General features: G+C 57.4%; 58 protein-coding genes and 1 tRNA gene (2 of these 59 cut by a window edge). 52 read left to right on the top strand and 7 right to left on the bottom strand.

Annotation, left to right across the window (positions count from 1 at the left end):
• The 14 genes from smc to E0E20_RS09275 form a co-directional block, all read left to right on the top strand.
• A protein-coding gene (gene smc / locus E0E20_RS09340; RefSeq protein ID WP_130837944.1) for a chromosome segregation protein SMC crosses the window boundary here: on the top strand, positions 1–1,870 show its 3' portion. Its footprint begins 1,691 nt before the window's first position; the window shows 1,870 of its 3,561 coding nt (coding positions 1,692–3,561); the start codon falls outside the window, past its left edge; its stop codon occupies positions 1,868–1,870.
• A gap of 243 nt (positions 1,871–2,113) precedes the next feature.
• On the top strand, positions 2,114–3,073 hold the full coding sequence (gene ftsY, locus E0E20_RS09335) for a signal recognition particle-docking protein FtsY (RefSeq protein ID WP_130837943.1): 960 nt from the start codon (positions 2,114–2,116) through the stop codon (positions 3,071–3,073).
• Positions 3,074–3,120: 47 nt separating this feature from the next.
• Positions 3,121–4,344, top strand: coding sequence for a threonine ammonia-lyase (ilvA, locus tag E0E20_RS09330; RefSeq protein ID WP_242622740.1), 1,224 nt, complete (start codon positions 3,121–3,123; stop codon positions 4,342–4,344).
• 27 nt (positions 4,345–4,371) lie between these two features.
• Positions 4,372–5,466, top strand: a complete 1,095-nt coding sequence (locus tag E0E20_RS09325) for a GH25 family lysozyme (RefSeq protein WP_165444050.1) — start codon at positions 4,372–4,374, stop codon at positions 5,464–5,466.
• Between the two features lie 141 nt (positions 5,467–5,607).
• Positions 5,608–5,973, top strand: a complete 366-nt coding sequence (gene ylxM / locus E0E20_RS09320) for a YlxM family DNA-binding protein (RefSeq protein WP_130837941.1) — start codon at positions 5,608–5,610, stop codon at positions 5,971–5,973.
• Positions 5,963–7,354 (top strand): signal recognition particle protein, encoded by a 1,392-nt coding sequence (gene ffh / locus E0E20_RS09315; RefSeq protein ID WP_130837940.1) that lies wholly within the window; start codon positions 5,963–5,965, stop codon positions 7,352–7,354. The genes ylxM and ffh overlap by 11 nt, the downstream gene beginning before the upstream one ends.
• 132 nt (positions 7,355–7,486) lie before the next feature.
• Positions 7,487–7,729 (top strand): 30S ribosomal protein S16, encoded by a 243-nt coding sequence (rpsP, locus tag E0E20_RS09310; protein WP_130837939.1) that lies wholly within the window; start codon positions 7,487–7,489, stop codon positions 7,727–7,729.
• Between the two features lie 100 nt (positions 7,730–7,829).
• Positions 7,830–8,057: a KH domain-containing protein gene (locus tag E0E20_RS09305; RefSeq protein WP_130837938.1), complete on the top strand. Its 228-nt coding sequence runs from the start codon at positions 7,830–7,832 to the stop codon at positions 8,055–8,057.
• Between the two features lie 7 nt (positions 8,058–8,064).
• A complete protein-coding gene (gene rimM / locus E0E20_RS09300) occupies positions 8,065–8,577 on the top strand; it encodes a ribosome maturation factor RimM (protein ID WP_130837937.1) in 513 nt (170 codons plus the stop codon).
• 16 nt (positions 8,578–8,593) lie between these two features.
• The gene (gene trmD / locus E0E20_RS09295; protein WP_130837936.1) at positions 8,594–9,304 is read left to right on the top strand and encodes a tRNA (guanosine(37)-N1)-methyltransferase TrmD; all 711 of its coding nucleotides are present in this window, start codon (positions 8,594–8,596) and stop codon (positions 9,302–9,304) included.
• 129 nt (positions 9,305–9,433) lie between these two features.
• Entirely contained in the window at positions 9,434–9,778 is a 345-nt protein-coding gene (gene rplS / locus E0E20_RS09290) for a 50S ribosomal protein L19 (protein WP_130837935.1), read from the top strand.
• A gap of 124 nt (positions 9,779–9,902) precedes the next feature.
• Positions 9,903–10,490, top strand: a complete 588-nt coding sequence (gene lepB / locus E0E20_RS09285) for a signal peptidase I (protein ID WP_130837934.1) — start codon at positions 9,903–9,905, stop codon at positions 10,488–10,490.
• 14 nt (positions 10,491–10,504) lie between these two features.
• On the top strand, positions 10,505–11,374 hold the full coding sequence (ylqF, locus tag E0E20_RS09280; RefSeq protein ID WP_130837933.1) for a ribosome biogenesis GTPase YlqF: 870 nt from the start codon (positions 10,505–10,507) through the stop codon (positions 11,372–11,374).
• Positions 11,375–12,538, top strand: a complete 1,164-nt coding sequence (locus E0E20_RS09275; protein WP_130837932.1) for a ribonuclease HII — start codon at positions 11,375–11,377, stop codon at positions 12,536–12,538.
• A gap of 61 nt (positions 12,539–12,599) precedes the next feature.
• On the opposite strand, the gene E0E20_RS09270 is transcribed toward E0E20_RS09275, so the two are convergent.
• On the bottom strand, positions 12,600–13,802 hold the full coding sequence (locus tag E0E20_RS09270) for a ribose-phosphate pyrophosphokinase (RefSeq protein ID WP_130837931.1): 1,203 nt from the start codon (positions 13,800–13,802) through the stop codon (positions 12,600–12,602).
• 193 nt (positions 13,803–13,995) lie between these two features.
• On the opposite strand from E0E20_RS09270, the gene der reads away from it, so the two are divergent.
• The 4 genes from der to tyrS all read left to right on the top strand — a co-directional run bounded on the left by der (position 13,996) and on the right by tyrS (position 18,394).
• Positions 13,996–15,345 carry a ribosome biogenesis GTPase Der gene (gene der / locus E0E20_RS09265; RefSeq protein ID WP_130837930.1) on the top strand — a complete coding sequence of 450 codons (1,350 nt, stop codon included), beginning with the start codon at positions 13,996–13,998 and terminating at the stop codon, positions 15,343–15,345.
• Positions 15,346–15,362: 17 nt separating this feature from the next.
• The gene (locus E0E20_RS09260) at positions 15,363–16,070 is read left to right on the top strand and encodes a glycerol-3-phosphate acyltransferase (RefSeq protein ID WP_130837929.1); all 708 of its coding nucleotides are present in this window, start codon (positions 15,363–15,365) and stop codon (positions 16,068–16,070) included.
• A complete protein-coding gene (locus tag E0E20_RS09255) occupies positions 16,070–17,080 on the top strand; it encodes an NAD(P)H-dependent glycerol-3-phosphate dehydrogenase (RefSeq protein ID WP_130837928.1) in 1,011 nt (336 codons plus the stop codon). The genes E0E20_RS09260 and E0E20_RS09255 overlap by 1 nt, the downstream gene beginning before the upstream one ends.
• Before the next feature lie 84 nt (positions 17,081–17,164).
• Positions 17,165–18,394, top strand: a complete 1,230-nt coding sequence (gene tyrS / locus E0E20_RS09250) for a tyrosine--tRNA ligase (RefSeq protein WP_130837927.1) — start codon at positions 17,165–17,167, stop codon at positions 18,392–18,394.
• Positions 18,395–18,474: 80 nt separating this feature from the next.
• On the opposite strand, the gene E0E20_RS09245 is transcribed toward tyrS, so the two are convergent.
• Positions 18,475–19,029, bottom strand: coding sequence for a hypothetical protein (locus E0E20_RS09245; protein ID WP_130837926.1), 555 nt, complete (start codon positions 19,027–19,029; stop codon positions 18,475–18,477).
• 245 nt (positions 19,030–19,274) lie between these two features.
• Between E0E20_RS09245 and ilvB the strand changes: the two genes are divergently transcribed.
• The 19 genes from ilvB (at position 19,275) to E0E20_RS09150 (ending at position 37,848) form a co-directional block, all read left to right on the top strand.
• Complete coding sequence (gene ilvB / locus E0E20_RS09240; protein WP_130837925.1) at positions 19,275–20,915, top strand: biosynthetic-type acetolactate synthase large subunit; 1,641 nt, start codon at positions 19,275–19,277, stop codon at positions 20,913–20,915.
• A gap of 48 nt (positions 20,916–20,963) precedes the next feature.
• A complete protein-coding gene (gene ilvN, locus E0E20_RS09235; protein ID WP_130837924.1) occupies positions 20,964–21,452 on the top strand; it encodes an acetolactate synthase small subunit in 489 nt (162 codons plus the stop codon).
• A gap of 118 nt (positions 21,453–21,570) precedes the next feature.
• Complete coding sequence (ilvN, locus tag E0E20_RS09230; RefSeq protein WP_130837923.1) at positions 21,571–22,104, top strand: acetolactate synthase small subunit; 534 nt, start codon at positions 21,571–21,573, stop codon at positions 22,102–22,104.
• 108 nt (positions 22,105–22,212) lie between these two features.
• Entirely contained in the window at positions 22,213–23,238 is a 1,026-nt protein-coding gene (gene ilvC / locus E0E20_RS09225; RefSeq protein ID WP_130837922.1) for a ketol-acid reductoisomerase, read from the top strand.
• Between the two features lie 160 nt (positions 23,239–23,398).
• A complete protein-coding gene (leuC, locus tag E0E20_RS09220; protein ID WP_130837921.1) occupies positions 23,399–24,658 on the top strand; it encodes a 3-isopropylmalate dehydratase large subunit in 1,260 nt (419 codons plus the stop codon).
• A gap of 129 nt (positions 24,659–24,787) precedes the next feature.
• On the top strand, positions 24,788–25,276 hold the full coding sequence (gene leuD / locus E0E20_RS09215) for a 3-isopropylmalate dehydratase small subunit (protein ID WP_130837920.1): 489 nt from the start codon (positions 24,788–24,790) through the stop codon (positions 25,274–25,276).
• 12 nt (positions 25,277–25,288) lie between these two features.
• Entirely contained in the window at positions 25,289–26,032 is a 744-nt protein-coding gene (locus E0E20_RS09210; RefSeq protein WP_130837919.1) for a tetratricopeptide repeat protein, read from the top strand.
• Complete coding sequence (gene ruvA, locus E0E20_RS09205) at positions 26,029–26,640, top strand: Holliday junction branch migration protein RuvA (protein ID WP_130837918.1); 612 nt, start codon at positions 26,029–26,031, stop codon at positions 26,638–26,640. Before E0E20_RS09210 ends, ruvA begins: the two co-directional genes overlap by 4 nt.
• Before the next feature lie 47 nt (positions 26,641–26,687).
• Positions 26,688–27,695: a Holliday junction branch migration DNA helicase RuvB gene (gene ruvB / locus E0E20_RS09200; RefSeq protein WP_130837917.1), complete on the top strand. Its 1,008-nt coding sequence runs from the start codon at positions 26,688–26,690 to the stop codon at positions 27,693–27,695.
• A gap of 87 nt (positions 27,696–27,782) precedes the next feature.
• Positions 27,783–28,181 (top strand): cell division protein ZapA, encoded by a 399-nt coding sequence (locus E0E20_RS09195; RefSeq protein WP_130837916.1) that lies wholly within the window; start codon positions 27,783–27,785, stop codon positions 28,179–28,181.
• A 152-nt stretch (positions 28,182–28,333) separates the two neighbouring features.
• Positions 28,334–30,580: a peptidase U32 family protein gene (locus tag E0E20_RS09190; protein ID WP_130837915.1), complete on the top strand. Its 2,247-nt coding sequence runs from the start codon at positions 28,334–28,336 to the stop codon at positions 30,578–30,580.
• Between the two features lie 36 nt (positions 30,581–30,616).
• On the top strand, positions 30,617–32,014 hold the full coding sequence (locus E0E20_RS09185) for an FtsW/RodA/SpoVE family cell cycle protein (RefSeq protein ID WP_130837914.1): 1,398 nt from the start codon (positions 30,617–30,619) through the stop codon (positions 32,012–32,014).
• Entirely contained in the window at positions 32,011–33,474 is a 1,464-nt protein-coding gene (locus E0E20_RS09180; protein WP_130837913.1) for a peptidoglycan D,D-transpeptidase FtsI family protein, read from the top strand. The genes E0E20_RS09185 and E0E20_RS09180 overlap by 4 nt, the downstream gene beginning before the upstream one ends.
• 42 nt (positions 33,475–33,516) lie before the next feature.
• Complete coding sequence (locus E0E20_RS09175; RefSeq protein WP_130837912.1) at positions 33,517–33,828, top strand: hypothetical protein; 312 nt, start codon at positions 33,517–33,519, stop codon at positions 33,826–33,828.
• A gap of 23 nt (positions 33,829–33,851) precedes the next feature.
• Positions 33,852–34,787: a hypothetical protein gene (locus E0E20_RS09170; protein ID WP_130837911.1), complete on the top strand. Its 936-nt coding sequence runs from the start codon at positions 33,852–33,854 to the stop codon at positions 34,785–34,787.
• Positions 34,771–35,187 carry a GerW family sporulation protein gene (locus tag E0E20_RS09165; RefSeq protein ID WP_130837910.1) on the top strand — a complete coding sequence of 139 codons (417 nt, stop codon included), beginning with the start codon at positions 34,771–34,773 and terminating at the stop codon, positions 35,185–35,187. The genes E0E20_RS09170 and E0E20_RS09165 overlap by 17 nt, the downstream gene beginning before the upstream one ends.
• A 94-nt stretch (positions 35,188–35,281) precedes the next feature.
• Positions 35,282–35,467, top strand: coding sequence for a 50S ribosomal protein L28 (gene rpmB, locus E0E20_RS09160; RefSeq protein WP_130837909.1), 186 nt, complete (start codon positions 35,282–35,284; stop codon positions 35,465–35,467).
• 292 nt (positions 35,468–35,759) lie between these two features.
• Complete coding sequence (locus tag E0E20_RS09155; protein ID WP_130837908.1) at positions 35,760–36,119, top strand: Asp23/Gls24 family envelope stress response protein; 360 nt, start codon at positions 35,760–35,762, stop codon at positions 36,117–36,119.
• A gap of 31 nt (positions 36,120–36,150) precedes the next feature.
• Positions 36,151–37,848, top strand: a complete 1,698-nt coding sequence (locus E0E20_RS09150; RefSeq protein ID WP_130837973.1) for a DAK2 domain-containing protein — start codon at positions 36,151–36,153, stop codon at positions 37,846–37,848.
• Positions 37,849–38,012: 164 nt separating this feature from the next.
• Here E0E20_RS09150 and E0E20_RS09145 read toward each other — a convergent pair whose 3' ends face one another.
• Positions 38,013–39,494 (bottom strand): DUF1846 domain-containing protein, encoded by a 1,482-nt coding sequence (locus E0E20_RS09145; protein ID WP_130837907.1) that lies wholly within the window; start codon positions 39,492–39,494, stop codon positions 38,013–38,015.
• A gap of 303 nt (positions 39,495–39,797) precedes the next feature.
• On the opposite strand from E0E20_RS09145, the gene E0E20_RS09140 reads away from it, so the two are divergent.
• The 3 genes from E0E20_RS09140 (at position 39,798) to rho (ending at position 43,955) form a co-directional block, all read left to right on the top strand.
• Positions 39,798–40,622, top strand: a complete 825-nt coding sequence (locus tag E0E20_RS09140; RefSeq protein ID WP_130837906.1) for a VanW family protein — start codon at positions 39,798–39,800, stop codon at positions 40,620–40,622.
• A gap of 70 nt (positions 40,623–40,692) precedes the next feature.
• On the top strand, positions 40,693–42,246 hold the full coding sequence (locus E0E20_RS14230; RefSeq protein WP_242622739.1) for an amidophosphoribosyltransferase: 1,554 nt from the start codon (positions 40,693–40,695) through the stop codon (positions 42,244–42,246).
• A gap of 182 nt (positions 42,247–42,428) precedes the next feature.
• The gene (gene rho / locus E0E20_RS09125) at positions 42,429–43,955 is read left to right on the top strand and encodes a transcription termination factor Rho (RefSeq protein ID WP_130837905.1); all 1,527 of its coding nucleotides are present in this window, start codon (positions 42,429–42,431) and stop codon (positions 43,953–43,955) included.
• Between the two features lie 103 nt (positions 43,956–44,058).
• Here rho and E0E20_RS09120 read toward each other — a convergent pair.
• Both E0E20_RS09120 and E0E20_RS09115 read right to left on the bottom strand, forming a co-directional pair.
• Positions 44,059–44,131 (bottom strand) — tRNA-Thr (locus tag E0E20_RS09120).
• 161 nt (positions 44,132–44,292) lie between these two features.
• Complete coding sequence (locus E0E20_RS09115) at positions 44,293–44,934, bottom strand: helix-turn-helix domain-containing protein (RefSeq protein ID WP_130837904.1); 642 nt, start codon at positions 44,932–44,934, stop codon at positions 44,293–44,295.
• Between the two features lie 38 nt (positions 44,935–44,972).
• On the opposite strand from E0E20_RS09115, the gene E0E20_RS14350 reads away from it, so the two are divergent.
• From E0E20_RS14350 to E0E20_RS09100, 4 genes are all read left to right on the top strand, one after another.
• Positions 44,973–45,104 (top strand): hypothetical protein, encoded by a 132-nt coding sequence (locus tag E0E20_RS14350; RefSeq protein ID WP_278045067.1) that lies wholly within the window; start codon positions 44,973–44,975, stop codon positions 45,102–45,104.
• Positions 45,105–45,297: 193 nt separating this feature from the next.
• The gene (locus E0E20_RS09110; protein ID WP_130837903.1) at positions 45,298–46,443 is read left to right on the top strand and encodes a glucose-1-phosphate adenylyltransferase; all 1,146 of its coding nucleotides are present in this window, start codon (positions 45,298–45,300) and stop codon (positions 46,441–46,443) included.
• Between the two features lie 40 nt (positions 46,444–46,483).
• The gene (gene glgD / locus E0E20_RS09105; RefSeq protein ID WP_130837902.1) at positions 46,484–47,599 is read left to right on the top strand and encodes a glucose-1-phosphate adenylyltransferase subunit GlgD; all 1,116 of its coding nucleotides are present in this window, start codon (positions 46,484–46,486) and stop codon (positions 47,597–47,599) included.
• A gap of 204 nt (positions 47,600–47,803) precedes the next feature.
• Positions 47,804–48,298, top strand: a complete 495-nt coding sequence (locus tag E0E20_RS09100; protein ID WP_130837901.1) for a CarD family transcriptional regulator — start codon at positions 47,804–47,806, stop codon at positions 48,296–48,298.
• Between the two features lie 6 nt (positions 48,299–48,304).
• On the opposite strand, the gene E0E20_RS09095 is transcribed toward E0E20_RS09100, so the two are convergent.
• Entirely contained in the window at positions 48,305–48,982 is a 678-nt protein-coding gene (locus tag E0E20_RS09095; RefSeq protein WP_130837900.1) for a metallophosphoesterase family protein, read from the bottom strand.
• On the bottom strand, positions 48,979–50,931 hold the full coding sequence (locus E0E20_RS09090; protein ID WP_165444049.1) for a BMP family ABC transporter substrate-binding protein: 1,953 nt from the start codon (positions 50,929–50,931) through the stop codon (positions 48,979–48,981). Before E0E20_RS09090 ends, E0E20_RS09095 begins: the two co-directional genes overlap by 4 nt.
• A 208-nt stretch (positions 50,932–51,139) precedes the next feature.
• Between E0E20_RS09090 and E0E20_RS09085 the strand changes: the two genes are divergently transcribed.
• The 8 genes from E0E20_RS09085 to mbhE all read left to right on the top strand — a co-directional run.
• Positions 51,140–52,525 (top strand): citrate/2-methylcitrate synthase, encoded by a 1,386-nt coding sequence (locus tag E0E20_RS09085; protein WP_130837898.1) that lies wholly within the window; start codon positions 51,140–51,142, stop codon positions 52,523–52,525.
• A gap of 317 nt (positions 52,526–52,842) precedes the next feature.
• On the top strand, positions 52,843–53,925 hold the full coding sequence (locus E0E20_RS09080; protein WP_130837897.1) for a hydrogenase large subunit: 1,083 nt from the start codon (positions 52,843–52,845) through the stop codon (positions 53,923–53,925).
• A gap of 1 nt (position 53,926) precedes the next feature.
• A complete protein-coding gene (locus E0E20_RS09075) occupies positions 53,927–54,310 on the top strand; it encodes a hydrogenase maturation nickel metallochaperone HypA/HybF (RefSeq protein WP_130837896.1) in 384 nt (127 codons plus the stop codon).
• Positions 54,303–54,830 carry a Na+/H+ antiporter subunit E gene (locus tag E0E20_RS09070; protein ID WP_130837895.1) on the top strand — a complete coding sequence of 176 codons (528 nt, stop codon included), beginning with the start codon at positions 54,303–54,305 and terminating at the stop codon, positions 54,828–54,830. The genes E0E20_RS09075 and E0E20_RS09070 overlap by 8 nt, the downstream gene beginning before the upstream one ends.
• Complete coding sequence (locus tag E0E20_RS09065; protein WP_130837894.1) at positions 54,827–55,084, top strand: monovalent cation/H+ antiporter complex subunit F; 258 nt, start codon at positions 54,827–54,829, stop codon at positions 55,082–55,084. The genes E0E20_RS09070 and E0E20_RS09065 overlap by 4 nt, the downstream gene beginning before the upstream one ends.
• Entirely contained in the window at positions 55,081–55,542 is a 462-nt protein-coding gene (mnhG, locus tag E0E20_RS09060) for a monovalent cation/H(+) antiporter subunit G (RefSeq protein ID WP_130837893.1), read from the top strand. The genes E0E20_RS09065 and mnhG overlap by 4 nt, the downstream gene beginning before the upstream one ends.
• Complete coding sequence (locus E0E20_RS09055) at positions 55,539–55,853, top strand: Na(+)/H(+) antiporter subunit B (RefSeq protein WP_130837892.1); 315 nt, start codon at positions 55,539–55,541, stop codon at positions 55,851–55,853. The genes mnhG and E0E20_RS09055 overlap by 4 nt, the downstream gene beginning before the upstream one ends.
• Positions 55,850–56,021 carry the 5' portion of a hydrogen gas-evolving membrane-bound hydrogenase subunit E gene (mbhE, locus tag E0E20_RS09050; RefSeq protein ID WP_130837891.1) on the top strand. Its footprint extends 716 nt past the window's final position, so 172 of the gene's 888 nt are visible here — the first part of the coding sequence; the start codon lies at positions 55,850–55,852; its stop codon lies beyond the right edge, outside the window. Before E0E20_RS09055 ends, mbhE begins: the two co-directional genes overlap by 4 nt.

The following is a 56,021-nucleotide window of genomic DNA, read 5'->3' as shown; positions in this document are numbered from 1 at the left end:
CGACTTTCTGAATCGCGAGAAAGCGGGGCGCGTGACATTCCTGCCGCTCACGGAGATCGGACACGCGCCGGAATTTCGGCAGACGGAGGTGCTGCGCGAGCCGGGGGTGATTGGGCTTGCCGATTCCCTGATCCATTGTGAGGAACGCTACCGCGTCGTGGCAAAGAGTCTTCTGGGGCGCATTGTGGTGGCTGACAGCTACGACCATGCGTCGGCGGTTTCGCGCAAATACCGGCACAGCTACCGCGTCGTTTCTTTGCGGGGCGATCAGTTCAATATCGGCGGCTCGATCAGCGGCGGCTCATTTCGCAACAATTCCTCTCTCCTGTCCAGACGGCGCGAGATCGCCGAGCTGGAAAAGAAGATTGCGGAGGGACGGCGGACAGCACAGGAGGCGCAGAATGCGATCCTCGCACTCAAGGAGCGGCGGAATACGCTGCGAGAGGAGCTTGCCCGCACAGCGGCGGCGCTCTCGGCCGGACAGATCGAGCAGAATACGGCCCGGCTTGCCGTGATCCGGGAAAAGGACCGGAGAGAGGAAACGGCCGGCAGCGTCGATCAGATGAAAGAGGAGGACCGGAGCATCCGGGAACAGGCAGAGGAGCTGAAGTCGGAGCGGGCGGTTCTGGATGAGCGTCTGGAAGAGGCTCTGCGCTTCGAGGAGGAAACCAACCTCCGCATCACGGAAATTCAGAAAGAAAGAGACGGTCTTCGCTCTGAGGAGGAGACGCTCGGCGGCAATGTGGCGGAGCGGGATCTCGAAATCAGCCGGATCCGGCAGACGGCGGATTTTCAGCAGCAGAATCTGGACCGCCTGGACGAGGAGGCGCGGCGTTACGGCGATGATCTCCGGGAGGTGAGGGAGCACCTTTCGGCGAGCGGGGAGGAGATATCCCGCAGGGAAAAGGATATCGCCGATATCCGGGACACGATCGCGGCCTCCCATGCCGCGGAGACGGCGGCGCAGCAGCTTCTCGCCGACAGCACGGCGCGGCGCGGCGAGCTCTCGGGACGGCAGAAAGATTTCTTTGACCGGAGAAGTCTTTTCAGCGACCGGATCACAGCGCTTGAGAAAGAATGCTACCGGCTGAATACGCAGAGAGAGCGTCTGCAGGAGGCTGTCGATTCCCAGATCAATTATCTCTGGGATGAATACCAGATCACCCCGTCGGATGCGGAGGCGCTCCGCGACGAGACGCTGACGGAGCTCTCCCCGATGAGAAAGGAAATCGCGGCGATACGGCAGCAGATCCGTGAGCTGGGGAATGTCAATGTGGGGGCAATCGAGGAATTTAGGGAAACCTCCGAGCGCTATACGTTTCTCAAGACGCAGCATGACGATCTTATCCGGGCTGCGGAGACGCTTCGGCAGATCATTGCGGAGCTGGACGATTCCATGCGGAAGCAGTTCCGTGAACAGTTTGCAAAGATCAATCATCAGTTTGACATTGTGTTCCGCGAGCTCTTCGGAGGCGGGCACGGATCGCTGGAGCTCGTGGAGGACACGGACATTCTGGAGGCCGGCGTGCGCGTGATTGCGCAGCCCCCAGGGAAAAAGCTGGTCAATATGATGCAGATGTCCGGCGGGGAAAAGTCCCTGACGGCGATTTCCCTGCTCTTTGCGATACAGAACCTCAAGCCGTCGCCGTTCTGCCTGCTCGACGAAATCGAGGCGGCGCTCGACGAGAGCAATGTGGGACGCTTTGCAGACTATCTGCACAAGCTGACAAAGGGAACGCAGTTCATTGTCATTACGCATCGCAGGGGAACGATGGACCGCGCGGACCGGCTCTATGGAATTACCATGCAGGAGAAAGGCGTCTCCGCACTGGTCAGCGTCAATCTGATCGACAAGGATCTTACAAATTAAAAGGTGATGTAGTGTGAAAAATCACGCTGATGCGCTGATTTTTCGCACGGCTATTTGTGCCGAAGCCCAAATAGCCTCTGATCGCAGCCGTAAAACCGCCTGCGCGGACCTTTCAGCAAGCGAAAAATGCTGTCAGGTGGAGGGATGGCATGAGCCGCAGAGCGGCTCGGCAGCCTGCGCGCCGGCGCAGGGTGCTTTTACGGCGCGTGCCTCGCACAAAGTGCTTCGGCATGGTGATGTCAGATGGAAGAAGAGAGAGAGAAAAAGCACGGCTTTTTCGCCAGACTGAAAGAGGGGCTGTCCAAGACCCGGCAGAATATCGCGGGCAGTCTGGACCGGGTGTTCACCGGCTATGCGAAGATCGACGACGACTTTTATGAGGATCTCGAGGAGACGATGATCATGGCGGACATCGGGATCGGCGCGACGGACCGCATTCTCTCGGAACTGCGGGAGCAGGTGCGCGAGCGCCGCATTCATGAGCCCGAGGCGTGCCGGGAGCTGCTGATCGGAAATATCCGCGAGCAGATGCGAGTGGCCGAGGGAGCCTATGATTTCGAGGAGGGACCGTCTGTCGTCCTTGTCATCGGAGTGAACGGCGTCGGCAAGACGACCTCGGTCGGCAAGCTGGCGGGCATTTACCGCGGACAGGGGAAAAAGGTTCTCATCGCGGCGGCGGATACATTCCGCGCGGCGGCGGGCGAGCAGCTTGCGGAGTGGGCTTCCCGGGCGGGAGTGGATATGATCAGCGCTCCGGAGGGCTCGGACCCGGGCAGCGTCCTGTTCGATGCGGTGCAGGCGGCGAAAGCAAGGCGGGCGGACATTCTCCTGTGCGATACGGCGGGACGGCTCCACAATAAGAAAAATCTGATGGAGGAGCTGCGCAAGATGGACCGCATCATATCCCGAGAGTTCCCCGGCGCCAAGCGGGAAAATCTGGTTGTTCTTGACGGGACGACCGGCCAGAATGCGCTGGCGCAGGCCCGGGAATTCAACGATGTCACCGATCTCACGGGCATTATTCTGACCAAGATGGACGGAACCTCAAAAGGAGGAATTGCGATCGCGGTGCAGTCGGAGCTCGGCATACCGGTAAAATTCATCGGTATCGGGGAGAAAATGGACGACCTGCAGAAATTCCGGCCGGATGAATTTGTCGACGCCCTGTTCGACGCAGGGATGGAAACGGCGGCGCAGGCCTGATGACGGGAACCGGAAAGACGGATATCTCAGGCGGGGAGAAAACAGATATGAGCAGAGAGCCATTGACACTGGAAGCGTTTGAAGAGGCCTGCGAGGCGGTGAACCGCGTGACGCTGAACACCGATCTTCTGTATTCGGATTATTTCAGCGAGCAGACGGGGGGAAAGGTTTATCTGAAGCCCGAAAACATGCAGAGAACGGGCGCATATAAAATCAGAGGCGCGTATTACAGGATCTCCGTCATGTCGCAGGAGGAGCGCGCCCGCGGCATCATTACGGCTTCGGCCGGCAATCACGCGCAGGGGGTAGCGTATGCCGCCCGCGCCTACGGCGCAAAGGCCGTCATTGTCATGCCGAGAACGACCCCGCTGATCAAGGTCAACCGGACCAAGGCGCTCGGCGCGGAGGTGATTCTTTTCGGCGATGTATACGACGAGGCCTGCGGGCAGGCGCTGCAGCTCGCGGAAGAAAAGGGCTATACCTTTATCCATCCCTTTGATGATCCGGTGGTGGCGACCGGGCAGGGAACCCTCGGCATGGAGATCATCAAGGAGCTGCCTCTCGTCGACATCATACTGGTGCCGGTCGGCGGCGGCGGACTTGCCGCCGGCGTCTCCACGCTGGCAAAGCTTCTGAATCCCAAGATCCGGGTAATCGGCGTCGAGCCGGAGGGAGCGGCGTGTCTTTCGGCATCCTTTCGCGAGGGCAGGGTGACGACGCTCCCCTCCGTCAGTACGATCGCGGACGGCACGGCGGTCAAGACGCCCGGCTCTGTGATCTTTCCTTATCTCAGGGAAAACCTTGACACTGTGATCACGGTTCCGGATGAGGAGCTTGTCACGGCGTTCCTTGATATAGTGGAGAATCACAAGATGGTTGTGGAGAATTCCGGACTGCTGAGCGTGGCTGCGCTCAAGCATGTGGACTGCGCCGGGAAAAAGGTTGTTTCTGTGCTCTCCGGCGGCAATATGGACGTGATCACCATGTCCTCGGTCGTGCAGCACGGACTGGTGCTCCGGAGCCGCATCTTCACGGTGTCCGTCCAGCTTCCCGATAAGCCGGGCGAGCTGTCGCGGGTGTCCGGCGTGATTGCGGGAGAGGGCGGAAACGTGATCCGTCTGGAGCACAATCAGTTCGTATCCATCAACCGGACAGCGGCCGTGGAGCTCCGCATTACGCTGGAGGCGTTCGGGCCGGAGCATAAGGAAAAAATCACGGCGGCGCTGGAACAAAAGGGCTATCGGCCGAATATCATTCAGACGCAGCTTTGATGCGGCAGGAAAAGATGAGGAGGCAGAGTGAGCAGACAGGAAAAAACGACAAATCCGAACCGGATCCGGACAGCATATCTCATCAATATCCTTTTCCTCTGCGGACTTACGCTGGCTGTGCTCGCGGCGGCGGTCTTTCTCGTGTTCCGTCTGCGCGGCACCGGCGAGGAGCTGCGGCGTCTGGAGGCCCGCATCGAGGCGGTGCAGGGGGAAAAGGACAAGCTCTATACGCAGGAGGAGGTTGACGGGGAGGTCGCGGAGGCGGAGCGGGACGCAAGGCTTACGGAGCGGAATGCGATGCTCCAGAGAATACAGTCCTCGCTGGAATCCGGCGAGAACACGCTCACAATGCTCCGGAAGCTCTTCCCGGATGATCTTGTGGTGAGGAACGGCGACCGCTATTATTTTTATTCCATCCAGAGCAATGTACCCATCAGCTCTTTCACAGAAGCGGATTTTGAGCAGGACGCCGCCGGAAGAATGCGCTATATCGGTTCGGACAGCTCTGTCCGGACGCGGCAGGGGATCGATGTCTCGGAGAACAGCGGAGAGATCGACTGGGAGGCGGTCTATGACGACGGCATGGATTTTGCCTTTGTGAGCCTCGGAGGCCGAGACGCGGACGGAAACATCCGGAAAGACGCGCGTTTTGATAAAAATGTGTCGGGTGCGGCCAGGGCCGGTCTGGAAACCGGGGCCTACTATCGCCTGACGGTAGTTTCGGAGGAGGAAGCCGTGGAGGATGCGGAATGGGTAAAAAGGCAGCTTGCCGCGGCCGGTGATGAGATCACGGGGCCCGTTGCCGTCGTCGTCCCCATGCCGGGGGAGGAGGATCGCAGCTTTCCGCTCGGCAGAGCGCAGCTTACGGCTTGTGTCCGGACATTTGCGGGAGCGGTGCGGGACGCCGGTTATGACACCGTGGTTTTCGCGGGTATTACGGCCTATACGATGAAGCTGGATCTCGCCGCGCTGTCAGAGGAGCCCAAGTGGGTTTCCGACCGCGGAGGAGAGCTGTATTTTCCGTATCGCTTCCGTTACTGGCAGTATTCGGACCGGGGCGAGGTGGACGGGATCGACGGCAGAGTGAACCTCGATCTGTGGGTGTCCGAACCGGACCGGTAATTCTCCGGTTCCGTTGATTCGCCGATTCGCTGGATTCCATGCGGGTCAAGAAAAAATACTTGACAGAGCTTTTGCGGGAACGTATGATGTAACAGGCATCGGCAGGATGCCTGTTTTTCATTTCCAAAGGATGCGGCTGCCATGGCGGATGAAACTGAGAAAATCGTAGCACAGGGGCTTCTGTATGATTTCTACGGCTCGCTCCTCACCGCGCATCAGCAGAAGATATACGAGCTTGCCGTTTATAATGATTTTTCGCTCTCGGAGATTGCCGAGGCGGAGCAGGTGAGCAAGCAGGCGGTTCACGATCTGCTGCGGCGGACGACTGCGATTCTCGAGAGCTATGAGGAGCGCCTGCATATGATACGGCGCTTTCAGAAGATCGAGGCCCTGTGCGGGGAGGCGGAACGCGCGGCAGCACAGGACGGAGCGGCGCCGGATGCGGCGCGGCAGATGTATCTGACGTCGATTCAGAGGATCAGAGAGGAACTTACGGATGGCATTTGAGAGCCTTACCGATAAACTTACCGCAGCGTTTGCGAAGCTTCGGGGCAAGGGACGTCTCACAGAGGCGGATGTCCGGACGGCGCTGAAAGAGGTGAAGATGGCGCTGCTCGAGGCAGATGTCAATTTCCGCGTCGTCAAGCAGTTTATCGCGTCGGCGGAGGAGCGCGCCGTCGGTGCGGATGTCATGAGCGGTCTGAACCCGGCACAGATGGTCGTAAAGATCGTCAATGAGGAGCTGACAAAGCTCATGGGCTCTGAGACGACCGAGATTTCTTTTCAGCCCGGTCAGGCGGTCACCGTGATTATGATGGTCGGCCTGCAGGGCGCCGGCAAGACGACTACCGCGGCCAAGATCGCGGCAAAGGTCAAAACCAAGGGAAAAAATCCCATGCTGACGGCGCTTGATATCTACCGCCCGGCAGCGATCCGCCAGCTTCAGGTAAATGGAGAAAAGGCGGGGGTTGAGGTTTTCTCCATGGGAGAGAATCACCGGCCCGCCGATATTGCAAGGGCGGCGGTCGAGCATGCGGTGAAGAACCGCCGGAATGTGGTTATTCTCGACACGGCCGGGCGTCTTCAGATCGATGACGCCATGATGGAGGAGCTCCGGGAGATCAAGTCCGCCGTCACGGTGCACCAGACCATTCTCACGGTGGACGCCATGACGGGGCAGGAAGCCGTGAACGTGGCGAAGACCTTTGACGAGCGCATCGGCGTGGACGGCGTCATTCTCACCAAGATGGACGGCGATACGCGCGGCGGCGCGGCCCTCTCCGTTAAGGCGGTGACGGGACGCCCGATTCTATATGTCGGTATGGGAGAGAAGCTCTCAGATCTCGAGCAGTTTTATCCCGACCGCATGGCGGGACGCATTCTCGGCATGGGCGATGTTCTGTCCCTCATCGAAAAGGCGCAGGCCAATCTGGATGCGTCGGACGAGACTCGTACCCGCGAGATGGCGGGACGCGTCAAAAAGGGAAAATTCGATTTCAACGACTATCTCGACAGCATGAGCCAGATGCGCAGGATGGGCGGACTGACAAGCATTCTCGGCATGATGCCGGGGCTCGGCGTGCGGCAGGAGGATCTGGAGAACGCGGTGGATGAAAAGAAGATGAAGCGCATCGAGGCGATCGTGCTGTCCATGACGCCGGAGGAGAGAGCGAATCCGAAGCTTCTGACACCCCGGCGCAAGTTCCGGATTGCAAAGGGTTCGGGCAATGATATCGCGGAGGTCAACCGTTTCATCAAGCAGTTTGAGCAGATGCAGAAGATGATGAAGCAGATGGGTGGGCTGACAGGAAAAAAACGCCGCGGCAGCCCGTTCGGCGGTATGCTTGGCGGACAGGGCTTCGGCCGGCGGGGAGGCTTCCCGTTCTGAATCACGGGCGCATTCCCGGGGGCGTATTCTCTGCCGGTGCAGAGAGCGCGGAACAATCGTGAATAAAGGATCCGGACAGACCGGAAGCCTTTTTCAAAATAAAAAAACAGTTTTCAAGCGGAGGAAAGAACGATGGTTAAAATCAGACTGGCAAGAATCGGTGAGAAGAAGGTCCCCATGTACAGAATTGTCGTGGCGGATTCGAGAACTCCCAGAAACGGCAGCATTATCGCGCAGATCGGCACCTTCAACCCGAATGTGCAGCCGCATGACCTGAAAGTGGATGCGGAGCTGGCAAAGGAATGGCTGTCGAAGGGCGCGCAGCCGACGACCGTTGTCGCGAAGCTGTTCAGACAGGCCGGCGTCAATAAGTAAATCCCGTCCGTTTGCTTCCGTCAGAGGAAGAGATCTGCACTGCGCGCCCCCGCCGGGCGAATACGGAGGCGTGCGCACAGCGGCAGCTATGAGGTCGAAATTGAAAGAATTAGTGGAAGTGATCGCAAAATCTCTGGTGGATCATCCCGATGAAGTCGTCGTCACAGAAACCAGAGACGGAAAAAATGTCAAGGTTCAGCTTCATGTCGCCCCCTCCGATATGGGCAAGGTGATCGGCAGGCAGGGGCGAATCGCGCGGGCGATCCGTTCCGTGGTCAAGGCCGCGTCCACCAGAGACAACACCAGAGTGGATGTGGACATCGACTGAGCGGCATATGACAGAACGGTTTCGCGTAGGAATTATTGCCGGAATGCACGGATTGAAAGGCGAGGTTCGGGTTTTCCCGACGACGGACGATCCGCAGCGCTTCCGGAAGCTGAAGACCGTATATCTGGTCGGCAGAAAGCAGGAGCAGATCCTCACCATCCGCTCCGTGAAATTTGTCGGCCAGTTTGTGGTGCTCGGCTTTGAGGAATTTGACCGGATCGAGGATGTGGAGCGTCTCCGCAGCTTTGATCTGGAAATTGACCGGAAAGACGCCGTCCCGCTTGCGGAGGGCGAACATTTCATCCCGGATCTGATCGGACTCTCCGTGATCGGCGAAGCGGATGAGGCGATCGGCACGCTGACAGATGTGCTGGAAACCGGCGCCAACAAGGTCTATGTGGTGCAGAGGCCAGAGGGAAAAGAGCTTCTTCTCCCCGTGATTCCGGACTGCGTGCGGGAGGTCTGCCCGGAAAAGGGCTATATCCGGGTCTTTCTCATGCCGGGGCTGACCGATTTGTAAGGATGGGGAGTGGGCTATGAATTTTCATATCATGACGCTGTTCCCCGATATGGTCATGAACGGACTGAATACCAGTATTCTGGCGCGGGCCATGGATCGGGGGCTGATCTCCTGCGAGGCGGTCGATATCCGCAGCTACACGGAGAACCGTCATGGTCGGGTGGATGATTATACCTACGGTGGCGGCGCGGGCATGCTGATGCAGGCCCAGCCGGTCTACGACTGCTGGCGCTCGATTCAGGAGAGGCTTCCGCAGAAAGCGCGCGTGGTCTATCTCACGCCCGCAGGGCGGGTATTCACGCAGGAGACGGCTGAGGAGCTTTCCCGCGAGGAGGAGCTGATTCTTCTGTGCGGTCATTACGAGGGCATCGACGAGCGGGTGCTGGAGGAGATCGTAACGGACGAAATTTCAATCGGCGATTATGTTCTGACCGGCGGGGAGCTTCCGGCCATGATTCTCGTCGACGCCGTTGCAAGGCTGGTTCCCGGCGTCTTGAATAACGGGAGCTCGGCAGAGACGGACTCCTTTCAGAATGGTCTTCTGGAATATCCCCAGTATTCGCGGCCCGAGGAGTGGCGGGGGCGCCGGGTTCCGGAGATTCTTCTGAGCGGAGATCACGCCAAAGTGGATGCGTGGCGGCTTGCGCAGTCTCTCGAGAGGACGAAGCAGCGCCGGCCTGATCTCTATGAGAAATATCAGCTTGCGGAGCGGGAGCATTCGTGTTAATCTTACAATGTTGTGTTCAAGGCAGGGAGATGTTCCACTGTCCGGCGGTTCACGGGAACTGCGCACGCGCCGGTCTGCGGCGGTGTACTCACACGGAGTACGAACATCCATAAAGGAAAGGTGAAGCATATGTCAGACATTATCAGAGAGATCGAACAGGCGCAGCTCAAGCAGGAGGTTCCCCAGTTCAACACGGGCGATACCGTCCGCGTGCATAACCGCATCAAGGAGGGAAACCGCGAGAGAGTGCAGATGTTCGAGGGAACTGTTCTGAAGATTCAGGGCGCGGGAGCCAGAACCACGTTCACGGTTCGCAAGTCCTCCAGTGGTGTCGGCGTTGAGAAGACATGGTTTCTTCACAGCCCGAACGTCGAGCAGATCGATGTGATTCGCCGGGGTAAGGTCAGAAGAGCGAAGCTGAATTATCTCCGCGAGCTGAGCGGCAAGAAAGCGAAAGTCAAGGAGCTGCGGTAATCCGTCTGCTTCGCGACAGCACCGGCCGTTCTTTACCAAGAAGATTGAAAACCGCCGCACTTTATCGTAATGTAAGGTGCGGCGGTTTTGTGTTGTCCGGAGGGAGAAGCAGAGAGGAGAGACGATGCGGAGAAAGAATCAGGGGCTCAGCTTTTATGAAAGAAAACGCAGACTGAATTCGGGAATTTTCCGGGAGATCCTGCTTTGGATCGTCTATACGGCCGTGGCGGTCCTGCTGGGGGTCGTTTTTGTGATCTGCTTCGGATTTCGCATATTGGTCATCGGACAGTCCATGGAGCCTCAGCTTGTGAATGAGCAGAACGTTCTGATCGACAGGGTGATGCATCGCCTCACCGGCATTCACCGCGGCGATGTCATCGCCTTTTATCCCGGGGGAAACACCGGAGCGCATCCTTATGTCAAGCGGGTCGTGGGCGAGCCGGGAGACGTCATTCAGATCATCGACGGCGAGCTGATGGTAGGGGGTGTTCCGGACGTCTCTTCGGGGAAATATGATAAAATGGAAGACGCCGGCATTGCTGCGGAGGCGATTCATCTGCAGGACGGGGAATATTTTGTGCTCGGCGACAACCGCAACAACAGCGAGGACAGCCGTTCGGCGGGAATCGGCGCGGTGACGGAGAGTTCGATTCTGGGGAGGGCGTGGCTGTCTCTTCCGGAGGGGGATTCTGGCATGGGCCGGATCCGATAAGCATGAGGATTATTATGCAGAATTTGAACTGGTATCCGGGGCATATGACCAAGGCAAGGCGCATGATGCAGGAGCAGCTCGCTCTGGTGGATCTGCTGATCGAGCTGGCGGACGCCCGTGTTCCGGCGGGAAGCCGCAATCCCGATATAGCGGCATTGTGCGGCAGCAAGCCGCGCATCCTTGTTCTGAATAAGGCGGATCTGGCGGATCCGGTCCGCACCGAGCGCTATGCCTCTGCGCTCCGTGAAACGGGGCAGTTGGTGCTGATCATGGATGCGCGTACCCGAAAGGATACGGGGGGCGTAAGGCGCGCAATGGAGGAGGCCTGCCGGGCGAAAATCGAAAGGGACAGGAAGCGGGGCATCCTGAACCGTCCGCTTCGCGCCATGGCGGTGGGAATACCGAATGTGGGAAAATCCACGCTCATCAACACGCTTGCGGGGAGAGGCTCTGCCAAGGTCGGAAACCGGCCCGGGGTCACGAAGGGCAAGCAGTGGATCAGTCTGGGCGGAACCATGCAGCTCCTCGACACGCCCGGGATACTCTGGCCCCGCTTTGAGGATCCGGATATCGGCGTGCGCCTCGCGCTCATCGGCTCGATTTCGGACGATATTCTGGACATCGGCGGGCTGGCGTCGCGCCTGATCCGCTACCTTACGGCGAAATATCCGGGAATCATGGAAAGACGGTATGCCGGAGAAAACGTCCGTTTTCCCGTGATTGAGGGGGAGGATCAGACGGCGCATCTGAGGGCGGTGGCTATGGTGAGGAATCTCTGGAAAAAGGGGCAGGAGCCCGATCTTGCACGGGCGGCCGCGCTGATTATCGACGATTTCCGGAGCGGCCGTCTGGGACGCATTTCTCTGGAGGACGGGAGCATATAGATGGAGACGATTCGGGAAATCCGGGAACGGTTTCAGGCGGCATCGGAGAATGAGCTGCCGCTTCTCATTGAACAGTACGGCGAAGACGGACGGAACGGAGTGCGGGCGCTTGCGGCGCGCGCCGGAAAACGCCTTGCGGAGGCGGAGCGGGAGAGAAAAAGAGTGGCGGACATGCGGGCCTTTGAGCTCCGCGCGGCGTCGGGCTATCTTACCACGGGCTTTCTCTGCGGCATCGACGAGGCGGGGCGAGGACCTCTGGCGGGGCCTGTGGCGGCCGGCGCGGTGATTCTCCCCCCGGATCATGAGCTGCTCTATCTGAATGATTCCAAGAAGCTGTCCGCGGGGAAGCGGGAGGAGCTCTATGACGTGATCACCCGGGAAGCAGTGTCGTGGGCCGTCGGCTTTGCCGATCCGGGGCGCATCGACGAAATCAATATCCTGCAGGCGAGCTATGAGGCCATGCGCAGCGCGCTTTCCCGTCTTGATCCGCAGCCGGAGGTGCTTGTGAACGATGCGGTGCGGATTCCCGGCGTCTATCTGCCGCAGGTCCCGGTGGTGAAAGGAGACGCGCTCTGTCTTTCGGTCGCGGCTGCGAGTATTCTGGCAAAGGTGGCAAGGGACCGTATTATGCAGGAGTACGATCTCGAATTTCCGGAATACGGCTTTGCGGAGAATAAGGGCTACGGCTCTGCGCGGCACATCGAAGCGCTGAAAAAATACGGCCCCTGTCCCATACACCGCCGGTCGTTCATCCGCAGCTTTACGGCTCCGGATTCGGCCTATGCGGGGAAAGGCCCTTGGGGCAGGAATCTCCGCGCGCTCGGAACCGGACAGGAGGAACGCGCGGCGCAGTATTTGCAGGGAAGAGGACTGGCGATTCTGGAGCACAGCTTCCGGACCGGACAGGGCGAGATCGACCTGATTGCCCGGGAGGCCGATGGAACGCTGGTATTTGCGGAGGTGAAATACCGCGGATCAGATCGCTTCGGCTGCGGCGAGGACGCCGTGAATGGCACGAAGCAGAAAAGAATCAGCAGGGCGTCGGATGTGTACCGGGCAGTACACGGACTGCCGGAGAGCGAGTCCTGCCGCTATGATGTGATCGCAATCGACGACAGCGGGATCCGCTGGATCCGCAATGCCTTTCCGTACAGAGGAGTATGATGCTGTGATCCATGCGGAGCGCCGCCGCGGCTGCAGCCGCCTCCGGTTCGACCGAGAGGCCTTATATTTCGTCGACAAGGCTCCGGTTGCTGTTGTAGGCGTCGAGAATCTCGTGGATCTTGTCCGTGGGCGTGGTGACATTGCTGATCGAGGCATCGTGGTTGAAATAGTCGATGATCGTCGCAAGGTATTTGCTCATATCCGCAGCGGAGAACCAGCGGCGGGAGGCGAGAGCGGGGTTGAGGTAGCTTAAGTTGGTGCAGATGACTCTGTCGAACCAGCGGTTTTCATATGCTTCGTCAAAGCGCGCGAGACCATCGGTGAAGAGGCCGAACGTGCAGCAGATGAAGACGCGCCGAGCGCCGCGCTCCTTGAGCTGTCTCGCCGTATCGAGCATCGAGCCGCCGGAGGAAATCATGTCGTCGATCACGATGACGTCGCGCCCCGTGATGTCGGAGCCGAGAAACTCGTGGGCGACGATCGGATTTTTCCCGTTTACGATGAGAGAGTAATCACGGCGCTTGTAAAACATGCCGGTGTCCGCCCCGATGACGGAGGCGAAGTAGATCGCCCGCTCCATGGCCCCCTCGTCGGGGCTGATGACGGTGATGTGATCCTTGTCGATGATGAGATCCTTTTCGCTGGAAAGAAGCGTGCGCAGGAACTGATAGGGGGGCAGGAAATTGTCGAAATTGGTGAGCGGCGCCACGCTCTGGATCCGGGGATCGTGTGCGTCAAAGGTGATGAAGTTGGTGATTCCCATATCGACGAGCTCTTTCAGCATCATGGCGCCGTCGAGAGACTCTCGGCCGCTCCTCTTGTGCTGGCGTCCCTCGTAGAGGAAAGGCATAATGACGGAAATGCGATGTGCTTTCCCGTTGATCGCGGCAATGACGCGCTTGAGATCCTGAAAATGATCGTCCGGCGACATGCGGTTGGTAAAGCCGCGCATCCGGTAGGTGAGAGAGTAATTGCAGACATCCGCGAGGATCATGATATCCTTGCCGCGGACAGACTCGGGCAGAACGGCCTTGGCTTCGCCGGAGCCGAAGCGGGGCGTGGGAGCGCTGATCTGATAGCTCTCCCGTACATAATCGCGAAAAGCGGGATCCTTTTTGGTGATGCTGTGATCCGCCCTGCGGAAATCGCAGATCCAGTGATCGACGGAGCGTCCGAGCTCCGCCGCGGAGGGAAGAACAATCAGGCCAAGAGGCGCGGCCGGAAGTAATCTTTCAAGTTGCTCGTGAAGCGGTTTGTCGGACATGTCTGACCTCGTAATTAAGAATATTTGCGGAGGGGCCCGCCCATGGGGCCGCTCCCCATTATACGTGCAAAACGCGGCGCGGGCAAGGGGAAAACCCGGAGCGCAGAGCTTGAAGAATCTGTTTTTTTTCGATAGAATGAACCTGTTTTATATCTGCGGGAGGCAGAACGTTTTGTGACAGTATGAGGTTTTTATGAGCAAAAAGAAATCCAGACCCATCGTCGCCGTCGTCGGCCGGCCGAACGTGGGCAAGTCCACCCTGTTTAATGCGCTGGCAGGGGAAAATATTGCGATTGTCAAGGATACGCCCGGCGTGACGCGGGACCGGATCTATGCGGACTGTGCGTGGCTGAATCATGAGTTCACACTGATCGACACCGGGGGCATCGAGCCGGATTCCAAGGACGTCATTCTGTCCCAGATGAGAGAACAGGCGCAGCTTGCGATTGATATGGCGGATGTGATTCTGTTCATGACGGATGTGAAAACCGGTATGATGGACGCGGACGGCAAGGTGGCGGATATGCTGCGCCGCGCGCACAAGCCGGTCATTCTGGTCGTGAACAAGGTGGATCGCTTCGATGTGATGACGCCGGATGTCTACGAATTTTACAATCTCGGCATCGGCGATCCTTTCCCGGTTTCCTCGGCGAACCGTCTCGGCATCGGCGATCTGCTTGACGAGGTGGTGAAGCACTTCCCCGAGCCGAAAGAGACGGAGGAAGAGGATACGCGCGTCCGCATTGCAATCGTCGGCAAGCCGAATGTCGGCAAATCCTCGATCATCAACCGTCTGATCGGCGAGAACCGCGTGATCGTCTCGGACATTGCCGGGACGACAAGGGATGCCATCGACACGGCGGTGATGCACGGTGGGCAGGAGTATATCTTCATTGACACGGCGGGACTTAGGAGAAAGAACAAAATCAGGGAGGAGCTGGAGCGCTATATGATCGTCCGCACGGTGGGCGCCGTGGAGCGGGCGGATATCACGGTTCTTGTCATTGACGCGAAAGAGGGCGTCAGCGAGCAGGACGCAAAGATTGCCGGCATTGCGCATGACAGGGGCAAGGCGGTCATCATCGCGGTCAACAAGTGGGATCTGATCGAAAAGGACAATCACACCGTCGGGGAATTCACGGAAAAAATACGCAGAACGCTCTCGTTTCTGAGCTATGCGGAGATCCTGTTCATCTCCGCCGAGACGGGGCAGCGCCTCGGCAGGCTCTATGATCTCATCGACACGGTCTCGGCGAATCAGAACCTGCGTATTCAGACGGGCGTGCTCAACGAGATCATCACCGAGGCGGTTGTGATGCAGCAGCCTCCGTCGGACAAGGGGCGGATGCTCAAGATTTATTATGCGACGCAGGTCGGCGTCAAGCCGCCGACGTTTGTCATGTTCTGCAATGACAAGGAGCTGTTCCATTTTTCGTACCAGCGTTATCTGGAGAATCAGCTCCGGGCGACTTTTGGCTTCAAGGGCACGCCGTTAAAGATCATTGTCCGCGAACGCGGCGAAAACGGCGCGGGAAGAGACTGAGCGCGGAAAGGATCGTTATGGTCAGATTGTACTGTCTTCTTATAGGATACTTGTTCGGTCTGTTTCAGACGGCCTATCTGTACGGGCGGCTCCTGGGGATCGATATCCGGAACTATGGGAGCGGCAATGCCGGGACGACCAATATGCTCCGGACGCTGGGAACCCGCTCCGGCATCATTGTCCTCGCCGGGGATATGCTCAAGACGGTTCTGGCACTGTGGATCACGGCGCTGATCTTTGGAGAGCGCTATCCGGATCAGATCTATCTGCTTAAGATGTGGGCGGCGATCGGCTGCATCATCGGGCACAATTATCCGTTTTATATGAAGTTTCACGGAGGCAAGGGCGTCGCCGTCACGGCGGGCTTTCTCTGCGGCTTCCACTGGTCCTATATTCCGGTGGGCTTTCTCAGCTTTATGATTCCGTGGCTCTCCACCCACTTTGTGTCGCTGGGGTCGCTCTGCATGGTGACGGTGTTTTATATCCAGCTGATTGTGATGGGACAGTGCGGCGGCTATGGCGCGGCATCTGTCGGCACACGGCTTGAGATGTATCTTCTCGGCGCGCTGATCACCGGACTGTGCTGGTTTCAGCACAGGGGCAATCTCAAACGGCTCCGGAACGGCAGCGAGCGGAAGACCTATCTGGGCCGGCGGAATCATGCGGCCCTTTCCGAAGAGGATCTGGAAAAGCTGAAAAGCGAACGCGGTAAGAAAGGAAAATAATGGCTGATATCGGAATAATTGGCGCGGGAAGCTGGGGAACGGCTCTCGCATACCGGCTGGCGGGCAACGGGCACCGCGTGTCCGTGTGGTCGATCGATCCGGCGGAGTGCGAAATGATAAACCGGGACCACGAGCAGAAAGTAAAGCTTCCGGGGACGCTGCTGCCGCACACAGTGCAGGCCTCGGAGGAGCTCCGCCCCGTCATGTCGGACAAGGATATGCTGGTTCTCGCCGTGCCGTCCCCCTTTACGCGGGCGACGGCGAAGCGCATGGCGGAGTTCTGCAAGTACGGTCAGCTGATTGTCTCTGTGGCCAAGGGCATCGAGGAGGACAGCCTGATGACTCTGTCCGCCATTATCGGGCAGGAGATCCCGCAGGCGAACGTTGCGGTTCTGTGCGGGCCGACGCACGCCGAGGAGGTCGGAAGAGGGATTCCCACGGCGATTGTCGCCGGTGCGGCGGACGAAAAAACAGCAAAATATATACAGGATATTTTCATGAATGAGGTGTTCCGCGTCTACGCCTCGCCGGATGTTCTGGGGATGGAGATCGGCGCGGCTCTCAAGAATGTGGTGGCGCTGGGAGCGGGGATTGCCGACGGTCTGAGCTACGGGGACAACACCAAGGCGGCGCTCATCACCCGCGGCATTGCGGAGATCACAAGGCTTGGCACGGCAATGGGCGGACACCCGGAAACCTTTGCGGGGCTCACGGGCATCGGCGATCTGATCGTGACCTGCGCCTCCATGCACTCGCGCAACCGCAGGGCCGGCATCCTCATCGGGCAGGGCAGAACGCCGCAGGAGGCGATGCGCGAGGTACAGCAGATCGTCGAGGGTGTCTATTCCGCGAAAGCGGGGAAGCAGCTCGGGGAAAAGTACGGCGTTTCGACGCCGATTATTGATGAGGTTTACGCGATTCTGATGGAAAACAAGCCGGCGGCGGAGGCGGTGCGGGATCTGATGCTCCGCGACCGCAAGACGGAGATTTCACAGGAGTGGACCGCCTAGAGCGGTCTGTGTCAGGGTGCGGCGGATACGTCCTCCGCACAACAGGGTTCGCAAGCTATTACAGAGATGCAAGGGAGGATTTGAATGAAAATTTATGAAGAGCTGCAGCGCCGGGGGCTTCTGGCACAGCTTACGGACGAAGAGGAGATATGTGAGCTCATCAATGCGGGAAAGGCCACGTTCTACATCGGCTTCGATCCCACGGCCGACTCGCTCCATGTGGGTCATTTCATGGCGCTCTGTCTTATGAAGCGCCTGCAGATGGCAGGCAACCGTCCGATCGCCCTTGTGGGCGGGGGGACCGCGATGATCGGCGATCCGTCCGGCCGTTCCGATCTGCGTCAGATGATGACGACGGAGACGATTGATCACAACGTGGAGTGCTTTCAGCGGCAGATGAGCCGCTTCATCGAATTCGGCCCCGGCAAGGCGCAGATGGTCAACAACGCAGACTGGCTCAGAAATCTGAATTTCATGGATTTCATGCGTGACATCGGACCGTGCTTCTCCGTGAACGACATGCTCCGGGCGCGCTGCTATGTGAACCGCCTCGAGCAGGGGCTGTCCTTTCTGGAGTTCAGCTACATGCTGATGCAGAGTTATGACTTCCTGAAGCTCTATGAGGACTACGGCTGCAATATGCAGTTCGGTGGCGACGACCAGTGGAGTAATATGCTGGGAGGCACGGAGCTGATCCGCAAAAAGCTGGGCAGGGACGCCTACGCCATGACCATCACGCTGCTGCTGAAGCACGACGGAACCAAGATGGGAAAGACGAGCGGCGGCGCGGTCTGGCTCGATCCGGACAAGACCTCCCCCTATGATTTTTACCAGTATTGGAGAAACATCGACGATGTCGATGTGCTGAAATGCCTGCGGATGCTGACATTCCTGCCCCTTGAGGAAATCGACGAGATGGACCGCTGGGACGGAAGCCGGCTGAACGAGGCCAAGACTATACTTGCCTCGGAGCTCACCACGCTGGTGCATGGCGAGGAGGAGGCGAAGAAAGCGAAAGCCGGCGCGGAGGCACTGTTCTCCGGCGCGGTGGACATGAATTCCGAGCATCTGCCGACCGAGACTCTTGCCGAAGAGGATTTTCAGGAGGACGGAACCATTGATATTCTCGCGGTTATGGTGAAGTCCGGACTTGCCGGAACCCGGTCGGAGGCGCGCCGGAATGTGGAGCAGGGCGGCGTCACGGTGGACGGAGAGAAAGTGAGTTCCATCCGCGAGTCCTATACGAAAGAGCAGCTTCGGCAGGGAATTCTCGTGAAGCGGGGAAAGAAGAGCTTTAAGAAAGTCGTATTGTAAGTGTGTTTTTGTGAGAGTTATACAGACAGCCCGGGCAGAGCATATCAGACAGGTGCTTCTGCCGGGCTGTTTTTCTGCGTTTATCCGGGGGCCGGGGCGGTTCCCGGGTCAGCGGCCTCCGATTCGGAGACGGGTTCCGAATCGATGACGGTGACGCCCTCCGGAATGACTCCGTGGAGCAGGGAGGCCATATAGCCGATGCGGACGCCGGCCGCCTCATAGGACTGCATGGCGCGGTCGTAGGCCTCCGGGTCATAGGCCTCACCCTCAAAGGCTGCATGGAACTGCGTTTTTGCCTCCTCCATGCAGGAGGAAGCCTCCTTCGCCATGTTCCTCACATTCTCAAATTCCGCAGGGGGCTCCGCCTCCGCGGCGCTCCGGCAGCACTCGTCCATCCGGCCGATCACCGCAAGGAGCCTTGTCTCAGCGTCGTCTGCGGAGACATCGATGGAGGAAAATTCCGTCTGGCATGCCGAGAGCTCGTCGAAAAAGCCTGTCATGGCCTCCCGGTAGGCCGCAATGTCCTCCGGCGGCTCCTCCCCGCCGCAGGCGGCGAGAGAGACGGCGAGAAAAAGCGTAAAAAGCGCGGACAGGAGCTGCGCAGGACGGAATGAACAGAATCTGTTATGCTTCAAGGTGTGAAATCTCCATATGAAATTTCTGTATGAAATCGTCGATTCTCAGAATATTCTTTATACCGGCTTACTTTAGCACAGCCGGGGGCGCACGGCAATCTTTTCCGCCTGCGGAGGAAGCCGTCCCGCTGTCTGTGGCGACCGGAAAGAAACAGATGCCAATTTGCGGTCAACTGTGCTAGAGTAAATACAATTACGAAAGGAGCCGGTATGTTCATGCAGAGAAAGCCCGGAGGAGGAGCATAATGAACGGTGCGGATGCGGCAGTCAGATGTCTTGAGGCGGAGGAGGTCGAGTATGTCTTCGGCTATCCCGGCGTAGCGATTTGTCCTTTCTATGACAGCATACTGAATACGGAGATACGGACGATTCTGGTCCGGCAGGAGCAGAATGCGGCGCATGAAGCCAGCGGATACAGCCGGATCTCGGGAAAGGTCGGCGTCGTCGCCGTCACAAGCGGCCCCGGTGCGGAGAATCTGATCACAGGAATTGCCACGGCCTTTGCCGACAGCATTCCCATGGTCTGCATCACCGGGCAGGTCGACACCGGGCAGATGGGCTCGGACGTGTTTCAGGAGGCGGATATTTCGGGCGCGGTCGAGTCCTTTGTAAAATACAGCTACATCGTCCGGCGGGCTGCGGACGTGTCCCGCATCTTCCGCGAGGCCTTTTACATCGCGAATTCGGGACGAAAGGGGCCGGTTCTCATTGACTTTCCGGCGGATATCCAGAAAGAGACGCTGAGCCGGTTTTCCTATCCGGAAACGGTCTCCATGCGCACCTATAAGCCCACGGTCAGCGGCAACATGGTGCAGATCCGTAAGGTGGCAAAGCAGCTCGGAGAGGCGGAGCGGCCGATCATGTGCATCGGAGGCGGCGTACATCTTGCCGGGGCAGCGGAACAGGTGCGGGATTTTGCAGAACGCCACGGAATCCCGGTGGTCTGCACGATGATGGGGCTTTCCGCCATGCCTACGGAGCATCCTCTGTTTTTCGGCATGGTCGGGAACAACGGACAAGCCTGCGCAAACCGGGCGATGAATGCGGCGGATCTGGTTATTATGGCCGGCGCCCGCGTCGCCGACCGGTCGATCAATCGCCCGGCGGTCATTACAGAGGGAAAAACGCTGGTGCATATTGATGTGGATCCGGCGGAAATCGGAAAGAACGTCGGGCCGAACATTCCCCTCGTCGGAGATATCCGGGCGATTTTTGATGCGCTCGGCAAGGAGGAGCTCACGGCAGACTATACGGCGTGGGCAGAGGAGCTCGGCGGCTTCCGGGAGGAGGAGAGGGAGAGCCGGGCGCTTCGGGAGGAGAGCGCGGCAAAGACGCGGGCTGCCGGAGCGGTGGATCCGAGAGCGTTTATCCGCCGGCTCACCCTTGCCATGGAGAAAGACGGCGTCTATGTCGCAGATGTCGGACAGAATCAGATGTGGTCCTGCTCTTCGGCCGTGATACGGGAGGGGCGCTTCCTCACCTCCGGCGGCATGGGAACCATGGGGTATTCCGTCGGCGCGGCGCTCGGCGCGAAGCTCGCGGCTCCTGCGCGGCAGGTGGTCGCCGTGACCGGTGACGGCGCGTTCCAGATGTCGTTCATGGAGCTGGGCACGGCCTGTCAGTACGGCGTGCCGTTAAAGATTGTCGTGCTTCGGAATGACACGCTGGGACTGGTCCGTCAGCACCAGCATTTTGTCTACCGCGACCGGTATTCCGTCACGGATCTCACGGGAAGTCCCAGACTTGACCGCATTGCGGAGGCGTATGGTATGCGTTATGAGCGTCTGGATATGGAGGTTCCCATGGAGGAGTGTATCCGCGCGTTTCTGGACGCGCAGGAATCCGTTCTTCTGGAGGTGATCGTCGATCCCGACGAGATTGCCTGACGGGAGCGGCGGCAGGGACTGTGCAGGATACTTCGCAGGGGTGAGAATATGAAAAGAATTTATTCCGTACTGGTGGAAAACAAGGCCGGCGTGCTCTGCAAGGTCGCAGGGCTTTTCTGGAGGAGATGCTTCAATATTGATTCGCTGGCGGTCGGAACCACGGACGATCCGGAGATATCCAATATGATCATCGTCAGCAGCGGAGACCGCAGGACGCTGGAGCAGATTGAGAAGCAGCTCAATAAGAAGCTCGACGTCATCAAGGTCAAAACCTACGGCGAAGAGGAGGCGGTCTCCCGGGAACTGATGCTGGTCAAGCTCCGGTACAATCGTGACAACCGCAGGGATATCATGGAGAACAGCCAGATCATGGGTGCGCAGATCATCGATATGTCCAAAAATCTGATGACGATCCAGATCTGCGACACGCCGGAGCGGGTTCAGATTTTTCTCGACACGCTGCGCACGGTCAGCATCGTGGAGATCACGCGGACCGGAACGCTCGCCCTGTCCAAATGCCGCGACGCTTCTCGTTGACACAGGCCTGTCCCGGCGCTATAATCTCGATTAACCCGCCCGTGCTGAGGCGACATACGTCCGCCTCGCACGGACAGAGACGAGGCGGCGCATTGTGGGCGGAGAGGAGGGGACGCCAATGGAAGAACAGCAGGTGAAAAGAGTGGTTCTGCAGCTTCTTGTCGACAATACGTTCGGTATTCTGAGCCGGATCTCGGGCCTGTTCTCCCGCAGAGGATACAATATCGACAGCATCACGGCCGGAGTGACGGCGGATCCCGGGATCACCCGCATCACGATTGTCACGCACGGCGACGACGATATTCTGGACCAGATCGAGAAGCAGGTGGCGAAGCTGGTCGATGTCCGCGACATCCGGCAGCTCCGGCCGGAGGATTCCGTATACCGGGAGCTGGCGATGATCAAGGTGCGCTGCGACGCGCAGCAGAGGCAGGGTGTCATTGCCCTGACGAATATCTTCCGCGCCGGCATCATCGATGTGGCTCCCGAATCACTGATGATCGAGATTACCGGCAATCAGGCCAAGATCGACGCTTTTCTGCGGCTGCTGGACGGCTATGAGATCCTTGAACTGGCAAGAACGGGGATTGCGGGTCTTGCGCGCGGGATAGAGAACGTCGTCTATCTGAGCGGGACGGACCGCGTGGTCTGAGGGAAGGCAGCGCAGACCGCGGCAGGACGAAAGACGGCAGACAGGTTCACAGAAGACAGCTTTACAGAACACGGATCAGAAGACAGATCACAGAGGAGGAAAAGGAAGATGTCGGAAGCAAGGATCTATTATCAGGAAGACTGCAACATGTCCCTCTTGGAGGGGAAAAAGATCGCTGTCATCGGCTACGGCAGTCAGGGTCATGCGCATGCGCTGAATCTTAAGGATTCCGGCATGGACGTCGTCGTCGGTCTGTATGAGGGCTCCCGCTCGGCGGACAAGGCAAGGGCGCAGGGGCTGGCGGTGCTTCCTGTCGGAGAGGCGGTCGCGGCGGCGGATGTCGTCATGGTGCTCATCCCGGATGAGAAGCAGGCGGCCTGCTACCGGAAAGACATCGAGCCGAATCTCCGGTCCGGATCCATGCTGATGTTTGCGCACGGCTTCAATATTCACTTCGGCCTTATCCGTCCGGCGGCTGACATCGACGTTGCGATGATCGCTCCCAAGGCGCCCGGCCACACGGTCCGATCCGAGTATCAGGCGGGCAAGGGCACCCCGATGCTGGTGGCTGTGCAGCAGGATGCCACAGGAAAGGCGCTTGAGAAAGCGCTCGCCTACGGTGCGGCGATGGGCGGAGCAAGAGCGGGGCTTCTCGAGACGACATTCCGCACGGAGACGGAGACGGATCTTTTCGGCGAGCAGGCCGTGCTGTGCGGCGGCGTCTGCGCTCTGATGCAGGCGGGCTTCGAGACGTTGACCGAGGCGGGCTATGATCCGCGCAATGCGTATTTTGAGTGCATCCATGAGATGAAGCTGATCGTCGATCTGATCTATCAGTCCGGTTTTGCCGGCATGCGCTACTCCATCTCCAATACGGCGGAGTACGGCGATTATGTCACCGGCCCCAAGATCGTCACGGAGGAAACAAAGAAGACCATGAAGAAGATTCTGTCCGATATTCAGGACGGAAGCTTTGCCAGAGAGTTCCTGCTGGAAATGAGCGAGGCTGGCGGACAGGTTCACTTCAAGGCTATGCGCAAGCTCCACGCCGAGCATGAGCTTGAGAAGGTGGGTGAGCAGATCCGCAAGCTGTACAGCTGGAATAAGGAAGAGGACAAGCTGATCAATAACTGATCTGCCTTGGAATATCATGAAGAAGAGGCCGTCTACGGGAGCTTGCTCTCCGGCAGACGGCCTCTTTGGTAAAAAGAGCGAAGACTTCTGCTTCCTTACAGAACGGGGAAAGGCGCTTGACCCGCGGCATCTGCGGACCGGCCGCGGAGGGGAGGAAACCATGGGAATGACAATGACACAGAAGATTCTTGCGGCGCACGCAGGTCTTTCGGAGGTGGAGGCGGGGCAGCTGATCGAGGCGGATCTGGATCTGGTGCTCGGCAATGATATCACAGCGCCCGTCGCGATCCGTGAAATGGAAAAATTCCGGAAAGAAGGGGTCTTTGACAGGGATAAGATTGCACTGGTTCCCGATCATTTTGTCCCGGCAAAGGATATCCGGTCGGCAGAAAACTGCAAGTGTGTCCGGGAGTTTGCCAAAAAGAATAAAATCACCAATTATTTTGAGGTGGGGCAGATGGGCATCGAGCATGCCCTGCTCCCGGAGAAAGGCCTGATCGCGCCGGGAGACGTCGTCATCGGCGCGGATTCCCATACCTGTACCTACGGGGCACTCGGCGCATTTTCAACCGGCGTGGGGAGCACCGATATGGCGGCGGGCATGACGACGGGAAAGGCATGGTTCAAGGTTCCGTCGGCCATACAGTTTCGCCTGACGGGAAGTCTTCCTCCGCGCGTATCGGGCAAGGACGTGATTCTGCATATCATCGGCATGATCGGCGTGGACGGCGCGCTCTATCAGTCCATGGAGTTCACCGGCGAGGGCGTCGCCGCGCTCAGCATGGACGACCGCTTTACCATTGCCAATATGGCCATCGAGGCCGGGGCGAAGAACGGTATTTTCCCGGTGGATGAGCAGACGCTTCGCTATGAGAGAGAGCACGGCGCGGCTCCCGGGACGGTCTGTGCGGCGGATCCGGACGCGGAGTACACGCGCGTGATCGACATCGACCTCTGCGCGCTGCGGCCCACGGTTTCGTTCCCGCATCTGCCGGAGAACGCGAGAACCTTTGAAAATATTCCGGATATCCGGATCGATCAGGTCGTCATCGGATCCTGTACGAACGGCCGCATCAGCGATCTTCGGGCGGCGGCGGAGATTCTCAGGGGACGGCATGTCACAGAGGGAGTCCGCTGCATTGTCATTCCGGCCACGGAGCGCATTTATCTGGAGGCGATGGAGGAGGGGCTGCTGCGGATCTTTATCGAGGCGGGCGCGGTGGTCAGCACACCCACCTGCGGCCCGTGTCTCGGAGGCTATATGGGAATCCTTGCGGCCGGGGAGCGCTGCGTGTCGACGACAAACCGGAACTTTGTGGGACGCATGGGAGATGTGAGCTCGGAGATCTATCTTGCGAGCCCTGCGACGGCGGCGGCCAGCGCGGTGACGGGACGGATCACCGATCCTACCGGTTTCTGAATTGATTCCCGCGAGCAATGAGCCAAGTGGGCATGCTTGCATGTCCATTTGGCGAATGCCGCGAGGGTCAAATACCCCGTCTTTTGTGGAGTACAAATACTTAAAAATGCTTCGGCATGGAGGATTGCTATGCAGGCAGCGAACGGAACCGTACTTCGTTACGGGGACAATGTGGATACCGATGTCATCATTCCGGCAAGATATCTTGCGACCGGCGACCCGGCAGAGCTGGCAAAGCACTGCATGGAGGATATTGACCGGGAATTTGTGACAAAAGTGCAGAGGGGCGATATGATTGTGGCAGGGAAAAATTTCGGCTGCGGCTCCTCCAGAGAGCATGCACCGATCGCCATTAAGGCGTCGGGCATTTCCTGTGTGATTGCGGAGACCTTTGCCCGTATTTTTTACCGCAACGCGATCAACATCGGTCTGCCGATTGTGGAATGCAAAGAGGCCTCCGAGAGGATTCATGCGGGGGACCGGGTCCGGGTGGACTTTGATACCGGAATTATTACGGATGAGACGACCGGGGAGACGTTCCGGGGGCAGGCATTTCCTCCGTTCATGCAAAAGATTATCGACTCCGAGGGACTGATCAATTATATCAACAGCAAGTGAAATGGCGGCTTTATGACGGAAGAGTTTTATCAGGCGCTTGATCTGCTTTCGCAGAACGGTAGCGCAGAGGAAATCGAGGAATTTCTGGTTCGGAGTCTCCTCCGTGCGGATAAGGAAAAAAATTACGAGGCGTATGCCGCGGCGGCGGAGGAGATGGTCCGTTTCTACCAGATGACGGGGCAGTTCGATAAGGCGGAGGCGGCATCGAATGATCTGCTTCTTCTGCTGGAGGAGATGGAGCAGGACGACACCGAATATTTTGCTTCCGTGCTGGTGCGCCATGCAAACGGCTATCGGGACGCAGGGCGATATGAGGAGGCCGACCGCTGCTACCGGAGGGCAGGACAGATTCTGGACCGCATTCAGGGCGGCGCGGAGTCCGTCGGAACGCTTTTTTCCAACATGGGAATGAACCATCTGGCTGAGGGCGGATTCTATGAGGCCGAGGCCTGTTTCCGGGAGGCAAATCGCGCGTTTGAGAGCGGCGAACTGTTCCGGAATCCTTACTATGCCTCCAATATGGCCGGCATTGCGGAGGCGCTGTACCGGCAGGGAAGTCCGGCAAAAGCACTTGCGCAGTACGAGCAGCTCAGGGACTTTATCGAGAAGCAGGACGGCAGGGGGAAGAGCTACGCGCTGATCTGCAGGAACTGCGCGGCAGTCTGTGACGGCATGGGCGATGCGGCAACCGCGGCGGAATACCGGGCCGAGGCGGCATCCGTCACGGACGGAATGGAGGGACAGAGCGGGCTATGATTTCGTTTCTGAAAGGCACGATTGACCATATCTCGGATACCGCTCTTGAGCTGGAGGTCGGCGGCGTCGGCTACGAGGTGCAGGTTTCCCCCGCGACAGCGTCGAAGCTTCAGCGCTCCGGTCCGGAGGCGACGGTGTATACTTATACTTATGTGAGGGAGGATCAGATTGCGCTCTACGGCTTTGCCTCACGGGATGAGCTTTCACTGTTCCGCAGGCTGATTACGGTGAGCGGGATCGGACCGAAAGCGGGTCTTTCTCTCCTTTCTGCGATGAGCGCGGACGACCTCCGCTTTGCCATTATGGCGGGGGATGCCCGGACGATTTCACGTGCACCCGGTGTGGGAAAGCGCACGGCGGAACGCCTCATTCTGGAGCTTCGCGAGAAGATCGGCGCGGAGGAGGCGGCGGAGGCCGCCGGGGCGCTGACATCCGGGGAAACGGCCGGAAGCGGAGATATGTCCGGGGACGCGGAGGAGGCGGCCGAGGCGCTCATCGCGCTCGGATATTCCCGGACAGAGGCGCTCCGTGCGGTGCGAAAGGCGAAAGAGAGCGGCGCATCGGGCACGGAGGAGCTGCTGCGGAGCGGCCTTAAGCTGATCCGCTGATTTTTCGCGGGGCCGGCGCTTCGGCTTGCAACGGGAGACAGAGATTCATGGAAAAACGTATGATCGAAACGAGCTTTACGGAGGAGGATGCAGCGATCGAGGGATCGCTCCGCCCGAGACGGCTCGCGGATTATATCGGACAGGATAAAATACGTCAGCATATCAGTATTGCGGTTGAGGCGGCAAGAAAGAGGGGGGAGCCTCTCGACCACGTCCTTTTTTTCGGCCCTCCGGGTCTCGGAAAAACGACGCTCTCCTGCATCATTGCCAACGAGATGGGCGTCGGGATCAAGATCACCAGCGGGCCGGCCATCGAGAAGCCCGGCGACATGGCGGCGGTGCTCAACGGTCTTCAGGAGGGGGACGTCCTTTTTGTCGATGAGATCCACCGTCTGAACAAGCAGGTGGAGGAGGTTCTGTATCCGGCGATGGAGGACTATGCCATCGACATCATGATCGGCAAGGGCTCCTCAGCCAAATCTATCCGTCTGGAGCTTCCGCGCTTTACTCTGGTCGGGGCGACGACGCGGGCCGGGCTTCTCTCCGCACCGCTCCGGGATCGCTTCGGCATGATCGAGAGGCTTGATTTTTACAGTCCGGCGCAGCTTCAGGTGATTCTTCTTCACTCGGCAAAGGTGCTCGGCGTCGAGGTGGAGGAGGACGCGGCGGAGGAGATGGCGCGGCGCAGCCGCGGGACGCCCCGTCTTGCCAACCGGATCCTGAAGCGTGTGCGCGACTATGCGGAGGTTCGCCATAACGGAAAGGTGACGGTAAAGGTCGCCGAGACGGCCATGGACATGATGGATGTGGATCGGGTCGGTCTGGATTATACGGACCGGAAGTTTCTGGATGCGCTTATCGGAAGATTCGGCGGCGGCCCGGCAGGACTGGATACGCTCGCAGCCTCCATCGGGGAGGATGCGGGGACCATCGAGGATGTAGTCGAGCCGTATCTTCTTCAGCTCGGCTTTATCAGCCGGACGCCGCGGGGGCGGGTCGCGTCGGCGGCCTGCTACCGCCACCTCGGTCTTGAAATGCCGGAAGATACAGAATAGAATGATAAGAGAGCCGTTGCAGAAAATCAGTGAAGCTGCGGACGGCGGAGTCTGAAAATGGGACGGCCGGGCCTGTGGGGGGGGAGTATGGAAACACCGAAAAATGACACAAAGGTTGTGATCGGCGGAAAGGTATATACCCTCAGCGGTTATGAGAGCGAGGAGTATATTCAGAAGATCGCCTCGTATCTGAACGGCAAGCTGGAAGAGATGCAGCGGGAAGAGGGATATCGTCATATTTCTCAGGAGCTGCGGAGTCTCCTGCTGGAGATCAACATCGCGGACGACTGCTTTAAGATGAAGCGGCAGATGGAGGCTCTTCGGGAGGAAATGGATGCCAAGGCCAAGGATCTGTACGACTTAAAGCATGAGCTTGTCACGACGCAGCTTAAGCTGGAAACGACGGAAAAGGCTCTCCGCAGGGCGCAGTCCGAAAACGAGGAGAAAGCGAAGAAGATTGTCCGTCTCGAAGCCGGGCAGAAATAACAGAGATAAAACGGGATAAGGGCAGGCGGGGTGCTGTGCGGCAGGACCGGAGCTTCGTAAACTGCGTATCCGTCGCGGGAGCGGCGGGCAGGGAGCGAAGCCGGGATTTTGCAGGCGGCTCCTTTTTGTGTCAGGCGGTAAGGAGTAAAAAAATGGAACACAGAGCGGAGCTTCTTGCTCCCGCCGGAAACTATGACGCATTCCGCGGCGCGGTCAATGCCGGAGCTGACGCCGTATATCTTGCGGGGCGGCGCTTCGGAGCCCGGGCCTACGCGGACAATTTCAGCGATGAGGAGCTGCGGCAATGCCTGCGCGAGGCGCATCTGTCCGGTGTCCGTGTTCATCTCACGGTCAATACGCTCACGCGGGAGAGAGAGCTGGGAGAGCTGATTCCGTTTCTCGCGCCTCTTTGCGAGGACGGACTGGACGGTGTGATCGTTCAGGATATCGGAGTGATGAAAGTGCTTCATGAGGCATTTCCCGATCTCCCGATCCATGCGAGCACGCAGCTGTCTGTTACGACCGCGGATGCCGTGCGCTTCCTTGTCCGGCTCGGCGTAACGAGAGTGGTTCCGGCAAGAGAACTCTCTCTTTCGGAGGTCCGAGCTCTGAGGGAGGAGCTTCCGGTCGAGACGGAGACCTTTGTTCACGGAGCCATGTGCTACTGTTATTCCGGAAAGTGCCTCTTTTCCAGCTTTCTTGGGGGACGGAGCGGCAATCGGGGGAGGTGTGCGCAGACCTGCCGCCTGCCCTACCGCATTCTGGACGAAAAAGGGATTCCGGCGGGACCGGACGCGGGAAAACGGGAATACTATCCGCTGTCGATGCGTGATATGTGCATTCTGGAATATCTTCCGGAGCTCATCGAGGCCGGCATTGACTCGTTCAAGATCGAGGGGCGGATGAAGCGCCCGGAATATGCGGCGGGGGTTACGGCGCTCTACCGGAAATATATGGACCTCTATTACCGTCTGCGGGAGCGGGGCGATGCGTCCTCGTGGAGGGTGGCGCCGGAGGATATGGAGGAGCTGAAAGCTCTCTATCTGCGGACGGATCTCTGCGGCGGGTACTATCACCGAAGCAACGGGCGGGAGATGGTGACCATTTCCGCACCGGGCTACCGCGGCGCGGATGAGGCGCTGATCCGGAGACTGGGCGAGCAGTACGTCCGTCCGATCCGCCGGACGAAAGTGGCGGAGCTTATTACGCTGGAGGCCGGAAAGCCTGCGGCGCTCCGGCTCCGCCTCGGCGGGGAAAATCCGCCCTGCGCCCTCACGGGGGATGTTCTCGCGGAGGGCGATCTTGTGCAGCTGGCGGAAAAGCGCCCGCTTTCCGAGGAGGATATCCGCAGGAGCCTCGGGAAAACCGGCGACACGGTTTTTGCGGCGGAGCGGATTGAAATTCGCCGGTCAGGCGAGGTGTTTCTTCCGGTGCGGTCGCTGAATGAGCTCCGCCGGACGGCGTTTGAACGCCTCTCGGGGGAACTCGAGGCGTGCTGGAAACGAGACGGCGCGGCGCGCCTTGCCGGGCGGCGGAGACTGCTGGCCGCGGACGGAGCGGGAAAGACGGTTTCCCCAAAAAGGCCGCAGCAGGAGAGTGCGGGAGGCGCTTCTGAGAATTTATCCGTAAGGCTCCTTGCCGTTGTGATATCCCGCGCGCAGGCGGAGGGGGCAAGAGCAGGAGGCGCCGATGCAACCGCAGATGACTCCCAGTCCTTTCTTCTCTCGGGAACGGCGGAACTGCTTGCCTTTCCCTATGTTGTCCGGCGCAGAGACGCCGCGTGGATGGATGAGGCGCTGCGTCGTCTTTTGTCCGGAGAATACCGGGGCGCGCTGATTCGCAGCCTTGAGGCGCTGGAATTCTTGCGTTTCCGCGGATATCACGGTCCGGTTTTTGCGGATACGCCGGTCTGCGGCTGGAACCGTGCGGCCATGGAGGTGATTGGGGAGAACGCGGATCACTGTATTCTGCCGCTGGAGCTCAGCGGACGGGAGCTGCGGGAAAGCTTTCCGGAGGGCAGGCATTATGCCGCTGTGTACGGGAGAGTTCCGATGATGATCACGGCGGGCTGCGTCCGGAAGACGGAGAAAAGCTGCCGTCTTGAGGAGAACGGGTTTTGGGCTCTGGAAGATCGGAAAAAGCAGACCTTTCCGGTCCGCACGGTGTGCACGCACTGCCAGAACATCATTTACAACAGCGTGCCCCTTTCGCTCCATAAGGCGTTTGGAGCTCCTCTCCTTTCCGGCTGCCGCGGCTTTGTCATGAGTTTTACGACGGAGGACGGAAGAGAGACGCAGCGGATCACGCGCTCGTTCCGGCGTATGGCGGACGGGGAAAGAGAGGTCGCCGTTCCATTTGCGGCGTTTACCGGGGGACATTTTCGGAAAGGCGTGGAGTGATGGCAGGAGCGTCGGAAAGAAATATGCGGTTCTGATATGCGGACTTATATTCTGGCATTGTCAAAATATGTGATCACAGCCGGTATGCTGGTCTACACGCTGCTGGCTTTTCTCCGACTCGGGTACGGCAGCCGGCGCGGTGAGGGGGCTGGAACCGCTCTCCGGAAGAGCGCGGCGGCTGATTTTTGCATGATTTTTCTCCTTTTTCTTGTGCATGCGGCCGGACTTCTCACGATTTATGCGGCGAGACAGAAGCCGGAATATCTCTTTTTCTGGCTGTTTCAACTGCTGGCGTTTGCTGCGGCTATTGTGCTGTACCGCGCCATTTATCCCGAGGGCAATACTGCACTCTGGCTGAATGTGTGCATGCTGCTCAGCATCGGCCTTGTCATGCTGACCCGGCTGTCCTTTGCAAAGGCGGTCCGGCAGTTCTTCATTGCCGCGGCCGGGATGTCTCTTGCCATTGCAGTGCCGGCGCTTCTTAAAAGGTTTCGTTTTCTGAAGCGTCTCACGTTTGTCTATGCCGGGGCGGGTGCAGCGGCCCTGCTTGCGGTGCTGGTGCTCGGGCAGGTGACGCAGGGCTCGAAGCTCTCGTACAGTATGTTCGGCGTGTCGGTGCAGCCGTCGGAGTTTGTCAAAATTCTTTTTGTGTTCTATCTGGCCTCCGCCTATTATGAGGCGGCAGGGCTCCGCGAGATTCTTCCTGCGGCGGCGGTCTCGGCGGTTCATATTCTGATTCTTGCGGCGTCGAGAGATCTGGGCACGGCGGCAATTTATTTTGTCGCGTATGTGTTCATGACCTTTCTGGCCTCCGGGAAATGGAGGTATCTGTTTCTCGGCATGGCGGCGGGAGGCGCGGGTGCGGCGGCCGGCTTCCGTCTGTTTGCCCATGTCCGGGTCCGGGTGCAGGCGTGGCTCGATCCGTGGAGCGTCATTGATACCATGGGATATCAGATCACACAGTCTCTGTTTTCGATTTCTGGCGGAGGGATTTTCGGAACCGGGCTCACGCGTGGGACGCCGGATAAGATTCCCTATGTGGAATCCGATTTCATTTTCGCCGCCGTCGCAGAGGAGCTGGGGCTGATTTTCGCCGTGTGTCTGATGGCGCTCTGCATCGCAGTTTTTCTTGATATTCTCTGGGTTTCCCTCAATTTCGCGGATCGCTTTTACCGCTTTACGGCGTTCGGCTTCGCGGTTATTTATATTTTTCAGATTTTTCTCACAATCGGCGGGGAGGTGAAATTCATCCCGCTCACCGGTGTGACGCTGCCGCTTATCAGTTACGGGGGAAGCTCGGTGCTCCAGACGATCTTCATGTTCGCCGTTGTGGAGGCAATTTATATTCTTCAGCGGGAAAAAATGCGCTCCTTTGAGCAGCGCTTCGAGAGAGAGGAGGCCGCAGCCCGCAGAGCCGTGGGACGAGGGGGATGAAAGCGCGGGACTGGAAGCCATATGCCGAGGACCGGCAGGCTGAGAAAAAGAGAATACGCGGACAGATTCTGTTTGTTCAATGGCTGTTCATTTCGCTGTTCGCGGCGATGGCGGCGTTTATCTGCATATATGCTGTCCGCAACAGGAAGACATTTTTTGACAACAGCTACAACGGGCGGGAGGCAAAGCTGCTGGCAGAGAATACGCGGGGAAAGATTTTTGCGGCCGACGGACAGGTTCTCGCCGAGACGGTGACGGAGGCTGACGGGAGCGAGCGGCGCCGTTATCCTTTCGGATCGCTGTTTTCTCATGTGGTGGGTTACAGCACCAAGGGGAGAAGCGGTATCGAAAAGGAGGAGAACTACGCGCTTGTTCATTCGGATCTGCCGCTTTCCGAAAAAGCGGCGGCGGATGAAAGGGGAAGCAAGTACCCCGGGAACAATGTTTTCACAACGCTGCGTCCTGAGATCCAGCAGGCGGCAAGCGATGCGCTGGGGATGTACCGGGGCGCCGTGATTGCGACGGATCCCGCAACCGGAGCGATTCTTGCCATGGTCTCCAAGCCGGATTTTGATCCCAATGAGATCGACGTTCGCTGGAATTCCTACCTTGCGGGGGACAGCGCGGAGGGGAGGCTTCTGAACCGCGCGACGCAGGGGATGTATCCGCCCGGCTCGACCTTTAAGCTCATCGATGCCATCGAGTATCTGGAGGAACATCCGGATACGTGGCAGGATTACCGCTATCAGTGCACTGGCACGCTGGAAAAGGCGGGAGGCGCCGTGCATTGTTTCCACTATGAGGTGCATGGCTCCGTGGATCTCGTGGATTCCTTTGCGGAGTCCTGCAACTGCTCCTTTGCGAACCTCGGGCTGGAGCTGGACCGGAGCGCCTATGAAAACACGCTGGAAAAACTGATGTTTGACGGGAAACTCCCGTTCTCCTATCCTTATACAGAGAGCCATGTGTATCTGGACGCCGAGACGCCGGAGAAAGAGGTCATGCAGATGGCGATCGGGCAGGGAGAAACCTCAATGTCTCCTTTTCATCTGCACCTTATCACACAGGCAGCTGCGGACGGCGGTATACTGATGCGTCCGCGCCTTGTGGAGAGCATCCGGACGGCGGATGGCTCCGTGCTGCGGCAGGATATGCCCGAGCCGTATGCCCGTCTCATGAGCGAAAAAACGGCGGCAGAGCTCCGACGCATGATGCAGGCGGTGGTGGAGAGAGGAACGGCAACCAAGCTGTCCGGATTTTCTTATACGGCAGCGGGAAAGACCGGCTCTGCGGAGTACGATCCGGAGGATGAGAGCCGGTCGCATGCGTGGTTCACCGGCTTTGCCCCGGCGGAGAACCCGCAGATCTGTGTGACGGTCATCATCGAGGGCATGGGAAGCGGCGGGGATTATGCCGTTCCCATCGCCAGACGCGTGTTTGACAGCTATTTTGCGAAGTGAAAAGGGCGAACCGCGGCTGCTTGAACAGAGGAAGGAGAGAACGTGCGCTTTTATCGGAAGCTCTATGTGAGTGCCGGGGTCGCGGATCCGGCTCTGACGAAGTGGAGACTCCGCCACCACTCCGTCCGGCTTTCTCTTTATGTGCTTCGTCTGACGGAGGATCGCGGAAGCGTGGAGATTCTGCACAATCTGTTTCTTGAGAGACGCCCGGAGAAGCCGGTGTATATCATCGGTCTTGCCGCGTCGAAGACGGATGCGGTCCGTCTCTATGCGGACATTGTGAAAGAAGCGCTGGAGCACACGGGATCGCCGGATGTCGTGCGCTATCTTTTTCCGCACGGAATCCGGGAATGACGGCGTTTTGCGGGGAGGAAAGCATGCTGTTGTCTGTTTCTGCCGGTTTGAAAGGCGCCGGGATTGTCCTGCTATGGGTTCTGGGCATTCTCATGGCCTTGCTGCTGCTGGCCTTGTTTCTGCCGATACGCTATGAAATCAGGGGGATCGTTGAGGATCCGGAGCCGCATGAGGAGCTGCAGACGGCGCGTCTGCGCGAGAGATTGTCCTTTCGGCTTCGTTTCTCATGGCTTTTCCGCTTTGTGAGCGGCGGCATTTCCTATCCCGGGGATCCGGAGCTTCGTGTACGCGTCCTCGGAATTACGGTATCCCGGACAAGGTGGAGTAAAGAACAAAATCTGAATAAAGAACAAAAGCCGGATAAAGCGCAAAAGCCGGATAAGGAGGCGGCGCCTGCCAGAGGCCCCGGACGCCGCGGAGAGGCCGGCAGCGTCAGGGAAACGGATGCGCCGCACGAGGCGGAGAGTTCGCAGACGGGAGCCGGCGCCGGGAAAACGGGGACGGCGGAGCAGACGCCGCACCGGAGCAGCGCTGCTCTCGGCGTAGCCCGGGTGCGCTTTGGCAGTATGGCGGAGAATATCCGATACTACACGGAGATTCTCCGAAGCGACCGTTTCCGGAGGGCGTTTCACAGAGTCTCCGGACAGCTAAAAAAAGTGCTCCGTATGCTGCTTCCTGTAAAATGGCGGCTTTCCGGGACAGTCGGCCTCGGCGACCCGGAAAAAACGGGACAGCTCCTCTCGGGGCTGGCGCTTCTCTGGCCGTTTATCCGCGGTCATGTGGAGCTTGCTCCCGAGTTTATGGCATACCGCGCGGATGTGCGGGGAGAGGCCGCAGGAAAAATCCGCCTGTTTACCGCGGCGGTCTGTGTGCTTATACTGTATTTTGACAGGGATGTGCGGGAGACGCTCCAGCTTTTCAGAAAGGAGAACAGCGAGAACGATGGCAGAGCAGAATAATCATGTAAAGGGCATTGTCCATTCCATGATGGAGTGCGTCGGAACGGCGCTGGCCTCGCGGACGGTTGTGGGGGAGCCGGTGATCGTCGGCGATACGACGATCATTCCGCTCTCCGACATCACGATCGGATGCGGCGCGGGAGCCGACAATGCGGACAAAAAGGATATGGGGCTTGGCGGATTTTCTGCAAAGCTCTCTCCGAATGCAGTCCTGATTATCCGCGGAGGCAACGTCAGGGTCGTCAATATTAAAACACAGGACGCGATATCGAAGCTGGTAGACCTGATTCCCGACGTTGTGGACCGCTTCGCGGCGGGACGAGGAGAGACGGATGTCATGGGAGAGGACGAGGCGGTGGAGCGCGCTTTCCCCGGGAGAAACGCACCGGCCCGGGACTGAGCAGAAAAAACTGAAATCCGCTTGCAAACGGAATATCCGTTTGGTATCATATCAATGTTGTTCAGCAATCTTGTAAGGTCAGGAGGTGTGGGAAATGGCGAAGTGTGATATCTGTGGAAAAGGCGCTCATTTTGGAAATAACGTCAGCCATTCACATAGAAGATCCAACAGAATCTGGAATTCCAACGTTCAGTCTGTCAGCGTAAAGGTTGACGGCGGCAAGCGCAAGATGCACGTATGCACGAGCTGTCTGCGTTCCGGCAAAGTCGAGCGCGCATAAATCCTGCGGACGGATAGCTATCTGTGGATGAAAAACAGCGGGACTGTCGATTCAGAGCCTTGATTCTCTGAAACGGCAGTCTTCTTTTGCGTCTGGACGCTGTTTCCGGGCTGACGGGGGAGGTGTCTGTAAATACGCCGGTGTTTTCTTTTCGGAGCTTTCGTCGTATAATTTACAGTAATGAAATGTCGACGGAGAGGGAGAGGCCTGTCCTTTCGCTCGTGGATTCTGCGCTGCGCCGGAATCCGGGTGAGACTCTGCTCATCAGAACAGCCGCAGCATGAGGTCTGCTATGAAGTCATCTTCCATGAATACCCATATGGGTAACATATCGATCGACAATGAGGTTATCGCTCAGTATGCCGGCACGGTCGCGACAGAATGCTTCGGCATTGTGGGAATGGCGCGGCTGATGAAGAACGGTCTGGCGGAGTTGCTGAAAAAGGACTCCATGACCCGGGGGATCACGGTTTCTCTGACGCCGGAGAACAAGCTCGCCATTGATTTTCACGTCATCGTTTCCTATGGGGTGAATATCCCCACGGTCACGGATAATCTCATCAGCAATGTCCGCTATCGGGTAGAGGAATTCACCGGACAGGAAATTGCAAAGATTAATATTTATATCGACGGCGTCAAGGCGATCGATTAAACCCCAAAAAAGTGGTCAGGAGGATATGACATTGAGCATCAATTCCATCGACGCTAAGACGCTTTCCATAATGTTCTTAGCCGGCGCCCGCAATCTGAAAGACAATAAGGAGTGGATCAACGAGCTGAACGTATTCCCGGTTCCGGACGGGGATACGGGGACGAACATGACCATGACGATCATGTCCGCGGCGAGAGAGGTCATGGGGCTGGGGGAAGATCCCGACATGATGACGCTCTGCAAGGCTGTTTCATCCGGCTCTCTCCGCGGGGCGAGAGGAAACTCGGGCGTTATTCTTTCCCAGCTTCTCCGCGGCTTCTGCAAGGGGGCGAGGGAATATTCGGAGATCGATGCCCGCATTGTCGCGGATTCCTTTGAAAAGGCGGTCGACACGGCGTACAAGGCGGTCATGAAGCCGAAAGAGGGAACCATTCTCACCGTCGCCAGAGGCGCGGCGGAGAAAGCGCGCGAGCTGGCAGACGCCGGTGAAACGGATCTTGAGGTGTTCGGAATGGAAATCATCCGCCACGCGGAGGCTGTGCTGGCCTCCACGCCGGAGCTCCTCCCCGTTTTGAAGCAAGCCGGGGTTGTGGACTCCGGGGGACAGGGGCTGGTGCAGGTGTTAAAGGGAGCCTATGACGGGCTGCTCGGCAGGGAGATTCCGGATGCGGAGAGTCTTGCGGAGGAGGCAAAGCCGGCGGAGAAGAAAGAGGCGCTGGTGAACCCCGAGGTCCGCGCGAACGCGGAGATCCGCTTCGGCTACTGCACCGAGTTCATCATCATGCTGAATAAGGCCGGGGCGGGCTGGAATGCGAAGACGGAAAAGGACTTCAAGGCGTTTCTTGAGTCGATCGGCGATTCCATTGTCTGCGTTGCGGACGATGAGGTCGTGAAAGTCCATGTGCACACCAATGATCCGGGTCTCGCGATTCAGCGCGCGCTGATGTACGGCCAGCTGTCGAATATGAAGATCGACAACATGCGTCTGGAGCATCAGGAAACGCTGTTTGCCATGACCGGCAGCAAGGAAAAGCAGGAGGAGAAAAAGGAAGAAAAGCTCCCTCGCAAGGAGGTCGGCTTTGTTGCGGTGTGCGCCGGACAGGGGCTTGAGGAGATTTTCAAGGGACTGGGAGTCGATTATGTCATTTCCGGCGGACAGACCATGAATCCGAGCACGGAGGATGTTCTGGAGGCGATCGGAAAGGTCAATGCCGACACGGTGTTTGTGCTCCCGAATAACAAGAACATCATCATGGCGGCCAATCAGGCGGCAGGTATGACGGAGGACAAGCGCGTCATCGTCATTCCGACGAAGACGGTTCCGCAGGGGATTACGGCGGTGATCAACTATATGCCGGAGGTCGATATTGCGGTCAGCCACGACAATATGCTTCAGGAGATCGGTCGCGTCCGCAGCGCAGAGGTGACCTACGCAGTGCGCGATACCGTGCTGAACGATGTGCCGATTCATGAGGGCGACATGATGGGAATCGGGGACAGCGGAATCCTTGCCGTCGGCCGCGACCGGGATGAGACGACGCTGGAGACGCTGGCTCGCATGGTGACGGACGAGACGACGCTCATCAGCATCTATTACGGCTCCGATGTGGAGGAAGAGGCTGCCGAGGCGTTCCGCGTCCGGGCTGCGGAGAGATTCTCCGGCTGCGATGTGGAGCTGCAGGCGGGCGGTCAGCCGATCTACTACTATATACTTTCGGCGGAAGCATAACGCAGAGTACGGCGGAAAATATGCCGTGATAAAGAAAAGCCTCGGGAGGCGGATGATATGCGTCTTCCAAGGCTTTTTTCTTCATATTCGGGTTACAGGACTCCTATTTAATGCAGGAGGCGGCCCGTAGTGCGGCGCAGTTCTGCCGCCGCGGGAATATCCGCTCAGTTGTGGTAGAGCTTTTTGCTTTCGTAATGCGGTTCACAGGTCAGGTTGACGCCGAGATTGCGGAATACGCTCTCATCGATCTGTGAGAGAATCACCGAGGAGTGCGCCTCGAGACCGGCGAGGCTGTTCAGCTCGGCAATCGCGCGCTTCGCATTGTGGTCGGTGACGGCGGCGATGGACAGCGCAATCAGAATTTCGTTCAAATGAAGAAGAGAACTGTGCCCTCCCAGATGATCCACCTTGAGATCCTGTATCGGCGAGATAATTTCGGGAGACAGGAGATCGATCTTGTCGTCGATGCCGGCGAGATATTTCAGCGCATTGAGGAGCAGCGCCGAGGACGCTCCGAGAAGAGGAGAGGTTTTGCCGGTAAGAATGGTTCCGTCGTCCATCTGCATGGCGGCGGCGGGAGCGCCGGTTTCCTCTGCCTTGACATTGGCGGCGTATACGACAGGACGGTCGCCGATGGTGAGGGAGCATTTCTTCATCAGAAGCTCGATCTTCATGATCGGGGCGTCGCCGGCGTTGCCCTTGCGCTTTTCGCACAGAGCCGCGTAATAGCGGCGCAGAATTTCCTGTCCCGCCGCATCCCGGCAGGCATCGTCGTCGCTGATGCAGAAGCCGACCATGTTGACGCCCATGTCGGTGGGACTCTTGTAGGGAGAAACTCCCTGAATTTTTTCAAAAATGGCATTCAGAACCGGGAAAACAGCGATATCGCGGTTGTAGTTGATCACGGTTTTCCCATAGGCCTCGAGATGGAACGGGTCAATTTCGTTGATGTCGTCAAGATCGGCCGTGGCCGCCTCATAGGCGAGGTTGACCGGGTGATTGAGCGGCAGGTTCCAGACGGGAAAAGTCTCGAATTTGGCATAGCCCGCCCTCACGCCGCGCTTGTTTTCATGGTAAAGCTGGGAGAGACAGGTCGCCATTTTCCCGCTGCCGGGGCCGGGTGCGGTCACAACCACAAGGGGACGGGTCGTTTCGATATAATCGTTTTTCCCGTATCCCTCGTCCGAGACGATCAGAGGGATATTGGACGGATAGCCGCTGATGGGGTAGTGGCGATAGACGCGCAGGCCGAGCGCCTGCAGCTTGCGCGAGTAGGCGATGGCGGAGGGCTGCTCGGCGAACTGCGTCAGAACCACACTGCCGACAAGGAGGCCCTTTGCGGTAAACGCGTCGACGAGACGGAGCAGGTCCATATCGTAGGTGATGCCGAGATCACCGCGGACTTTATTCTTTTCTATATCGTTGGCGTTGATGACGATGATGATTTCCGCCTGATCCCGGAGCTCGCCCAGCATGGTGATTTTGGAATCCGGGTGGAAGCCGGGCAGAACGCGGGAGGCATGAAAGTCGTCGAACAGCTTGCCGCCGAACTCCATGTAGAGCTTGCCGCCGAACTGACTGATGCGTTCCCGGATGTGTGCGGACTGTGTCTTGAGATACTTATCGTTATCAAAACCGATTTTCATAAAAGTCATCCTTTCAAAGAATTTTGTGCGCTGGCGTTCGGCAGCCCCGGGGGAGTATCCTGAAGCAGCTGTGCGGCGGGACGCCATGAGACGCGAAGCGTCTCGGAGCCGAACGCGCTGGCGTTCGGCAGCCCCGGGGGAGCATCCTGAAGCAGCTGTGCGGTGGGACGCCATGAGACGCGAAGCGTCTCGGAGCCGAACGCGCTGGCGTTCGGCTGGGTACCTGTGTTATAACCTAATTCGTACGCTGATAAAAACAATCTATATCTTAGCTCAAAAAATGTGATATTGACAGGGAAATTTATGTTTTTCTATTTTATCCGGCTTCTGACATCAAAAGAAAGAGTGCTTCTTTTCCTGACGGGTGTCGTTCTGCTCTGCCTCCTTTCGGGTGTCTTTGCTTCTGCGGCCGTTTCGGCTGCTTCGCCGCCTGCTGCGCCCGTATCAGGAGAGGCGGGGGCTTCTGTCTCGGCGCAGGCGGAAAGTGAAAGCGAAGATCAGATCGACTGGAAAGTGTTTCATTCTCTGAGCTTTCCCTATAATAATCATCCGGGCGGCCGCGGGAGCAATGTCAACGGCGTGCTGGCCTGCCGGGCCGTCAACGGCGTGATTCTGGCTCCGGGAGAGGAATTTTCCTATAATGAAACGCTGGGGCCCAGAGATGAGGAGAGCCGCTATGTCTATGGGACGACGTACAGCAAGGGCAGGGTGGTGCATGATATCGGCGGCGGTATCTGCAAGATATCGACCATGCTCTATCAACTCTGCCTTATCTCGGGCATGGACGTGACGGAGCGTTCGGCTCATTCCATGCTGGTGGAGTACGCGCCGGGCGGTCTCGATGCCGCCGTGGCATGGGGCTATAAAGACTTCCGTTTCGTCAATTCCCGGCGGGCTCCTGTGCGGATCGGAGCGAGTTATGATCCTTACCGGAGAATATTTACCGTCGACTTTTCTCTTCCTGCCGATTATACTGATGAACATAGCGGTCTGCGCTATTGTCCTGTATCCGTACAGATCGGGGAATATACATACTGGAGCTATCTTGAGATCTACGATTCTCATGGCGTCAGGGTCGGAATTTTGGTTCTGGGGAAAAACAGCTATCTGGGGACGGGGCAGTCATAGAGACAGGAGCCGCTGAAAGAAAACTGTTTTTGTTCCGCGCGCCGCGGAGCACCGCATATGGAGGAGCAGCATGGGAGGATTTTTCGGAGCAGCATTACACGGAGACTGTGTTTTTGATGTGTTTTACGGAACCGATTATCACTCCCATCTGGGGACGAGACGGGCAGGACTTGTGACCTATGACCGCGAGGAGGGCTTTAACCGCGCCATTCATAATATCGAGAGCACAAATTTCCGGCCGAAATTTGAAAAGGATATCCTGTCAATGAAAGGGAATATCGGGATCGGCTGTATCTCGGACTATGAGCCGCAGCCGCTCATGGTGCGCTCTCATTTGGGAACCTACGCGATTACTACCGTCTCGAGAATCAACAATCTGGAGGAGATCGTTGACCGGATCTTTCGAAAAGGCAATGCGCATTTCCTTGAAATGAGCGGAGGGGACATCAACCCCACGGAGCTGGTTGCCGCCATCATCAATCAGAAAAGCTCCATTGTGGAGGGGATCCGCTACGCGCAGGAACTGGTGGACGGCTCGCTGACGCTGCTTTTGATGACAAGCGAGGGGATTTACGCGGCGAGGGACTGCATGGGACGCACGCCGGTGGAGATCGGCAGAAAAGTCAGTGAGGATCTGAGCGGTGCGGTGGAGCATATTCCGACCTTTGACAGAAACGGCAGACCGATCAGCCGGGCGGCGGAGGCCGGAGCGTCTCCGGACGCTGCGTTGGCGGCTTCCGAGGCTCAGGCACAGTGCGGGTACTGCGTCTGCTTTGACAGCTTTTCCTATCTGAATCTGGGATATATTCCGGAGAGGGAGCTCGGTCCCGGAGAGATCGATTTTATCACGCCGGACGGCATTGAGGTCGTGGCGGAGCCCGGCCGGGCTATGAAAGTCTGTTCTTTCCTCTGGATTTATTACGGTTTTCCGGCTGCCTGCTATGAGGGACAGAACGTGGAGGATGTCCGTTACCGGTGCGGCGCGAAGCTCGCGGACAGGGACCGGATGAGAGGAGGCGTTTATCCCGACCTCATTGCGGGTGTTCCGGATTCGGGAGTAGCCCATGCGATCGGTTACTCCAATGCGTCGCATATTCCCTACTGCAGGCCTTTTGTGAAATATACCCCGACATGGCCCCGCTCCTTTATGCCGGCGATGCAGAGCCGGCGGAATCTGATCGCCAAAATGAAGCTGATTCCGATCCACGATCTGATTCGGGGACGCCGTCTCCTGCTGATCGACGATTCTATTGTCCGGGGGACGCAGCTGCGCGAGACGACGGAGTATCTCTATAAGAGCGGTGCGGAGGAGGTGCATATCCGGCCGGCCTGTCCGCCTCTCGTCTATGGCTGCCGCTATCTTAACTTTTCCAGATCGAACTCTGAAAAAGAGCTGATTACCCGTCGGATGATTGAACGGCTGGAGGGAACGGATCAGGTTGGGGAAGAGCTTCTGGCCAAGTACTGTGATCCGGATTCGGAGCAGTACCGGGCTATGCTGGAGGAGATTCGAAAGGAGCTGAATTTCACATCTCTCCACTATCATCGGCTGGATGATATGCTCGCGTCGGTCGGAATCGAGCCCTGCCGCCTGTGCACCTACTGCTGGAACGGCAAGGAATAGGCCATGCGTCTGCGGTTTCGACAGATATTGAAATTATGCTTTGTCTGTACTAGAATGAAAGCGTCTTTTAAGAGACGCCGATAATGTGATGCAGTTCTATATCCTTTCGATTTTATCTTGAATTTCTGGCATCTATTTCCCACAGAGCCTGATCGGAATGAGAATACAAGGAGTATTTGTGTATGACAAGAGAACAATATGAATCTCTGAAGCTGGAGGATCTCAGAGATTTTGCGAAGCGCCGGGGTATGAAGAGCACAACGGCGATGCGCAAAGCGGCGCTGGTGGACGCTCTGCTGGAGCAGGACCGGCAGGATGCACTGCGTATGCGCGAGGAGCGTGAGCAGCAGCGCGCTTCCAGAGCGCCGAGAACACCGCAGACCGGAGAACGGGAGCGGGAACGCTTTTCCGGTAATGGAAATGAACGCTTTTCCGGCTGCTTCTCCGGCGGCAACAGACCGTCGGGGAGCCGGGGGCCCGGAAAGCGTATGGCGGCCGGCGCGCCGGAAAACGGCGGCAGTGCGCCGATTCGCGTGGATACGCCGATTCTGCATAAGGACGAACTGAACACGGAGTTGGACAGCGGACAGCTCGCAAACGGGATTCTGGAGGTTATGCCGGACGGCTACGGCTTTATTCGCTGTGCGAATTATCTTCCGGGAGACAATGACATTTATGTCGCCCCGAGCCAGATCCGCCGTTTCAATCTGAAAACAGGAGATATCATTGTCGGCAACATTCGCGTCCGCACACAGGGCGAGAAGTTCAGCGCGCTGCTCTTTGTCCGCTCCATCAACGGGCTTCGGCCGGAGGAAGCGAACAAGCGCTTTAACTTCGAGGACATGACGCCGGTATTTCCGAATGAGAGAATCCGTCTTGAAAAGCCGGGGTGCAGCATTGCGATGCGGATCATGGATCTGATGGATCCCATCGGCAAGGGGCAACGCGGCATGATCGTCTCTCCTCCGAAAGCGGGGAAAACGACGCTCATCAAGGAGGTCGCCAAGTCGGTTCTGATCAATAATCCGGAGGTGCATCTCATCATTCTTCTGATTGATGAGCGCCCGGAGGAGGTGACCGATATCCGCGAGGCCATACAGGGCGATAATGTCGAAGTCATTTATTCGACCTTTGACGAGATGCCGGATCATCATAAGCGCGTTTCGGAAATGGTGATCGAGCGGGCGAGGCGTCTTGTGGAGCACCGCAGGGATGTCATGATTCTTCTTGATTCCATTACCCGTCTCACCAGAGCCTACAACCTGACGGAGCCCTCGAGCGGAAGAACGCTCTCCGGCGGTCTGGATCCCGCCGCGCTCCATATGCCGAAGCGCTTTTTCGGCGCGGCGCGAAGCATGCGGGAGGGCGGGAGTCTTACGATTCTTGCGACAGCGCTGATCGACACGGGAAGCAAGATGGACGATGTGGTCTATGAGGAGTTCAAGGGAACCGGAAATATGGAGATGGTTCTGGACCGCAAGCTGTCCGAGCGGCGGATCTTCCCGGCGATTGATATTCAGAAGTCCGGCACGCGGCGGGATGATCTGCTGCTGACGCCGGATGAACTGGACAGCATCAACACCATACGCCGGGCCTTTAACGGAATGAAGTCCGAGGAAGCGGTGGACAAGGTTCTGAACCTGTTTGCGCAGACGAGAAGCAACGGAGAGTTTGTCAATATGGTCCGCAGGATAAACTGGACGTTCTGATAAGATAAAAATCTCTTTGCCCTATATCACTATTAACTCTATAAACCCGGAAATCGGATAACAGAAAACCCCTGAGAAAAATCTCAGGGGTTTTCGTTTTGAGAGCTGATGACGGGAATCGGACCCGTGACCTCCGCACTACCAATGCGACGCACTACCGACTGTGCTACATCAGCCTGCTGCCTGCGCCGGTGTTTTCCGGACGCAAGAGAGATTATAACAAGCCCGGAGAGCGGTGTCAACCGCAAAAATGCGGACGGGAACAGCGGCGGGGACGGCTTTCCAGGCCGCATTTTCCGGGCAGTGCTTCCCGGGCAGTACGGCGGAACGAAAAGAATCAGTGATAGGAGGCGCTGCGGAGTGTTTTGCCGTGGCAGACGTCTGCCGAAGCAGGAACAACCGAGAGCGGCCGGTGCGGCTGATAGCGGATCCCGGAAACATCAAACCAAGCGGGGGCGGGTGCGGACTGACGGCACAGCAGGGAGACGAGATATTTCCCGGATATTGTGCGGGTGAGCGTCATGCTGAGGCGGACCAGAGATGAGTGAACTGTCGGGCCGGGAGCAATGCGGATATTATGGATGCCGGCAATATTCAGACAGGAGATGGAGAGCGTGTTTTCGCCCCGGTACGGGACGGTAAAGGAGGAGCGCAAGTCCGCTGCGGACTTATGCCGAGGGAGCTGCCGAGCGCCGCCGCTCTCGCGGGAGCGCAGGGCGTGATCGAGCTGTTGCACGCTTTTTTGCAGTATGGCGGGATCAACGGGAGACAGGACGTCCTGCCGGGACAGGATGTCCGGAAAGGCGGCATTCAGCTCACCAAGGGACGGAAACTGCCTGTTCCTGCCATACTGATCAATGGAAAAGTCGAGCAGCATATTGTAGGCAAGACGGACGGCGGAAAGGATTTCATCGAGCTGACCGGCCTGCTTCGGCGTGGGATGAAGACGATACTTATAACCGCGGTAGACAGATGACATGACGGGTCCTCCTTGTCATACAGAAATAAAAACAGAAAATGGAAAAAGAAACAGAAACCCGGAAAATAGAAACAAAAATAGAAAAAGCGGAAATAAAAACAGAAGCAAAAGGTGGGAGTGAAAAGCGGGAGCGGAGAAAACAGAAAGCGGAAGCCGGAAAATCGAAATAAGAAAAATGCCCGAGACATAAGACGGAGTATGAAACTCCGAACGAATACAGGATAAAACGAAAATTTTGAAAATGCAAGCGCAAAAATCCAGAAAAAAGCAGGCGGAAAGTTCTGAATCAGGAAGAAAAGACGGCAAAAATGCAGTATACTATTTTTGTAGGATTATTCAATCCAAGGACAGGGAGGACCATCCATGAAGCAGAATGAAATGCTGGCCATGATCCTTGCCGGCGGCCGGGGAAGCCGCCTCAGGGAGCTCACCAACAAGGTAGCCAAACCGGCTGTCTCTTTCGGGGGGAAATACCGTATCATCGACTTTCCTCTCAGCAACTGCTCCAACAGCGGCATCGATATCATCGGCGTCCTTACGCAGTACGAATCCGTGCTGCTGAACAGCTATGTGGCGGCCGGTCGGCGCTGGGGGCTTGACAGCAAGGACAGCGGTGTTTTTGTTCTGCCGCCCCGCGAGAAAGCGGATGCGAACCTTGACGTTTACCGGGGAACGGCGGATGCCATTTCTCAGAATATTGATTTCATCGACAATTATGATCCGGAATATCTGCTGATTCTGTCGGGAGATCATATTTACAAGATGAACTATGATCTTATGCTCGATTTTCATAAGGCGCACGGCGCAGATGCGACCATTGCGGTGATCGGTGTTCCGATGAGGGAGGCGAGCCGCTTCGGAATCATGAACACCGATGAGAATAATCGCATTGTCGAGTTTGAGGAGAAGCCCGAGCATCCCAGAAGCAATCTGGCCTCGATGGGAATCTACATTTTCAACTGGAAGCTGCTGAGAGAGCTTCTGCTTTCCGATATAAAGAACTGCGATTCGCACCATGATTTCGGCAAGGATATCATTCCGACGATGCTTGGAAACGGTTGCGGTCTGTATGCCTATGAATTCAAGGGCTACTGGAAAGATGTCGGAACCATCGATTCTCTCTGGGAGGCCAATATGGATCTTCTGGATCGCCGGAACGCCCTGAATCTGGATGATTCGAGCTGGCTTATCTATTCGGAGAATCAGAATGCCCTGCCGCAGTATATCGGACCGGAGGCAAAAGTCGATACTGCCTATATTACGCAGGGCTGCGCCATTGAGGGCGAGGTACAGCGCTCCGTGCTGTTTACCGGGGCCAGAGTGGATAAGCACGCCAGAGTCATCGACTCGGTGCTGATGCCCGGGGTGGAAATCGGCGAGGGAGCCGTTGTGACCCGGGCTCTGGTCGCGGACGGCGTGCATATCGGAAAGGGCGCGGTTGCAGGAAGCGCAGACAGCGAGAATATCCTGCTCGTTGCGCAGGATGTCAAAGGGAAAGAAATAGTGTGAAAAATCACGCTGCACAAGTGCTTCGGCATGGAGGATGGATATGGCAACAGCGTTTGGAATCGTAACTTCGTCCGGGAGCCGCTTCCGAGTGGAGGGGCTGCAGGATCATCGCCCGATCGGTGCGTTTTCTTTTCTGGGACGTTACCGTGTCATTGACTTTCCGGTCTCGAATCTGAGCAACAGCAATATCGACAGGATACAGGTGTATGTCAGTCAGAACCCGCGCTCGCTGGCGGAGCATCTGGCCGGGGGACAGCACTATAACATCAACTCGAAGCGCGGTAAGCTCCAGCTTCTGTTCAATCAGGACAGCCGTCTCAATGATATCTACAATACGGACCTCTCAAGCTATCTGGAAAATATTGAAATCATTGAGAGAATGCCGCAGGAATATGTCATTCTTACGCCGGGCTACATGGTGTTTACGCAGGATTTCAACACGCTTCTTGAGCAGCATATAGAGTCCGGTGCGGATATCACCCTGCTGTATCACCGCGTGGACAACGCGAAGACGGCTTATCAGAACTGCAATGTACTCGAACTGAACCGGCAGAAAGGGCTCAATGCGATCGGGCCGAATCTCGGGACTGCGAACGAACGGAATATTTTCATGGATACCTACATCATGAAGAGAGAGCTGTTTGTGAGCCTGATCCGCAAGGGACACAAGCTGTCGTCGGTCTACACGCTCTCGGAGGTCGTCAACATTGAGAACGCCAATCTGGATATCCGGGGAGTGCCGCACCGGGGGTATTTTGCGGCGATCTGCGATTTTCAGAGCTACTATGACGCCAATATGGAGCTGCTTGACATCGACACGGCGCGTGAGCTTTTCCGGCCCGACTGGCAGATCTATACGCAGACTACGGATTCCTGCCCGACCAAGTATGCCGAGGGTGCATCCGTGCGTAATTCGATGATTGCGAACGGCTGTACGATCGAGGGAGTGGTGGAAAACAGTGTGATCGGGCGCGGCGTCACCATACGGAAAGGCGCGGTGGTCCGCAACTGCATGATTCTCGGACATACGATCATTGACTGTGACGTCCATCTTGAGTATCAGGTGATCGATAAGTGGGCGAAAATCGTGCATATGAAAGAGATTGTGGCGAGCGGAGAACGTCCGGGCTACATTCACCGCGACGATGTGCTCTGATTTCCGAAGAACAAAATTTTCCGACAATAGAAATAAAATTATTATTTTGAGAGGAACATACTGCACAATTATTAAAATTATGATATAATTAAAATAGTTCGGGCTTGTACACAGAGCTTTGTGTGGGGGATCGTTTTCCATCTTTAACAGCGGAACGATTCCCTTTTTAAATGGACTCCGCGGGGAGAGAAAGGAGAGTGCGCGATGGACTGGAAAATCGGAGATGCGGTCATCTACGGGAACAACGGAATATGCAGAATTACGGATATTCAGCGGATGAGACTGACGGAAGACGGGGAGAAGACGTACTACATTCTCGCGCCTCTTTACCGGACCAGAATGACGATTTATGTCGATGAGAAGCGAGGCGGAGAGAGCTTTCGCCACCCTCTGACTGTAGCGGAGATTGACGGCCTCATTGCGTCAATCCGTGATCAGGAATGGATCGCCGACGAGAAAGAGCGCCAGGTGCAGAACGCATCCCGGATCCATGAGGGCAAATATTCCGACCTGCTCTCCATTATTTCCACCCTGTATAAAAAGGATGCGGAACGCCGGAGCATCGGAAGAAAGCTCAGCGCGGCCGACGAGAGGGACCGGGATGCGGCGGAAAGCATCATCAGCCAAAGCTTTGCCTATTCGCTGGGGATCCGGCCGGATGAGGTTCCGGACTATATCCGCCGCCGCGCCGAAAAATAGAAGGGCTCACAGCTCCCGGCGGCGCTTCATATTCATGTACAGATCGTACAGGGCGGAGCCGGTTTTGCCCGGGGCCGGGTATTCGTCCGCACCGATATCAAGGATAAAGCTCTCGTAGCAGTTGATGATGCTTGTTCCGGAGGGATGATTGATGCTGCGGACAAAATTCCGGGAGTAAGTCTGATGTACATGACCGTGAAGCATGTATTTGGGCCGATACCTCGTCAGCAGGTCGTTGAAGCAGTCGAAGCCGCGATGCGGGATGTCGTCCATATCGCCGTAGCCCTTGACCGGAGCGTGGGCGACGAGGATGTCGAAGCCGTTTTTGAGCGTGATCTCCGTGCGCAGACGATTGATGCGGCTCTGCATCTGTTTTTCCGTACACATATATTTGGAATCGTTGTACCGTATGGAGCCGCCGAGCCCAAGGATCCGCAGACCGCGGAAATTGTAGACCCTGTCCTCGATGCAGGTGCAGCCGAGGGGCGGCTTGTAGTCATATTTGGTGTCGTGATTTCCGTGCACGTAGAGCAACGGGCAGTTTGTCATCGTGACCAGAAATTCCAGATAGGCGGGATCGAGGTCTCCGCAGGATATGATCAGATCGACATCCTTTACGCGTTCCGGATTATAATAGTCCCAGAGAGGCTTGCTCTCTTCATCGGCAATGGCAAGTATTTTCATCGGGAAAGGGAGCCTCGCCTGTCGGCTTTGACGCCGCTTATGCCCACAGTACCGCGGGCGCTGTCAATCAGCTCGTCCTCTTCAGGGATGGAGCCGATGACATTGTCGTTCAGCCAGTTCATGGTGATGATCTGTTCGTAGCTTATGGCGGGATCGCCGATATTGTGAACCACGCCGCTCTGACTGCGGATCTCTCCGTCAAAAGGCAGAAGCGTCCAGCCGGCGATCGAGCGGCGGAGCTGATCCACCAGCTTTTTTGAATAGTAGGAGAGCGCATCGGAGAGAAACAGGTCAATGACGCCGGAGGACAGGCCGTACCAATAGTTCAGTGCGTGACTCTTCTTGACGGATTCTCGCGAATCCCATGTTCCGCTCAGAATCTGGTCGATGATCAGCTCGTAATAGCGCCCCCAGTGCCACACCGGCGCAGCGATGTTGGCAATGGAGCCGTTTTCCCGGAGCTGGTATACGCCGTATTTGCGGGAAGGATCCGCGGGTTTTATGAGATCGGGGCCAGAGATGGTGCTGATGCCCTCTGCGCTCATTTCCTCTTCCCAGCGGCTGTTTTTTACGCCGGACCATTTCAAATGAATCTGAACCGCAGGGTCCACCATAGCGGCGCCGATGGCAAAGGCGTTGATGTTGGCGATGGAGCCGTAGATCGGATAGTCGGCGAGATAGCCGATGCGATGATCCCGGGCGATGCCGGCGGCCAGCGCGCCCATGATGTATTTGACCTCGTACATGCGAGGGTAGTAGGTTCGGACGGCGCTGCTGGAGAGGTTGATCGAGCAGTTCAGAATCTTCATGTCCGGGTAGCGGATCGCCGCCCGCAGCGCGTTCTCCATCATGGCGGGAGAGGTGGTGAAGACGACGGCGTCCTTATCGGCCGCCGCAGCGTCGAACGCTTCGTCGATGGCTTCGCTGTCGGAACGATTTTCGAAGGCAATCGCCTCGACGGTCCCCTCATATTTCTCGTTGATCTCATTGAGGCCGAGGGCATGGCCGTAGGTCCATGCGGAGTCCGCGGGGTTCTTCTCATAGATGAGCGCAATGCGGAGCGGATCCTCCTTTGTATAGGCGGAGCCGAAGTAGCCGGTAAAGCGGTTCAGCAGGCTTCCGGTGCTTTTTTTCGAAGGATCGGCCTTGTCGATGAGAACGATGCTGTCCTCGCCGAAAGCCAGAATTTCGTTCCATATGGCGGACGTGTTTTTGGCGATCTGCACCGGGCTGTCCCGGTCAATACTTTCGGCTGTATAGACGTCGATGTACTTGAGAAAGCCGTCGCCGGCCGTGGTGTCGAGCTTGGCTCCACCCTTGGCGTTGAACGCCTCCTGAAATGCATGGAAATCCGTACGGAGCTGCTGCACGCTGCGTTCCGGCCATGGCGCGGAGAGACTTTGCCCGTATTTTTCCGCCAGCTTATCGTAGGATCCCTCTTCGCTGAACGTAATCTCAAACAGCCCGGTCACGTTAAAGAAATCTACATATTCGTAATAAATATTCACTTCCTTATCGCCGGTGCGCCGCGGCATGACACGGATCACTTCCGCGGCGATGGAAACGCCCTCGTTAAACGCGGTGACGGAAACTCTCTTGTTCCCCTCCTGCACGTAGAAGCGATTCATGTATTCATAGACCTTGATCGGATCACGTATGCCGAATTCGAGCTGAGAGTCGTAGAGATTGGACCACTTGAGGGCAAACTCCGTGTGATCGTTCAGGAGGGGCATGAAGTTCCACGCAAAGGAATTCGTGCGTCCCGCCGTCACGGTTCCTGCGATCATGTAGAGCGGGATCTCGCGGATGCCGAGAGAGATTTTGGCAAGGCTGTCATAGTCCGGCAGGAAGCTGCTGAGCGAGAACAGATAGGGATCCCGCCCCTGGATGATGGCGCGCCGCACAGCGCTGTCTCCCTGTTTTTTGGCTTTGAGATAATCATCGATCATGGCAAACCTCCGTAGGTAAGCAAGCTGTATGTTTATCATACCATATAACCATAACCTGCCGTATGCTGCTGAGATAAAATGCTTCGGAATTTTGCGGAATTTTATGCCGCTTGCCTCGCATAAAATGCTTCGGCATGGAGAAGTATTATGCTACAATAAAGCGTCGAAGTGTCTGAAAAGGAAAACGAGAAAGAAGGAGGTCGAAATTATGGCAACCAGTGAGAAAATCAACGTGTATTCCGAAATCACACCGGAAATCCGCGCACTGGCGGAGCAGACCGCTAAGGCTGATCTCATAGATTCCACGCTGTATACGGCGCTGAATGTAAAACGGGGACTGCGGGATCTGAACGGGAAAGGCGTGCTTGCAGGGCTTACGAATATTTCCGAGGTCCGCGCAAAAAAAGTGGTGGACGGCAGGGAGGAGCCGGATTACGGCCATTTGTTTTACCGGGGATATTCCATTGAAAGTCTGATCGGGGGGATCCGGGAGGAAAAACGCTTTGGCTTTGAGGAGGTTTGCTACCTGCTGCTGTTCGGGGAGCTGCCATCAAGGGAGGAGCTTGAGAGCTTTTCGAGACAGCTTGTTTTTTACCGGAGTCTGCCGAAAAACTTTGTCCGTGACGTCGTCATGAAAGCGCCGAGCGGCGATATGATGAATATGCTGGCGCGCTCTGTTCTCACGCTGTATTCCTATGATGATCATGCGGATGATGTGTCGCTTCCGAACGTTCTCCGCCAGTGCATGCAGCTCATCAGTCTTTTTCCGATGCTTTCCATCTACGGCTATCAGGCGAACAGCTACTACAACAGCAGTGAGAGCCTGTTCATTCACCAGCCGCTGCAGGACGGGTCGCTTGCGGAAAATCTGCTGCATATTCTCCGTCCGGACGGACGCTACACGGAGCTTGAGGCGAGGATTCTGGATATCTGTCTGATTCTGCATATGGACCACGGCGGCGGAAACAACTCGACGTTCACCACACACGTCGTTTCCTCGACCATGACGGACACCTATTCGACGATGGCGGCCGCGCTGGGATCCCTTAAGGGGCCCCGCCACGGCGGCGCCAATATCAAGGTCGTCGATATGTTCGAGGATATGAAAGCGGAGCTGAGAGACTGGCAGGATGATGACGAGGTAAGGAGATATCTTGACCGTCTCCTGAACCGTGAGGCCTTTGACCGAGCAGGCCTGATCTACGGTGTGGGGCATGCCGTCTACTCCCTCTCGGATCCCCGCGCTGTGATTCTGAAAGCTTTTGTCGATCAGCTGGCGACGGTCAAGGGGCGGCACCGGGAATTTGAGCTCTACGACCGGGTCGAGCGACTCGCTCCCGCGGTTATTGCCGGCGAGCGCCAGATGTATAAGGGAGTCAGCGTCAACGTGGACTTCTATTCCGGCTTCGTGTACCAGATGCTGGGGCTTCCCAAGGAGCTGTTCACGCCGATTTTTGCCATTGCCCGCATTGTGGGATGGAGCGCGCACCGCATGGAGGAACTGGCGAACAACAGTAAGATCATTCGCCCGGCCTATACCACGGTCATTCCGGACAGGGAATATGTACCCATGGGAAGCCGCTGTAAAAAATAGGAAAACGTCATAAAAAAAGAAAGCGCCGCCGCGGACGCGAATGTCGTTTCCTGCTGCCGGATGTCCGGCAAAGGGGAAATACATTGCCCGCCGTGCGGCGCTTTTTTATAAACGCATCGTTCTGACCGGCAGCAGGGGTGTGCAGATCGACGGCTCTCTGCTGCGGATTGTTCTTAAAGTAGTACATGAATTGACTAAATATTAACAAAACCATATAATTATTTTTGTCTAATCTCTACATGGCGGGAGAATTCTCTTGCCGTTTCATTCGTTTTGATCTCGAAAAATTTCGGAAAAGAAGCAGGGGGAGCCGTGAAATGAGTTATATCATACCCATCGGGCCGTATCATCCGGCGCTGGAGGAGCCTGTTCATGCAAGGCTCGTTGTGGACGGGGAGAGGATCACGGACGCAAGGGTTTTCATCGGCTATAACCATCGGGGCATCGAGAAGCTCGCGCAGGAGCGCAATTTCATTCAGACCATCGTTCTGGTGGAGCGGGTGTGCGGCATCTGCTCTCATTCCCATGCCATGACCTATGCCATGTGCGTCGAAAATATCGCGGGCGTGGAGGTGCCGGTCCGGGGGCAGTATATCCGCGTGATGACCTCGGAGCTGGAACGCATTCATTCCCATCTTCTCTGGCTCGGCATTGCCTGTCATATTGTAGGACATGACAGTCTGTTCATGCAGATATGGAAAGACCGGGAGCGCACCATGGACACGCTGGAGAGGCTGTCGGGCAACCGGGTCAACTACGCCATGAATATCATCGGAGGCGTCCGCCGGGATATAGACGACGCGATGAGAAAAGATATTCTGGAGGCCATGGATGATCTGGAAGAGCGCATGAAGCCGATCACGCATTTCCTCACAACGGACCGGACGCTGGCGCTGCGGACAAAAGGCGTGGGTGTGCTCACGACGGAGGATGCGGAGCGTATCGGGGCGGTGGGACCTCACGCGAGAGCGTCGGGCATTGATATGGATGTTCGGCGGGACGCGCCGTATTCTTCCTATGACAAATTTACCTTTTCCGTGCCGGTGCAGAAGAGCTGCGATGTGTACGCGCGCGTCGTGATCCGTGTTCTGGAGATTTACGAGAGTATCCGCATCATACGGCAGGCGGTCGAAGGACTTCCGGAGGGACCGGTCAATCTGGGCGTCCGTCTTCCCAAGGTGCCGGCCGGCCGCTGCACCCTGCGCTATGAAGCGCCCCGCGGCCATCTGGTCTATCAGGTTTGCACCGACGGCGGGCCGAACAATTACCGTGTCAGCATTCATGTGCCGACGTTCAAGAATGCGCCGACGGTTCCCGTCATGCTCCGGGGCAACACGGTGGCGGACGCCGGACTGATCGTCGCGTCGATTGATCCCTGTTTTTCTTGTATGGACCGCTGATATGCACGAGCTGGCGGCGACCGAAAGCATTCTCGCCATCGCGCTGGAGGCGGGGAAAGAGCATGAGGCAGCGCAGATACAGACCATATGGATTGAGCTTGGCAGGTATTCGGGGCTTCTTCCGGAATATGTGGAGAAATATTTTGCCGTCGCCTCGGCGGGAACAATGGCCGAGGGGGCGGAACTGCGGTTCGAGAGCGAGCCGGTGGAAATTCTGTGCCGGAGCTGCGGAGCAGCGAACGTGCTCGGCGATGAAGACGATCCGCTTTGTCCCCGCTGCGGCTCGGCGGACTTCCGGATGCTGCGGGGCTGGGGAATGCAGGTGAAGCGCATTGAAATCGACGGGGACGGCAAAGAGGCCGGAGACGGGGAGGGGCATGAATAAGAAAATTTCGGCATGGATATCAACATTTGTTTTCTGCTATCTTTTCTGGATGCTGCTCGTGTGGTCCGCAGAGCCGCGGGAGCTGGTTCTCGGAGTGTTGGTGTCTGCCGGCGCGGCGCTGTTCGCCGGACGCTTTTTGATTCACAGCCGCGCCTTTTATCTGTTTCATCCGGTGCGCCTGATTCTTCTTGCCGTTTACGTCGGCGTGATCTTTCTCTGGGAAGTGATCAAGGCAAATATCGCAATGGTGAAGCTGGTGTTTTCTCCAAAGCTCTCCTATCGGGCGGGAATAATCCGCATTCCGGGGAGCGATGATATCCGGAGCGAATACGGGCTCGCGATGGTCAGCAACAGCATCACGCTGACGCCGGGCACGATTACGCTGAATGCCGCCGCCGATGAAGAGGGACACAATTATTATTACGTCCATTGGATCGACGTGGAGACCACGGACCGGAACAGGGCGGGAGAGATGATCAAAGGCAGAATGGAGCGCTGGATCGGGAGGATCTGGAAATGACGACCATACTTCTAATCGGAGCTTTGGGCTATGCGGTTCTGGGGCTGCTGCTTCTCATCCGCATCGCTAAGGGACCTACGGCGGCGGACAGGCTGTGCGCGGCGGATACGCTTGACCTCATCACGGCCACGGCGCTGGTCCTGTATTCCCTGTACTGCGGCAGAGCGATTTATCTTGATATCGCGCTGATCGTGGCGATTCTGGGTTTCATCTCCACGGTATTTATATCCCGCTATCTGGAGGGCAGAGTATGACGACGGTGATCTTGGCAGCGATGGCGGTTTTTCTGGCGGCGGGTTTGTTCTTTGCGCTCGCGGGGACGGTCGGAATCCTGAGAATGCCGGATGTGTACGGGCGTCTTCAGGCATCGACCTGCATTGCCACGCTCAGCACGTTCTGCGCTGCGGCGGCAGGCATACTCTATGCGGTTCATACGGGAATGTCGGCGGGGACGGTGGTGAAGCTCGTCCTCCTCGTGCTGCTGATTCTGTGCACGAACCCGATTGCCAACCATGCACTCTGCAAGGCGGCGTACCGCATCGGCATCCGCCCGGCCCGTGATTTTGTGATCGATGATTACCGAGAGGATTTCGGGGAGCAGGCGTATACAGAGGTGACAGCGGATCTTCCGGATGAACAGTTTGATCGGGCGAACGAGCCGATCCCGGCGGAGGAAGAAGGAGAGATCGTCCCGGAAGGAGGAGAGCAATGAACGGTGTTCTTGTTGCTGTGCTGAATACGCTGGTGATAGCGGGAGCTCTTGTCTCTGCAGTCACGGCGGTTCATGCGCCGCGTCTGATCGGAGCGGTGCTTGCGCTGGCCGCTACGGGTTCCTTTGTCGGTCTGGAGTTTATTCTTCTGCAGGCGCCCGATGTGGCGATCGCCGAGGTCTCGGTGGGGGCTATTCTGTCGACGATTCTGTACATCGTCGCGCTCCGCAAGGTTCGCGAGGTCAATATCCGCGATACGGTCGTCGGAGCGGAAGCTGCGGAAAAAGCAGACGGCCGGAAAGGAATGGAATGAACAGAAAAAAGATTTCTTCTCTTGTTCTTGCGGCTTCACTGGCTGTCATTCTGATATGCGGCGCGGCATCTGCCGTACAGATGGCGTTGGGAGCGCCGACCTATGACGGGTCGGGGACGGATGTGACGGCGCTGTACGAGCATCCTGAGTCCTATGACAACAGCGCCG

The organism is Lachnoclostridium sp. Marseille-P6806 (assembly GCF_900625025.1).
Lineage (GTDB): Bacteria > Bacillota > Clostridia > Lachnospirales > Lachnospiraceae > CAG-791.
The sequence above is the reverse complement of the archived record's forward strand: the minus strand, read 5'-3'. Positions and strand labels throughout refer to the sequence as shown.

What these genes read in the sequence shown, in the direction of transcription:
- E0E20_RS09090 (WP_165444049.1), bottom strand. Translation starts at nt 50,931, where the DNA reads ATGATCGATGATTATCTCAAAGCCAAAAAACAGGGAGACAGCGCTGTG.
- ftsY (WP_130837943.1), top strand. Translation starts at nt 2,114, where the DNA reads ATGGAAGAAGAGAGAGAGAAAAAGCACGGCTTTTTCGCCAGACTGAAA.
- E0E20_RS09270 (WP_130837931.1), bottom strand. Translation starts at nt 13,802, where the DNA reads ATGTCCGACAAACCGCTTCACGAGCAACTTGAAAGATTACTTCCGGCC.
- glgD (WP_130837902.1), top strand. Translation starts at nt 46,484, where the DNA reads ATGGCAACAGCGTTTGGAATCGTAACTTCGTCCGGGAGCCGCTTCCGA.
- leuD (WP_130837920.1), top strand. Translation starts at nt 24,788, where the DNA reads ATGCAGGCAGCGAACGGAACCGTACTTCGTTACGGGGACAATGTGGAT.
- E0E20_RS09145 (WP_130837907.1), bottom strand. Translation starts at nt 39,494, where the DNA reads ATGAAAATCGGTTTTGATAACGATAAGTATCTCAAGACACAGTCCGCA.
- E0E20_RS09115 (WP_130837904.1), bottom strand. Translation starts at nt 44,934, where the DNA reads ATGTCATCTGTCTACCGCGGTTATAAGTATCGTCTTCATCCCACGCCG.
- ylqF (WP_130837933.1), top strand. Translation starts at nt 10,505, where the DNA reads ATGCAGAATTTGAACTGGTATCCGGGGCATATGACCAAGGCAAGGCGC.
- E0E20_RS09095 (WP_130837900.1), bottom strand. Translation starts at nt 48,982, where the DNA reads ATGAAAATACTTGCCATTGCCGATGAAGAGAGCAAGCCTCTCTGGGAC.
- leuC (WP_130837921.1), top strand. Translation starts at nt 23,399, where the DNA reads ATGGGAATGACAATGACACAGAAGATTCTTGCGGCGCACGCAGGTCTT.
- der (WP_130837930.1), top strand. Translation starts at nt 13,996, where the DNA reads ATGAGCAAAAAGAAATCCAGACCCATCGTCGCCGTCGTCGGCCGGCCG.
- rplS (WP_130837935.1), top strand. Translation starts at nt 9,434, where the DNA reads ATGTCAGACATTATCAGAGAGATCGAACAGGCGCAGCTCAAGCAGGAG.
- E0E20_RS09255 (WP_130837928.1), top strand. Translation starts at nt 16,070, where the DNA reads ATGGCTGATATCGGAATAATTGGCGCGGGAAGCTGGGGAACGGCTCTC.
- rpmB (WP_130837909.1), top strand. Translation starts at nt 35,282, where the DNA reads ATGGCGAAGTGTGATATCTGTGGAAAAGGCGCTCATTTTGGAAATAAC.
- E0E20_RS09055 (WP_130837892.1), top strand. Translation starts at nt 55,539, where the DNA reads ATGAACGGTGTTCTTGTTGCTGTGCTGAATACGCTGGTGATAGCGGGA.
- E0E20_RS09080 (WP_130837897.1), top strand. Translation starts at nt 52,843, where the DNA reads ATGAGTTATATCATACCCATCGGGCCGTATCATCCGGCGCTGGAGGAG.
- trmD (WP_130837936.1), top strand. Translation starts at nt 8,594, where the DNA reads ATGAATTTTCATATCATGACGCTGTTCCCCGATATGGTCATGAACGGA.
- E0E20_RS09190 (WP_130837915.1), top strand. Translation starts at nt 28,334, where the DNA reads ATGGAACACAGAGCGGAGCTTCTTGCTCCCGCCGGAAACTATGACGCA.
- E0E20_RS09085 (WP_130837898.1), top strand. Translation starts at nt 51,140, where the DNA reads ATGGCAACCAGTGAGAAAATCAACGTGTATTCCGAAATCACACCGGAA.
- E0E20_RS09065 (WP_130837894.1), top strand. Translation starts at nt 54,827, where the DNA reads ATGACGACCATACTTCTAATCGGAGCTTTGGGCTATGCGGTTCTGGGG.
- E0E20_RS09170 (WP_130837911.1), top strand. Translation starts at nt 33,852, where the DNA reads ATGCTGTTGTCTGTTTCTGCCGGTTTGAAAGGCGCCGGGATTGTCCTG.
- ilvA (WP_242622740.1), top strand. Translation starts at nt 3,121, where the DNA reads ATGAGCAGAGAGCCATTGACACTGGAAGCGTTTGAAGAGGCCTGCGAG.
- tyrS (WP_130837927.1), top strand. Translation starts at nt 17,165, where the DNA reads ATGAAAATTTATGAAGAGCTGCAGCGCCGGGGGCTTCTGGCACAGCTT.
- E0E20_RS09185 (WP_130837914.1), top strand. Translation starts at nt 30,617, where the DNA reads ATGCGGACTTATATTCTGGCATTGTCAAAATATGTGATCACAGCCGGT.
- ilvC (WP_130837922.1), top strand. Translation starts at nt 22,213, where the DNA reads ATGTCGGAAGCAAGGATCTATTATCAGGAAGACTGCAACATGTCCCTC.
- ffh (WP_130837940.1), top strand. Translation starts at nt 5,963, where the DNA reads ATGGCATTTGAGAGCCTTACCGATAAACTTACCGCAGCGTTTGCGAAG.
- ruvA (WP_130837918.1), top strand. Translation starts at nt 26,029, where the DNA reads ATGATTTCGTTTCTGAAAGGCACGATTGACCATATCTCGGATACCGCT.
- ilvB (WP_130837925.1), top strand. Translation starts at nt 19,275, where the DNA reads ATGAACGGTGCGGATGCGGCAGTCAGATGTCTTGAGGCGGAGGAGGTC.
- rimM (WP_130837937.1), top strand. Translation starts at nt 8,065, where the DNA reads ATGACAGAACGGTTTCGCGTAGGAATTATTGCCGGAATGCACGGATTG.
- E0E20_RS09275 (WP_130837932.1), top strand. Translation starts at nt 11,375, where the DNA reads ATGGAGACGATTCGGGAAATCCGGGAACGGTTTCAGGCGGCATCGGAG.
- E0E20_RS09110 (WP_130837903.1), top strand. Translation starts at nt 45,298, where the DNA reads ATGAAGCAGAATGAAATGCTGGCCATGATCCTTGCCGGCGGCCGGGGA.
- rho (WP_130837905.1), top strand. Translation starts at nt 42,429, where the DNA reads ATGACAAGAGAACAATATGAATCTCTGAAGCTGGAGGATCTCAGAGAT.
- rpsP (WP_130837939.1), top strand. Translation starts at nt 7,487, where the DNA reads ATGGTTAAAATCAGACTGGCAAGAATCGGTGAGAAGAAGGTCCCCATG.
- ilvN (WP_130837924.1), top strand. Translation starts at nt 20,964, where the DNA reads ATGAAAAGAATTTATTCCGTACTGGTGGAAAACAAGGCCGGCGTGCTC.
- E0E20_RS09260 (WP_130837929.1), top strand. Translation starts at nt 15,363, where the DNA reads ATGGTCAGATTGTACTGTCTTCTTATAGGATACTTGTTCGGTCTGTTT.
- mnhG (WP_130837893.1), top strand. Translation starts at nt 55,081, where the DNA reads ATGACGACGGTGATCTTGGCAGCGATGGCGGTTTTTCTGGCGGCGGGT.
- E0E20_RS14350 (WP_278045067.1), top strand. Translation starts at nt 44,973, where the DNA reads ATGGAAAAAGAAACAGAAACCCGGAAAATAGAAACAAAAATAGAAAAA.
- E0E20_RS09155 (WP_130837908.1), top strand. Translation starts at nt 35,760, where the DNA reads ATGAAGTCATCTTCCATGAATACCCATATGGGTAACATATCGATCGAC.
- ruvB (WP_130837917.1), top strand. Translation starts at nt 26,688, where the DNA reads ATGGAAAAACGTATGATCGAAACGAGCTTTACGGAGGAGGATGCAGCG.
- ilvN (WP_130837923.1), top strand. Translation starts at nt 21,571, where the DNA reads ATGGAAGAACAGCAGGTGAAAAGAGTGGTTCTGCAGCTTCTTGTCGAC.
- E0E20_RS09100 (WP_130837901.1), top strand. Translation starts at nt 47,804, where the DNA reads ATGGACTGGAAAATCGGAGATGCGGTCATCTACGGGAACAACGGAATA.
- E0E20_RS09195 (WP_130837916.1), top strand. Translation starts at nt 27,783, where the DNA reads ATGGAAACACCGAAAAATGACACAAAGGTTGTGATCGGCGGAAAGGTA.
- lepB (WP_130837934.1), top strand. Translation starts at nt 9,903, where the DNA reads ATGCGGAGAAAGAATCAGGGGCTCAGCTTTTATGAAAGAAAACGCAGA.
- E0E20_RS14230 (WP_242622739.1), top strand. Translation starts at nt 40,693, where the DNA reads ATGGGAGGATTTTTCGGAGCAGCATTACACGGAGACTGTGTTTTTGAT.
- E0E20_RS09180 (WP_130837913.1), top strand. Translation starts at nt 32,011, where the DNA reads ATGAAAGCGCGGGACTGGAAGCCATATGCCGAGGACCGGCAGGCTGAG.
- E0E20_RS09070 (WP_130837895.1), top strand. Translation starts at nt 54,303, where the DNA reads ATGAATAAGAAAATTTCGGCATGGATATCAACATTTGTTTTCTGCTAT.
- E0E20_RS09210 (WP_130837919.1), top strand. Translation starts at nt 25,289, where the DNA reads ATGACGGAAGAGTTTTATCAGGCGCTTGATCTGCTTTCGCAGAACGGT.
- E0E20_RS09165 (WP_130837910.1), top strand. Translation starts at nt 34,771, where the DNA reads ATGGCAGAGCAGAATAATCATGTAAAGGGCATTGTCCATTCCATGATG.
- E0E20_RS09140 (WP_130837906.1), top strand. Translation starts at nt 39,798, where the DNA reads ATGTTTTTCTATTTTATCCGGCTTCTGACATCAAAAGAAAGAGTGCTT.
- E0E20_RS09075 (WP_130837896.1), top strand. Translation starts at nt 53,927, where the DNA reads ATGCACGAGCTGGCGGCGACCGAAAGCATTCTCGCCATCGCGCTGGAG.
- ylxM (WP_130837941.1), top strand. Translation starts at nt 5,608, where the DNA reads ATGGCGGATGAAACTGAGAAAATCGTAGCACAGGGGCTTCTGTATGAT.